At 73.5% G+C, this 55,535-nt stretch carries 58 protein-coding genes and 2 tRNA genes (2 of these 60 only partly in view); 41 read left to right on the top strand and 19 right to left on the bottom strand.

Annotated elements, in window-relative coordinates; genetic code table 11:
• The 6 genes in view from AA0005_RS15030 to AA0005_RS15005 are tightly spaced (at most 31 nt apart) and all read left to right on the top strand, a layout consistent with a single transcriptional unit that may run on beyond the window.
• Positions 1–625, top strand: partial view of an ABC transporter permease gene (locus AA0005_RS15030; protein WP_413450939.1) — the 3' portion only. Its footprint begins 245 nt before the window's first position; 625 of the gene's 870 nt are visible here — the last part of the coding sequence; its start codon lies beyond the left edge, outside the window; its stop codon occupies positions 623–625.
• Positions 622–2,235: a dipeptide ABC transporter ATP-binding protein gene (locus AA0005_RS15025; RefSeq protein WP_413450938.1), complete on the top strand. Its 1,614-nt coding sequence runs from the start codon at positions 622–624 to the stop codon at positions 2,233–2,235. The genes AA0005_RS15030 and AA0005_RS15025 overlap by 4 nt, the downstream gene beginning before the upstream one ends.
• Complete coding sequence (locus AA0005_RS15020) at positions 2,232–2,867, top strand: CMD domain protein (protein WP_413450937.1); 636 nt, start codon at positions 2,232–2,234, stop codon at positions 2,865–2,867. The genes AA0005_RS15025 and AA0005_RS15020 overlap by 4 nt, the downstream gene beginning before the upstream one ends.
• Complete coding sequence (locus AA0005_RS15015; protein ID WP_413450936.1) at positions 2,864–3,463, top strand: alkylhydroperoxidase domain protein; 600 nt, start codon at positions 2,864–2,866, stop codon at positions 3,461–3,463. Before AA0005_RS15020 ends, AA0005_RS15015 begins: the two co-directional genes overlap by 4 nt.
• Entirely contained in the window at positions 3,460–4,503 is a 1,044-nt protein-coding gene (locus tag AA0005_RS15010; protein WP_413450935.1) for a putative FMN-dependent luciferase-like monooxygenase, read from the top strand. The genes AA0005_RS15015 and AA0005_RS15010 overlap by 4 nt, the downstream gene beginning before the upstream one ends.
• A 31-nt stretch (positions 4,504–4,534) precedes the next feature.
• On the top strand, positions 4,535–4,783 hold the full coding sequence (locus AA0005_RS15005; protein ID WP_413450934.1) for an ECF-type sigma factor: 249 nt from the start codon (positions 4,535–4,537) through the stop codon (positions 4,781–4,783).
• A 19-nt stretch (positions 4,784–4,802) separates the two neighbouring features.
• Here AA0005_RS15005 and AA0005_RS15000 read toward each other — a convergent pair whose 3' ends face one another.
• From AA0005_RS15000 to AA0005_RS14990, 3 genes are read right to left on the bottom strand one after another with little or no spacing between them, the layout of a single operon-like run.
• The gene (locus AA0005_RS15000) at positions 4,803–5,882 is read right to left on the bottom strand and encodes a Gfo/Idh/MocA family protein (RefSeq protein WP_413450933.1); all 1,080 of its coding nucleotides are present in this window, start codon (positions 5,880–5,882) and stop codon (positions 4,803–4,805) included.
• Positions 5,882–6,913 carry a Gfo/Idh/MocA family protein gene (locus tag AA0005_RS14995; RefSeq protein WP_413450932.1) on the bottom strand — a complete coding sequence of 344 codons (1,032 nt, stop codon included), beginning with the start codon at positions 6,911–6,913 and terminating at the stop codon, positions 5,882–5,884. The genes AA0005_RS15000 and AA0005_RS14995 overlap by 1 nt, the downstream gene beginning before the upstream one ends.
• Positions 6,910–7,677, bottom strand: a complete 768-nt coding sequence (locus AA0005_RS14990) for a FadR/GntR family transcriptional regulator (RefSeq protein ID WP_413450931.1) — start codon at positions 7,675–7,677, stop codon at positions 6,910–6,912. Before AA0005_RS14990 ends, AA0005_RS14995 begins: the two co-directional genes overlap by 4 nt.
• Before the next feature lie 82 nt (positions 7,678–7,759).
• On the opposite strand from AA0005_RS14990, the gene AA0005_RS14985 reads away from it, so the two are divergent.
• From AA0005_RS14985 to AA0005_RS14950, 8 genes are all read left to right on the top strand, one after another.
• On the top strand, positions 7,760–9,370 hold the full coding sequence (locus AA0005_RS14985) for an ABC transporter substrate-binding protein (protein ID WP_413450930.1): 1,611 nt from the start codon (positions 7,760–7,762) through the stop codon (positions 9,368–9,370).
• A 73-nt stretch (positions 9,371–9,443) separates the two neighbouring features.
• On the top strand, positions 9,444–10,400 hold the full coding sequence (locus AA0005_RS14980) for an ABC transporter permease (RefSeq protein WP_413450929.1): 957 nt from the start codon (positions 9,444–9,446) through the stop codon (positions 10,398–10,400).
• Between the two features lie 2 nt (positions 10,401–10,402).
• A complete protein-coding gene (locus AA0005_RS14975; RefSeq protein WP_413450928.1) occupies positions 10,403–12,376 on the top strand; it encodes a dipeptide/oligopeptide/nickel ABC transporter permease/ATP-binding protein in 1,974 nt (657 codons plus the stop codon).
• Entirely contained in the window at positions 12,373–13,173 is an 801-nt protein-coding gene (locus tag AA0005_RS14970) for an ATP-binding cassette domain-containing protein (protein WP_413450927.1), read from the top strand. The genes AA0005_RS14975 and AA0005_RS14970 overlap by 4 nt, the downstream gene beginning before the upstream one ends.
• Positions 13,174–13,248: 75 nt before the next feature.
• Positions 13,249–14,175, top strand: a complete 927-nt coding sequence (locus AA0005_RS14965) for a dihydrodipicolinate synthase family protein (protein ID WP_413450926.1) — start codon at positions 13,249–13,251, stop codon at positions 14,173–14,175.
• Between the two features lie 105 nt (positions 14,176–14,280).
• On the top strand, positions 14,281–15,255 hold the full coding sequence (locus AA0005_RS14960; RefSeq protein ID WP_413450925.1) for an ROK family protein: 975 nt from the start codon (positions 14,281–14,283) through the stop codon (positions 15,253–15,255).
• 15 nt (positions 15,256–15,270) lie between these two features.
• The gene (locus AA0005_RS14955) at positions 15,271–15,951 is read left to right on the top strand and encodes an N-acetylmannosamine-6-phosphate 2-epimerase (RefSeq protein ID WP_413450924.1); all 681 of its coding nucleotides are present in this window, start codon (positions 15,271–15,273) and stop codon (positions 15,949–15,951) included.
• A gap of 42 nt (positions 15,952–15,993) precedes the next feature.
• Entirely contained in the window at positions 15,994–16,545 is a 552-nt protein-coding gene (locus AA0005_RS14950) for a Uma2 family endonuclease (protein WP_413450923.1), read from the top strand.
• Position 16,546: 1 nt separating this feature from the next.
• Here AA0005_RS14950 and AA0005_RS14945 read toward each other — a convergent pair whose 3' ends face one another.
• Entirely contained in the window at positions 16,547–17,326 is a 780-nt protein-coding gene (locus tag AA0005_RS14945; protein ID WP_413450922.1) for a DUF1206 domain-containing protein, read from the bottom strand.
• A 118-nt stretch (positions 17,327–17,444) separates the two neighbouring features.
• Here AA0005_RS14945 and AA0005_RS14940 point away from each other — a divergent pair, with 118 nt between their 5' ends.
• From AA0005_RS14940 to AA0005_RS14885, 12 genes are all read left to right on the top strand, one after another.
• Positions 17,445–18,149 (top strand): NADPH-dependent FMN reductase, encoded by a 705-nt coding sequence (locus AA0005_RS14940; RefSeq protein ID WP_413450921.1) that lies wholly within the window; start codon positions 17,445–17,447, stop codon positions 18,147–18,149.
• A 168-nt stretch (positions 18,150–18,317) separates the two neighbouring features.
• Complete coding sequence (locus AA0005_RS14935; protein ID WP_139073512.1) at positions 18,318–18,602, top strand: HU family DNA-binding protein; 285 nt, start codon at positions 18,318–18,320, stop codon at positions 18,600–18,602.
• Between the two features lie 168 nt (positions 18,603–18,770).
• A complete protein-coding gene (gene nagB, locus AA0005_RS14930) occupies positions 18,771–19,556 on the top strand; it encodes a glucosamine-6-phosphate deaminase (RefSeq protein ID WP_413450920.1) in 786 nt (261 codons plus the stop codon).
• 73 nt (positions 19,557–19,629) lie between these two features.
• Entirely contained in the window at positions 19,630–19,965 is a 336-nt protein-coding gene (locus tag AA0005_RS14925) for a DUF3039 domain-containing protein (protein WP_413450919.1), read from the top strand.
• Positions 19,962–21,797 carry a DEAD/DEAH box helicase gene (locus AA0005_RS14920; protein ID WP_413450918.1) on the top strand — a complete coding sequence of 612 codons (1,836 nt, stop codon included), beginning with the start codon at positions 19,962–19,964 and terminating at the stop codon, positions 21,795–21,797. The genes AA0005_RS14925 and AA0005_RS14920 overlap by 4 nt, the downstream gene beginning before the upstream one ends.
• A gap of 160 nt (positions 21,798–21,957) precedes the next feature.
• On the top strand, positions 21,958–23,292 hold the full coding sequence (locus tag AA0005_RS14915; RefSeq protein WP_413450917.1) for a nicotinate phosphoribosyltransferase: 1,335 nt from the start codon (positions 21,958–21,960) through the stop codon (positions 23,290–23,292).
• Between the two features lie 96 nt (positions 23,293–23,388).
• The gene (locus AA0005_RS14910; RefSeq protein ID WP_413450916.1) at positions 23,389–23,544 is read left to right on the top strand and encodes a hypothetical protein; all 156 of its coding nucleotides are present in this window, start codon (positions 23,389–23,391) and stop codon (positions 23,542–23,544) included.
• 128 nt (positions 23,545–23,672) lie between these two features.
• The gene (gene clpS / locus AA0005_RS14905) at positions 23,673–23,978 is read left to right on the top strand and encodes an ATP-dependent Clp protease adapter ClpS (protein WP_413450915.1); all 306 of its coding nucleotides are present in this window, start codon (positions 23,673–23,675) and stop codon (positions 23,976–23,978) included.
• Between the two features lies 1 nt (position 23,979).
• Positions 23,980–24,582 carry a DUF2017 domain-containing protein gene (locus AA0005_RS14900; protein WP_413450914.1) on the top strand — a complete coding sequence of 201 codons (603 nt, stop codon included), beginning with the start codon at positions 23,980–23,982 and terminating at the stop codon, positions 24,580–24,582.
• A gap of 17 nt (positions 24,583–24,599) precedes the next feature.
• Positions 24,600–25,424 carry a glutamate racemase gene (gene murI, locus AA0005_RS14895; RefSeq protein WP_413450913.1) on the top strand — a complete coding sequence of 275 codons (825 nt, stop codon included), beginning with the start codon at positions 24,600–24,602 and terminating at the stop codon, positions 25,422–25,424.
• Positions 25,421–26,215 carry an MBL fold metallo-hydrolase gene (locus AA0005_RS14890; RefSeq protein ID WP_413450912.1) on the top strand — a complete coding sequence of 265 codons (795 nt, stop codon included), beginning with the start codon at positions 25,421–25,423 and terminating at the stop codon, positions 26,213–26,215. The genes murI and AA0005_RS14890 overlap by 4 nt, the downstream gene beginning before the upstream one ends.
• Before the next feature lie 515 nt (positions 26,216–26,730).
• Positions 26,731–29,403 (top strand): phosphoenolpyruvate carboxylase, encoded by a 2,673-nt coding sequence (locus AA0005_RS14885; RefSeq protein WP_413450911.1) that lies wholly within the window; start codon positions 26,731–26,733, stop codon positions 29,401–29,403.
• A gap of 77 nt (positions 29,404–29,480) precedes the next feature.
• Here AA0005_RS14885 and AA0005_RS14880 read toward each other — a convergent pair whose 3' ends face one another.
• The 4 genes from AA0005_RS14880 to AA0005_RS14865 are packed head-to-tail and all read right to left on the bottom strand — an operon-like array spanning position 29,481 to position 34,526.
• Complete coding sequence (locus AA0005_RS14880; RefSeq protein WP_413450910.1) at positions 29,481–31,034, bottom strand: ATP-binding cassette domain-containing protein; 1,554 nt, start codon at positions 31,032–31,034, stop codon at positions 29,481–29,483.
• Positions 31,031–31,870, bottom strand: coding sequence for an ABC transporter permease (locus AA0005_RS14875; RefSeq protein ID WP_413450909.1), 840 nt, complete (start codon positions 31,868–31,870; stop codon positions 31,031–31,033). Before AA0005_RS14875 ends, AA0005_RS14880 begins: the two co-directional genes overlap by 4 nt.
• Positions 31,867–32,856 carry an ABC transporter permease gene (locus AA0005_RS14870; RefSeq protein WP_413450908.1) on the bottom strand — a complete coding sequence of 330 codons (990 nt, stop codon included), beginning with the start codon at positions 32,854–32,856 and terminating at the stop codon, positions 31,867–31,869. Before AA0005_RS14870 ends, AA0005_RS14875 begins: the two co-directional genes overlap by 4 nt.
• Positions 32,857–32,867: 11 nt before the next feature.
• A complete protein-coding gene (locus AA0005_RS14865) occupies positions 32,868–34,526 on the bottom strand; it encodes an ABC transporter substrate-binding protein (protein WP_413450907.1) in 1,659 nt (552 codons plus the stop codon).
• An 87-nt stretch (positions 34,527–34,613) separates the two neighbouring features.
• Between AA0005_RS14865 and AA0005_RS14860 the strand changes: the two genes are divergently transcribed.
• Complete coding sequence (locus AA0005_RS14860; RefSeq protein WP_413450906.1) at positions 34,614–35,204, top strand: TetR/AcrR family transcriptional regulator; 591 nt, start codon at positions 34,614–34,616, stop codon at positions 35,202–35,204.
• A 57-nt stretch (positions 35,205–35,261) separates the two neighbouring features.
• Positions 35,262–35,789 (top strand): hypothetical protein, encoded by a 528-nt coding sequence (locus tag AA0005_RS14855; RefSeq protein ID WP_413450905.1) that lies wholly within the window; start codon positions 35,262–35,264, stop codon positions 35,787–35,789.
• On the opposite strand, the gene AA0005_RS14850 is transcribed toward AA0005_RS14855, so the two are convergent.
• Entirely contained in the window at positions 35,786–37,216 is a 1,431-nt protein-coding gene (locus AA0005_RS14850) for a lipase maturation factor family protein (RefSeq protein WP_413450904.1), read from the bottom strand. The two genes, AA0005_RS14855 and AA0005_RS14850, sit on opposite strands and share 4 nt — an antisense overlap.
• Before the next feature lie 129 nt (positions 37,217–37,345).
• Between AA0005_RS14850 and AA0005_RS14845 the strand changes: the two genes are divergently transcribed.
• The 5 genes from AA0005_RS14845 (at position 37,346) to AA0005_RS14825 (ending at position 43,460) form a co-directional block, all read left to right on the top strand.
• Entirely contained in the window at positions 37,346–38,368 is a 1,023-nt protein-coding gene (locus AA0005_RS14845; protein WP_413450903.1) for a LacI family DNA-binding transcriptional regulator, read from the top strand.
• Positions 38,369–38,704: 336 nt separating this feature from the next.
• Positions 38,705–40,006 carry an extracellular solute-binding protein gene (locus AA0005_RS14840; RefSeq protein ID WP_413450902.1) on the top strand — a complete coding sequence of 434 codons (1,302 nt, stop codon included), beginning with the start codon at positions 38,705–38,707 and terminating at the stop codon, positions 40,004–40,006.
• Positions 40,007–40,078: 72 nt separating this feature from the next.
• Positions 40,079–41,086 (top strand): carbohydrate ABC transporter permease, encoded by a 1,008-nt coding sequence (locus tag AA0005_RS14835; protein WP_413450901.1) that lies wholly within the window; start codon positions 40,079–40,081, stop codon positions 41,084–41,086.
• The gene (locus tag AA0005_RS14830) at positions 41,083–41,973 is read left to right on the top strand and encodes a carbohydrate ABC transporter permease (RefSeq protein WP_413450900.1); all 891 of its coding nucleotides are present in this window, start codon (positions 41,083–41,085) and stop codon (positions 41,971–41,973) included. Before AA0005_RS14835 ends, AA0005_RS14830 begins: the two co-directional genes overlap by 4 nt.
• 53 nt (positions 41,974–42,026) lie before the next feature.
• A complete protein-coding gene (locus tag AA0005_RS14825) occupies positions 42,027–43,460 on the top strand; it encodes a GH1 family beta-glucosidase (protein WP_413450899.1) in 1,434 nt (477 codons plus the stop codon).
• Between the two features lie 58 nt (positions 43,461–43,518).
• Here AA0005_RS14825 and AA0005_RS14820 read toward each other — a convergent pair whose 3' ends face one another.
• Positions 43,519–44,160, bottom strand: coding sequence for a response regulator (locus AA0005_RS14820; protein ID WP_413450898.1), 642 nt, complete (start codon positions 44,158–44,160; stop codon positions 43,519–43,521).
• A complete protein-coding gene (locus tag AA0005_RS14815; protein WP_413450897.1) occupies positions 44,157–45,347 on the bottom strand; it encodes a histidine kinase in 1,191 nt (396 codons plus the stop codon). The genes AA0005_RS14820 and AA0005_RS14815 overlap by 4 nt, the downstream gene beginning before the upstream one ends.
• Positions 45,348–45,467: 120 nt before the next feature.
• Between AA0005_RS14815 and AA0005_RS14810 the strand changes: the two genes are divergently transcribed.
• The 3 genes from AA0005_RS14810 (at position 45,468) to rdgB (ending at position 47,666) form a co-directional block, all read left to right on the top strand.
• Complete coding sequence (locus AA0005_RS14810; protein WP_413450896.1) at positions 45,468–46,181, top strand: GAP family protein; 714 nt, start codon at positions 45,468–45,470, stop codon at positions 46,179–46,181.
• A 94-nt stretch (positions 46,182–46,275) separates the two neighbouring features.
• Positions 46,276–47,040 (top strand): ribonuclease PH, encoded by a 765-nt coding sequence (gene rph / locus AA0005_RS14805; protein WP_413450895.1) that lies wholly within the window; start codon positions 46,276–46,278, stop codon positions 47,038–47,040.
• Positions 47,037–47,666, top strand: a complete 630-nt coding sequence (gene rdgB / locus AA0005_RS14800; protein ID WP_413450894.1) for an RdgB/HAM1 family non-canonical purine NTP pyrophosphatase — start codon at positions 47,037–47,039, stop codon at positions 47,664–47,666. The genes rph and rdgB overlap by 4 nt, the downstream gene beginning before the upstream one ends.
• A 98-nt stretch (positions 47,667–47,764) precedes the next feature.
• Here the strand turns inward: rdgB and AA0005_RS14795 are convergent, their stop codons facing one another.
• The 5 genes from AA0005_RS14795 to AA0005_RS14775 all read right to left on the bottom strand — a co-directional run bounded on the left by AA0005_RS14795 (position 47,765) and on the right by AA0005_RS14775 (position 49,517).
• The gene (locus tag AA0005_RS14795) at positions 47,765–48,199 is read right to left on the bottom strand and encodes a DUF3054 domain-containing protein (RefSeq protein WP_413450893.1); all 435 of its coding nucleotides are present in this window, start codon (positions 48,197–48,199) and stop codon (positions 47,765–47,767) included.
• Positions 48,196–48,729, bottom strand: a complete 534-nt coding sequence (locus tag AA0005_RS14790) for an NUDIX hydrolase family protein (protein ID WP_413450892.1) — start codon at positions 48,727–48,729, stop codon at positions 48,196–48,198. Before AA0005_RS14790 ends, AA0005_RS14795 begins: the two co-directional genes overlap by 4 nt.
• A gap of 39 nt (positions 48,730–48,768) precedes the next feature.
• Positions 48,769–48,850: transfer RNA gene (locus AA0005_RS14785), tRNA-Leu, on the bottom strand.
• Positions 48,851–48,871: 21 nt separating this feature from the next.
• Positions 48,872–49,348, bottom strand: a complete 477-nt coding sequence (gene bcp, locus AA0005_RS14780) for a thioredoxin-dependent thiol peroxidase (RefSeq protein ID WP_413450891.1) — start codon at positions 49,346–49,348, stop codon at positions 48,872–48,874.
• A 93-nt stretch (positions 49,349–49,441) separates the two neighbouring features.
• A tRNA-Lys gene (locus tag AA0005_RS14775) sits at positions 49,442–49,517 on the bottom strand.
• 138 nt (positions 49,518–49,655) lie between these two features.
• Between AA0005_RS14775 and AA0005_RS14770 the strand changes: the two genes are divergently transcribed.
• The 4 genes from AA0005_RS14770 (at position 49,656) to AA0005_RS14755 (ending at position 52,903) form a co-directional block, all read left to right on the top strand.
• Positions 49,656–50,570 (top strand): ATP-grasp domain-containing protein, encoded by a 915-nt coding sequence (locus tag AA0005_RS14770; RefSeq protein WP_413450890.1) that lies wholly within the window; start codon positions 49,656–49,658, stop codon positions 50,568–50,570.
• 340 nt (positions 50,571–50,910) lie between these two features.
• Complete coding sequence (locus AA0005_RS14765; protein WP_413450889.1) at positions 50,911–51,966, top strand: YeeE/YedE family protein; 1,056 nt, start codon at positions 50,911–50,913, stop codon at positions 51,964–51,966.
• Between the two features lie 13 nt (positions 51,967–51,979).
• Positions 51,980–52,204 carry a sulfurtransferase TusA family protein gene (locus AA0005_RS14760; protein WP_413450888.1) on the top strand — a complete coding sequence of 75 codons (225 nt, stop codon included), beginning with the start codon at positions 51,980–51,982 and terminating at the stop codon, positions 52,202–52,204.
• A 123-nt stretch (positions 52,205–52,327) separates the two neighbouring features.
• Complete coding sequence (locus AA0005_RS14755) at positions 52,328–52,903, top strand: dihydrofolate reductase family protein (RefSeq protein ID WP_413450887.1); 576 nt, start codon at positions 52,328–52,330, stop codon at positions 52,901–52,903.
• Position 52,904: 1 nt separating this feature from the next.
• On the opposite strand, the gene AA0005_RS14750 is transcribed toward AA0005_RS14755, so the two are convergent.
• Together AA0005_RS14750 and AA0005_RS14745 are read right to left on the bottom strand one after the other, a co-directional pair.
• Positions 52,905–53,447 carry a DUF488 family protein gene (locus tag AA0005_RS14750; RefSeq protein WP_413450886.1) on the bottom strand — a complete coding sequence of 181 codons (543 nt, stop codon included), beginning with the start codon at positions 53,445–53,447 and terminating at the stop codon, positions 52,905–52,907.
• Between the two features lie 36 nt (positions 53,448–53,483).
• Entirely contained in the window at positions 53,484–53,816 is a 333-nt protein-coding gene (locus AA0005_RS14745) for an ArsR/SmtB family transcription factor (RefSeq protein WP_413450885.1), read from the bottom strand.
• 16 nt (positions 53,817–53,832) lie between these two features.
• Between AA0005_RS14745 and AA0005_RS14740 the strand changes: the two genes are divergently transcribed.
• Positions 53,833–54,306 carry an SRPBCC domain-containing protein gene (locus AA0005_RS14740; RefSeq protein WP_413450884.1) on the top strand — a complete coding sequence of 158 codons (474 nt, stop codon included), beginning with the start codon at positions 53,833–53,835 and terminating at the stop codon, positions 54,304–54,306.
• Here the strand turns inward: AA0005_RS14740 and AA0005_RS14735 are convergent.
• A protein-coding gene (locus tag AA0005_RS14735) for an SDR family oxidoreductase (RefSeq protein WP_413450883.1) crosses the window boundary here: on the bottom strand, positions 54,297–55,535 show its 3' portion. Its footprint extends 309 nt past the window's final position; 1,239 of the gene's 1,548 nt are visible here — the last part of the coding sequence; the start codon falls outside the window, past its right edge; it ends in the stop codon at positions 54,297–54,299. The genes AA0005_RS14740 and AA0005_RS14735 overlap by 10 nt on opposite strands.

Here is a 55,535-nt window from a genome sequence, read left to right as displayed (position 1 = left end):
GCGCGACCTCTTCTCCCGCGTCGTCCACGGGGCCCGGGAGTCGCTCGCCGGCGCGCTCGTCGCCGTCACCGTCGGCCTCACCGCCGGCACCGTCCTCGGGGTGGTGGCCGGGACCGTCGGCGGGATCGTCGAGGAGGCCCTCATGCGGGTCGTCGACGTCCTCCTCGCGATCCCCGGCCTGCTGCTCGCCCTCACCGTCGTGGTCCTCCTCGGCCCGGGCACCGTCAACGCGGCGCTCGCCGTCGGCGTGGGCGCGGTGGCGGGCTTCGCCCGGCTCGTGCGGGCCGAGGTGGTCCAGGTGCGCGCCACCGAGTACGTCGAGGCCGCCTACGGCAGCGGCGGACGGGTGCTGTCGGTGCTGTGGCGCCACGTGCTGCGCAACTCGTTGCGGCCGGTCGTCGCGCTCGCGGCCATGCAGCTGGGCGCCGCGATCCTCGCCCTGTCCACCCTCGGCTTCCTCGGCTACGGCGTCACCCCGCCGGACCCGGAGTGGGGGATGATCATCGCGCAGGGCCGCGACCTGCTCGCTGCCGCCTGGTGGGTGACGACGCTGCCAGGCCTGGTGATCGTCGCCGTCGTGCTCTCGGTCAACCGGGTCAGCCGCTTCCTGGGGAGCGAGCGATGAGCCTCCTCGACGTCCGCGACCTCACCGTCACCTACCGCACCCGCCGCGGCGAGCAGCACACCGCCGTCGACGGCGTCAGCCTCACCGTCGCGCCAGGGGAGGTGGTGGCCGTCGTGGGGGAGACCGGCTCAGGCAAGACGACGACGGCGCACGCCGTCCTCGGCCTTCTCCCACCCGCCGCCACGGTCCGCTCCGGGCAGGTCCTCCTGCACGGCACCGACATCCGCGGGTGGTCGGACAAGCGGCTGCAGGAGGTGCGCGGCCGACGCGTCGGCCTGGTGCCGCAGGACCCGGGCAGCTCCCTGGACCCGCTGCGGACCGTGGGCTGGCAGGTCGCCGAGACCCTGCGCGTGCACGGCGAGCGGGACGAGGGCGTGCTGCGCGCACGGGTCACCGAGCTGCTCGAGCGGGTCGGCCTGCCGGGCGCGCGCGTCGCCCGCGCCTACCCCCACGAGCTGTCCGGCGGCATGCGCCAGCGGGTGCTCATCGCCGCGGCGCTCGCCCTGCAGCCCGACCTCCTCATCGCCGACGAGCCGACGAGCGCCCTGGACGTCACCGTCCAGCGGCGCATCCTCGACCTGCTCGACGAGCTGCGCACGCAGGACGGCACCGGGGTCCTCCTCGTCACCCACGACCTCGCCGCGGCCGCCGAGCGCGCCGACCGGGTCGTCGTCATGCAGGGCGGGCGGGTGGTCGACACTGGACCCGCCGGCGAGGTGGTCGGCGCGCCACGCAGCGACTACACGCGGCGCCTCGTGCGTGACGCACCCGCGCTCAACCCGGCCCCGCTGCGCCCGGTCCCGCCGGTGCCCCCGCCCGGTGCGGTCCCGGCCGTCGAGCTGCGCTCGGTCTCCAAGGACTTCACCGGCCGCGGCGGGCAGCACGTGCGCGCCGTCCACGACGTCAGCCTCACCGTGCCGGCCGGGACGACCCACGCCGTCGTCGGGGAGTCCGGTTCGGGCAAGTCGACGACGGCGCGCATCCTCCTCGGGCTGGAGACGGCGACCAGCGGCACCGCGCTCGTCCACGGCACCGACGTCGCCTCGCTGCGCGGCGAGGTGCGCCGCCAGTGGCGCCGGCAGGTCCAGCTCGTCTACCAGAACCCCTTCGGGTCCCTCGACCCCCGGATGACCGTCCTCGACATCGTCACCGAGCCGCTGCGCAACTTCCGCCTCGGCGGCCGGCGGGAGCGGCGGGCGAGGGCGGCGGCGCTCCTCGAGCGCGTGGCCCTCGGCCCCGAGCTGCACGGGCGCCGGCCGCGGGAGCTCAGCGGCGGGCAGCGCCAGCGTGTGGCGATCGCCCGGGCGCTCGTGCTGGACCCGGGCGTCGTCGTCCTCGACGAGCCGGTGTCGGCGCTCGACGTCAGCGTGCAGGCACAGATCCTCGACCTGCTCGCCGAGCTCCAGCGCGAGCGCGGCCTCACCTACCTATTCATCTCCCACGACCTCGGCGTCGTCCGCCAGGTCTCCGACACCGTCACCGTCATGCAGCGCGGCCGGGTCGTGGAGAGCGGCACCACCGCCGATATCTTCCACGCACCTCGGCACGAGTACACCCGCGAGCTGCTCGACGCCGTCCCCGCCGTCCATGCCACCAGGAGAGAGCCATGACCCACGTCCTCGACCACACCCGGGCGCCCGCCGGCACCGCCGACGTCCTGCGCGAGCTCGCCGGGATCCCCGCCGGCGGCGCCGTCGACGCGCTGCGGGACCTGCGGCCCGCCGCACGGGAGAACGCGCAGCTCACCTACCGGCTGCTCTTCGCCCCCGAGGACGACGGCGAGCTGTCGGTCCTCGACCGGCTCGCGGTCGCCGTCTTCGTGGCGGAGCTGCACCGCGACGAGCGGGCGGTCTCCCACTACCGGCGAGCGCTGCTCGCGGCCGGAGGCTCCGACGCGCTTGCGGCGACGCTCGCGGCGGAGGCCGGGACGGCCGCCGTCGACGGCCCGGTGGGGACGTACCGGGAGCCGGGGCTGGCCGAGGAGTCCGTCCCCGTCGAGGGGTACCGGGTCGTCGCCCGGGAGGCGCTGGGGGAGCGGCTGTCCGCCGCCCTCGAGCACACCCGGCTCCTCGTCCTGCACCCCCGCGACGCCCGCCCGGACGTACTCGAGCGACTCCTCGCCGCCGGCTGGACGGTGGACGCGACCGTCACCCTCTCCCAGCTCGTCGCGTTCCTCGCCTACCAGCTGCGCGCCGCCGCCGGCCTGTCCGTCCTCCACGCCACCCCGGGAGCCCCGCGATGACCCACCCCGAGCTCGACCGCCCCGAGGCCTTCACACGCGAGCCGCTGGGCTGGGTGCCCTGGCTTGAGCCGCTCGCCACGGAGGAGCTCACCGAGCGTCACTACGCGGGCCTCGTCGAGCGCGGCCGGGCGGACTTCGCCTACTTCCGGCTGCTCGCCCGCGACCCCGAGCTGCTCGGGGCACGCACCCGCCTGGACAACGACATCTTCTACACCGAGGACGGCGGCCTGCCCCGCGCCGAGCGCGAGCTTGCGGCGGCGGCGGCCTCCCGCGTCAACGGCTGCGTCTTCTGCGCCTCCGTCCACGCGCGGGCCGCGGCCCGGCTCGCCGGACGTCCCGAGGACGTCGACCGTCTCCTCGACGAGGGGACGGGCGCGGCGCTCGGCGAGCGGTGGGAGTCGATCGTCGCCGCCGCCGAGGCACTGACGGCGACGCCGGTGCGCTTCGGTCCCGGCCACGTCGAGCGGCTGCGGGCGGCGGGCTTGGGCGACGACGAGATCCTCGACGTCATCGGCGGGGCCGCCTTCTTCAACTGGGCCAACCGGCTCATGCTCTCCCTCGGCGAGCCCGAGGTCCCCGCGAGGAGGCGCTCGTGACCCGCCCCCAGCTCGGCTTCTTCACGCGGGTCCTCGACGACGCCCCGCCGGCGGAGCGCTACCGGCTGGCCCTCGAGCAGGTGCGCGCCGCGGAGGACGCCGGCCTCGACGCCGTCGCCGTCGCCCAGCACCACTACGACGGCAGCGAGGGCGGCCTGCCCTCGCCCCTCGTCCTGCTCGCCCACGCGGCGGCGGTGACGTCCCGGGTCCGGCTCACCACCGGCGTCATCACCCTCGCGCTCGAGGACCCGGTGCGCGTGGCGGAGGACGCCGCCGTCCTCGACCAGCTGAGCGGGGGACGGGTGGAGCTGGGCCTCGCGTCGGGAGGGTCACCGGACGCCTTCGCCGCCGCCGGCCTCGACTTCGCCGACCGGCACGCCGTGTTCACGGCCAAGCTCGACCGGCTCGAGGCGGCGCTGCGGGGGGAGCCGCTCGCGGGCGGGCGCCCGCTGTACCCGCCGGGCGGGACGCTCGCCGACCGCGTGTGGATCGGGACCTTCTCCGAGCCGTGGGCCGTGGAGGCGGGGCGCCGGGGCTACGGGCTCATGCTCTCGCGCACCCAGCCGCGGCCCGCGGACGAGCCGGACCTCGGCCTCGGGTCCCTCCAGGAGCGGCTCGTGGACGCCTACCTCGAGCACCTGCCCGCCGGGGTGGCGCCGCGGGTCAGCGTGGCCCGCACCGTCGTCGTCACCGACGACGAGCGGCGGGCCGCCGAGCTCGCCGAGTCGGGCCTGCGGCGGGTCGCGCCGCTCGTCGGGCGGATGACGGGACGGTCCGTCGCGGGCCTGTCGACGGCCGAGCTCGTCGCGGCGACCGACTCGCACGTGGGGACGCCGGCAACCGTCACTGCCGGGCTGCTCGCCGACCCGGCCGTCGCGCGGGCGACCCACCTGTCCTTCCAGGTCCACTCCGTCGACCCACCGCACCCCGAGGTGCTCCGCTCGGTCGAGCTCCTCGCGGCGGAGGTGGCCCCGGCGCTGGGCTGGACGGCACATGAGGCGACGAGGGTGCCGGAGGCGGCCGGCGTCAACCTGGGTTGACGAGCCGGTTGCGTCAACGTAGGTTGACGGCATGACCGGTCCCGAGGAGGTCACCATGAGTGCGCTCGCCCTGTCCGCCGACGACGACGGCGACGTCGTCACCGCCCTCCACGCCCTCGCCGAGCTGCGCCGTCAGGCCGACCGGCGCGAGGCCCTGCTCGTGCGGCGGGCCCGTGCGAGCGGGCTCACCTGGGCCGAGATCGCCGTCCTGCTCGGGGTCTCCAAGCAGGCCGTCCACAAGAGATACGGCGGGCCCCGGCGGGAGGCGCGGCGCGACTGAGCGCGCCCCCCGCCGGGCCTCAGCCCGCGAGGTGCGGACCGGCGGTGGGCGCCGGCGGTGCGGCGTGGCTGAGCGCGACGACGTCGCCGCTGCGGGCCGAGCGGTAGGCGGCGTCGATGACGGCGATCGCGTCCCGGGCCTCGTGCACCGTGTAGTCCGGGACCTCGCCGGCGAGCAGCGACTCGACGACGTGGTGGAGGTAGCGCTCGAGGGCCACCTGCCCGGCGTCGGCGACGAGCGCCCCTGCGCCGTCGGGGCCGAAGAGGGCGACGGCCGGCTTGTCGTCGTCGGCGACCGCGTGGCCGTGCGAGCCGAGCAGGCGCAGCGAGCTCGTCGTCGGTGTCGTGCCCGGGGCGAAGGGGACCCGCCCCAGCGTCACCGTGGCGGTGACCCCGCGGTCGAGGAGCAGGCTGACGACGGCGCTGTCCTCGACGTCGTGCTCGGCGTGGAGCTCGGAGAACAGCGCGCCGGTGAAGGCGTGCACCTCGAGCACCGGCAGGCCGGTGAGGTAGCCGATGGCGTCGACGCAGTAGCCGAGGAAGTTGAGGACCTCCCCGCCGCCCGACAGTGCCGGGTCGACGACGAGCTCGGGCCGCTCGACCGAGGTGGCGAAGTGCGCACCCGAGGCGAGGAACTCCATGTCGACGTGCCGCGGCAGGCCGACGTGGCCGGCGTCCACCCAGGCCCGCGTGCGGCGCAGGGCGGGCGCGTGGGTCCGGTTGACGACGGCGCACACGCGCCCGCTCGCCTCCGCGGCCGCGACGAGCGCGTCGGCGTCGTCGAGCGTCGTCGCCACGGGCTTGTCGACGAGGACGTCGACGCCGGCGAGCAGCGCCGCGAGGGCGAGCCGCGCGTGGCGGGTGGGCGCGCCGCAGACGACGACGAGGTCGACCCGCTGCGGGTCGAGGATCTCCTCGACGACCTCGGTGTAGCGCACCCCGGCCCGCTCGGCCGCGGCGCGGGAGTCGCCGCGCACCCAGTCGGGCGCCGAGGGCTCCTCGGCCACGGCGACGAGCTCCACCCGCGGGTGCTGCCCGAGGATGCGGAGGTAGTCCGTGGCGTGGCGCACCGCGGACAGGACACCGACTCGCAGCACCATCACTGGACCTCCTCGACGACGGCGGCGGCCCCCACGACGGGGTCGCCCTCGATCTCGGTGACGTGGACGCGCCGGCCGGTGACGAGCGAGCGCTGGGCGGCGAGCGCGCCCGCGAGGGTGGCCCGCACCTCGTCGGCCCGGACGAGGGGCTCGGCTGCGCCGGTGACGACGTCTGCCCAGTGGGCGAGCTGGTCGCGCAGCGCGCCGTCGAGGGACAGGGGAGCGGGGCGCGCGGCGTCGGACGTGAGGCCCGGCTCGTTCTCCGTCGTGTGGCTCAGCGTGCCCCCGGTCCCGACGAGGACGACGCGGCGGAGCATGTCCCCGCGCTGGCGCAGGGCGTAGCACAGCTCGAGCGTGGCCAGCGAGCCGTCCGCCGTGCGCAGCTGCACCTGGAAGGAGTCGGGGGACTCCATGTCGGGGGAGAAGGTCCGCACCCCGCGGGCGAAGACCTCGGTGGGGGCGGACCCGAGGAGCCAGGTCGCGGCGTCGACGATGTGGGTGCCGTTGTGCACGGGGTGCCCGCCGGAGAGCGTCGGGTCGAGCTGCCAGCTGCGCCACCCGCCGGGCCACGCGTGCCCGGTGTACCAGGTGATGTGGAGGAGCCGGGGGTCCCCGATGCTCCCGCCCCGGGCGGCCGCGGCCAGGCGGCGCACGGCGGGCTGGAAGCGCACCGTCTGCCCCACCATGAGGCTCGTGCCGGCGGTCGCGTCGACCATCGCGTCGAGCTGGGCGAGGGACAGGGCCGCGGGCTTGTCGACGTGGACGTGCTTGCCGGCCCGGCCGGCGGCGATCGTCCACGGCGCGTGCCCGGGCGTGGCGTTGACGACGTCGACGGCGGCGACGTCCGGGTCCGTGACGGCGGCGCGGACGTCGGTCGTGGCGCGCGCGCCGACCAGGCTGGCCAGCTCCTCCGCGCGGGCGAGGTCGCTGCCCGCGACCCACGCGACCCGCAGCCGCGGCACCTGCCGCAGCGCGAGGAGGTGCTCGCGGGCGAAGGCGCCCGTCCCGACGACGGTGACGAGCGCCGTCATGCCTGGTCCTGGCCGGTGGCCGGGGTGCGCGCCGGTCGCACTCCCTCCAGCGTGCGGACGATCGGCTCGTAGTGGCGCCCGACCGAGGCGATGAAGGCCTCGGCGTCGCCCTCCTCGGCGGCGCGGAGCATGTCCCCGTGCGCCATCGCCGTCTGCACCATGTCGGCCGAGGGGCTGACCCCGAGGCTGGGCATGACCGCGGTGTGGACGTCCCAGAAGGCGCCGACGAGCTGGCCGACGAGGACGTTGTCGATCCGGGCGAGGAGGGAGGTGTGGAAGGCGCGGTCCTGGGCGGGGAACATCTCCCCGCGGGAGGCGATCGCGACCATCTCGTCGACGAGGTCGTGCAGGTCCTGGTTGTAGGTGCCGCGCAAGCTCGCCGTCACCTGCTGCGCCATCGCCATGTCCAGCGCCTGGCGCACCTCGACGATGTCCCGCAGCGCGCGCAGGTCGTCGCCCGGGATGAGCACGCCGCGGAAGACGAGGGACTCGACGAGCGCGTCCAGGCTCATGTCACCGACGAAGGTGCCGTGGCCGTGGCGGACGGTGACGATGTTGAGCGTCGTCAGCGTGCGGACCGCCTCGCGGACGTTGGACCGGGACACCCCGAGGAGGTCGCAGAGCTCGGACTCCGTGGGGAGGCTGTCCCCGGGCTTGAGCCCGTTCGCGAGGATGAGGTCCTTGATCTTGTCGGCCGTTGTCGGCCGCCTCCCCGCGGACCCGTGGGCGCTACCGGTCGATCGTGACCGTGCCGTGATCGCCATGCCTTGACCTTTCGCCGTCGCTGAGTCTAGGGTCACCCTACTACGTCAGACATCAGACGTCATCTGTCTCATAGGAGAGCTCATGCGGACACCATCCTTCACCCGCTCGCGCCGGACGGCTGGCATCACCGCCGCCGTCCTCGCCGGCGCCCTCGCCCTCACCGCGTGCGGTGGCGGCGACGCCGACGAGCCGGCGGGTGACGCCTCCGGCTCGCAGGCCCCCGCCGGAGAGATCGACCCCGACGCCATCATCGAGGCGGGCATCTCGTACCCGCTCAGCGGCGGCTTCGACCCGATGACGACCTCCGGCGCCGTCACCGTCGCCGCCAACTGGCACACCCTCGAGGGCCTCACCGAGCTCGACCCGGTGACCCGCGAGGTCTACGCCGCCCTCGGTGCGGACCTGCCCGAGCAGATCGACGACACCACGTGGCAGGTCACCCTCCGCGACGGTGCGGTCTTCCACAACGGCGACCCGGTGACCACCGAGGACGTCGTCTACAGCTTCGAGCGGGTCATGGACCCGGCGAACAACTCCCTCTACGTCAGCTTCATCAACTTCATCGAGTCGGTCGAGGCGGTGGACGAGAGCACCGTCCAGATCAACCTCGCCCACCCCTTCAGCCTCACCCCCGAGCGCCTGTCGGTCGTCAAGATCGTCCCGCAGGCCGTCGTCGAGGCCGACCCGGAGGCCTTCAACGCGCTGCCCACCGGCACCGGTCCGTACGTCATGACCTCCGCCACCCCGGACGACGCGATCACCTTCGAGCGCTTCGACGACTACACCGGCCCGCGCCCGGCCCAGGCCGCCGGCATGAACTGGAACCTCCTCTCCGACGCCGCCGCGCGCGTCACGGCGATGAGCTCGGGCACCGTCCACGCCATCGAGGACGTCCCCTACATCGACCTGCCGTCCCTCGAGGGCCAGGTCGACGTCGAGTCGGTCCAGTCCTTCGGGCTGCTCTTCATGATGTTCAACACCGACCTCGAGCCCTTCGACGACGTCCGCGTGCGCCAGGCCTTCCACTACGCGCTGGACCTCGAGTCGATCATCGAGACCGGCATGCTCGGCAACGCCACCGCCGCGACGAGCTTCCTGCCCGAGGACCACCCGAACTACAACGAGGCCGCGACGGTCTACTCCTACGACCCCGAGAAGGCGCAGGAGCTGCTCGCCGAGGCGGGCGTCGACTCCCTCGACATCACCCTCCTCACGACCGACACCGGCTGGGTGGCCGACGTCGCGCCGCTCATCAAGGAGGACCTCGACGCCGTCGGGATCAACACCACCCTCGACATCGGCCAGTCCGGTGGTCAGTACACCAAGGTGGACAACGGCGAGCTCGAGGTCATGGTCGCCCCCGGTGACCCCTCGGTCTTCGGCAACGACCCCGACCTCCTCATGCGCTGGTGGTTCGGTGACAACGTGTGGCCCACGGACCGCTACCGCTGGGACGACACCCCCGAGTACGCCGAGCTGACCTCGATCCTCGACGAGGCCGTGCGCACCGAGGGTGACGAGCAGCAGGAGCTGTGGAACTCGGCCTTCGACCTCATCGCGGAGCAGGCCGTGCTCTACCCGCTGTTCCACCGTCAGCTGCCCACCGCGTGGAGCAGCGAGGACCTCGTCGGCTTCGCCCCCGTGCCGCTGACCGGGCTGTCCTTCCTCGACGTCGGCGTCGTCGCCGAGTGATCGTCCGGTGCGGCGGCCGGGTCCCCCCGGTCCGGCCGCCGCACCGCCCCCACCTACCTAAGGAGCCCAGAGCGTGACCGCACTGCTGCGCCTGACGGGCCGGCGCCTCCTCCAGCTGCCCGTCATGATCCTGGGCATCACACTGCTCGTCTTCGTCGTGATGTCCTTCTCGCCGGTCGACCCCGCGATCAACGCCCTCGGTGAGGGCGCCTCCGTCGAGGCTCGTGAGGCGTACCGGGAGGCCAACGGCCTCAACGAGCCGCTGTGGACCCGGTACCTGCTCTTCCTGGGTGGGCTCCTCCAGGGCGACTTCGGCACCTACAGCGCGCGGCAGGCGCCCGTCATCGACGAGATCGTCCGCGCCTTCCCGATCACCCTGCAGCTGACCTTCCTCGGCCTGTCGATCGGCATCGTCGCGGCCTTCGTCCTCGGCGTCGTCGCCGCGCTCTACCGCGACCGCTGGCCCGACCAGGCGATCCGCCTCCTGTCGATCGTCTCGCTCGCCACCCCCTCCTTCTGGCTCGCCGTCCTCCTCATCCAGGGCTTCACCCTCGGCCTGGGCTGGCTGCCCGGCTCCGGGCCGCTGCCCGACTTCGGGGACGATCCCGGCGGCTACCTCGCCCGGATGGCGCTGCCGGCCTTCGCCGTCGGCCTCCCGCTGTCCGGCTCCCTCACCCGCGTCGTGCGCACCGCCGTCGTCGAGGAGCTCGACAAGGACTACGTGCGCACCGCGATCGGTGGCGGCGTCAGCCGCCTTGAGGTCGTCGGGCGCAACGTCCTGCGCAACGCCCTCATCACCCCGCTCACGGTGCTCGGCCTGCGCATCGGCTACGCGATGGGCGGCGCCGTCGTCATCGAGGTCATCTTCGCGCTGCCCGGCATGGGCACGCTCATCCTCTCCGGCGTCACGGCCAACGAGCCGAACATCGTCCAGGGCGTGACCCTGACCGTGGCGCTCGCCTTCGTCATCATCAACATCGTGGTCGACCTGCTCTACCTGCTCGTCAACCCGCGGATCAGGACGGTGTGACCGTGCGACGCAAGCTCACCGAACGCCTCTCCCAGCCCGGCCTGCGCCTGGGTGCCCTCCCCACCGGCGCGAAGATCTCCCTCGGCGTCGTCCTCCTCGTCGCCCTCGCGGCGATCCTCGCCCCGATCGTCGCCACCCACGACCCGCTCGCCAGCGGCGCCCCCGTGCAGCCGCCGGGCGGCGAGAACTGGTTCGGCACCGACCGCCAGGGCCGCGACATCTTCTCCCGCGTGATCTACGGCGCCCGCTACTCCCTCGTCATCGGCCTGGGGGCCACGCTCGTGGCGCTCGTCGCCGCGGCGGTCCTCGGCTCCCTGGCCGCGACGACGGGCAAGCGGTTCTCCGAGGTCATCATGCGGGTCATGGACATCGTCATGTCCTTCCCCGGTATCGCCCTCGCCGCCGTCTTCGTCAGCGTCCTCGGCCGCTCGCTGCCGGTGCTCGTCCTGACGATCGCCTTCCTCTACACGCCGCAGCTCACCCGCGTCGTCCGCGCCAACGTGCTCGCGGCCTACGGGGAGGACTACGTCGCCGCGACGAAGGTCATGGGCGCCTCGACGCCGTGGATCGTCGTCAAGCACGTCGCCCGCAACACGATCGCGCCCGTCATGGTCTTCGCGACCGTCCTCGTGGCCGACGCGATCATCTTCGAGGCCTCGCTGTCCTTCATCCAGGCCGGCGTGCCGGACCCGGACCCCTCGTGGGGCAACATCATCGCCGCCGGCCGTGACCTCGTCATGAGCGGCTACTGGTGGGCGACCTTCTTCCCGGGCCTGGCGATCATGATCACGGTGCTCGCCCTCAACATCTTCTCCGAGGGCCTCACCGACGCGATGGTCGCGCCCAAGGCCGCCGGCAAGGGCCTGAGCACCCGCGACGAGGTCGCCGCCCCCGCGCGCGCCGCCGCCGCGACCCACGCCCCGGCCCCCGGCACCTCCCTCGAGGAGCAGATCGCCAAGCTCCGCGAGGTCGAGCTGCTCCGCGACGACCGCCTCGTCTACGACCGCGACGAGCCCCCGCTGCTCGAGGTGCGCAACCTGTGCATCCGCTTCCCCGAGCGCCACGGCGACGTCAACATCGTCGACAACGTCTCCTTCACGGTCCGCCCCGGGGAGACCATGGCGCTGGTCGGCGAGTCCGGCTGCGGCAAGTCGATCACCGGTCTGACGATCATGGGCCTCATCGACCGCGGCGCCGAGGTGAGCGGCGAGATCCTCTACAAGGGCAAGGACCTGCTGACGATGTCGGCCAAGGAGCGCAACGCGCTGCGCGGCCACCACATCGCGATGGTCTACCAGGACGCGCTCAGCTCGCTCAACCCCTCGATGCTCATCCGCACCCAGATGAAGCAGCTGACCAAGCGCGGCGGGACCCGCACGGCGGAGGAGCTCCTCGAGCTCGTCGGCCTCGACCCCGAGCGCACCCTGGGCAGCTACCCGCACGAGCTCTCCGGCGGCCAGCGCCAGCGCGTGCTCATCGCCATGGCGCTCACCCGCGACCCGAGCCTCATCATCGCCGACGAGCCCACGACGGCCCTGGACGTCACCGTCCAGGCGCAGGTCATCGACCTGCTCAACGAGCTGCGCGAGAAGCTCGGCTTCGCGATGGTCTTCATCAGCCACGACCTCGCGCTCGTCGCCGAGCTCGCCCACCGCATCACCGTCATGTACGCCGGCCAGGTGGTCGAGCAGGCCCCCACCCGGGACCTGCTCACCGAGCCCGTCCACGAGTACACCCGCGGCCTCCTCGGGGCGGTGCTGTCCATCGAGTCCGGTGCCGACCGCCTCCACCAGGTGCCCGGCACCGTGCCCTCCCCGCGCGACTTCCCCAAGGGCGACCGCTTCGCGCCGCGCTCCTCGCGGCCCGACGTCGGCCTCGACGAGAAGCCCGTGCTCCGCCGCATCGAGGGCACCGAGCACTACTACGCCGCGCACGTCGACGACGCGCCGGTCCTCACGACGGGAGCCCTGCGATGAGTGACACGACCCCGGTCATCGAGCTGCGCGACGTCCGCGTCGTGTACTCCTCCCGCACCGGCACGCTCTTCAAGCCGGTCAAGGTCAAGGCCGTCGACGGCGTGAGCCTCAGCGTCATGCCCGGCCGCACCCTCGGCATCGTCGGGGAGTCGGGCAGCGGGAAGACGACGACGGCGCGCATCCTCCTCGGCCTCGAGCAGCCGACCTCCGGCGAGGTGTTCTTCAAGGGCCGTCTCACCGGGAAGCGCAACGCGCGCCAGCGCAAGGAGATCGGGCGCGTCGTGTCCGCCGTCTTCCAGGACCCGGCCACCGCGCTCAACCCGCGCATGGTCATCCGCGACGCGCTGCGCGACCCGCTGGACGTCCACGGCATCGGCGGCGCCAAGGAGCGGGTGGAGAGGGTGCGCGAGCTCATCCAGCTCGTCGGCCTGCCGACCTCCGCCCTCGACATGCTGCCCACCCAGCTGTCCGGCGGTCAGCGCCAGCGCGTGGCGATCGCCCGCGCCCTCGTCCTCGACCCGGACGTCATCGTCGCCGACGAGCCGACGTCGGCCCTCGACGTGTCGGTGCGCGCGCAGATCCTCAATCTGCTCGCCGACATCAAGTCCGAGCTCGGGCTGGCGATGGTCTTCATCTCCCACGACATCCAGACCGTGCGGTACGTCTCCGACGACATCGCGGTGATGAACCGCGGCCGGCTCGTCGAGCACGGTCCGGCGGAGGAGGTCTTCAGCAACCCCGAGGACGCGTACACGCGGACCCTGCTGGGCGCCGCACCGTCCCTGCTGGCGGGGTGAGCAGTCCGCCGTACCGCCCCCGCTGACCCCACCGAACCACCCGCGGCCCGCGCCGCACCCGAATGGAGCACTCCCGTGACCACCACCCGCTTCCGCGGCATCATCCCCCCTGTCATCACCCCGCTGACCGCCGACGGCGAGGTCGACACGACGACCCTCACCTCCGTCGTCGAGCACCTCGTCACCGAGGGCGTCGACGGCGTCTTCGCCCTCGGCTCGACCGGTGAGGTCGCCTACCTCGACGACGACCAGCGCGACACCGTCGTGCGCACCGTCGTCGCCGCCGTCGCGGGCCGCGTGCCCGTGCTCGTCGGCGCGATCGACACGACGAGCGGGCGGGTCGCCCACGCCGCCCGCCGGGCCGCCGCGGCCGGCGCCGACGCGATCGTCGCCACCGCCCCGCTCTACGCGATCAACGACATGGCGGAGATCGAGCGCCACTTCCGCGCGGTCGCCGCCGCGACCGAGCTGCCGCTCTTCGCCTACGACATCCCCGTGCGCGTGCGGACCAAGCTCCCCGCCGACCTCCTCGTGCGCCTCGGCAGCGACGGCGTGCTCGCCGGCGTCAAGGACTCCTCGGGCGACGACGTCGGCTTCCGCCGCCTCGTGGCCGCCAACGCCGCCGCCGGCCACCCGCTGGCCGTCCTCACCGGCCACGAGGTCGTCGTCGACGGGATGCTCCTGCTCGGCGCCGACGGCGTGGTCCCGGGCCTCGGCAACGTCGACCCGGGCGGCTACGCCCGCCTCTGGCAGGCCGCGCAGGCCGGGGACTGGACCCGCGCCCGCGAGGAGCAGGACCGGATCGCCGCGCTCTTCGAGATCGTCTTCCAGGCGCAGGGGCGCTCGGGCGACGCCGCGGGCGTGGGTGCCTTCAAGACGGCCATGCACCACCTCGGCCTCATCCCGAGCGCGACGATGGCCTTCCCGGTCGAGCCGCTCGACGAGGCGACCGCCGCCCGCATCGCGGCCATCGTGGACGCGACCATGCCCGCCCGCGTCTGAGGACTACGCTGCTGCGCCGACGGCCGGAGAGTCCAGCTGTCGGCGCACAGGGGAGTGGATCCGCGCCGAGAGCTGGACGTCCGGGACATGGAGAGAGGACCACACGTGAGTGACATCGTTGTCGGGGTCGACCTTGGGGGCACGAAGACCGCCGCCGCCATGGTGAGCGCGGACGGGGCGCTCGGACCGGTCCGCTCGGTGCCGACCCCCGCGAAGCTCGGTCCGGACGCGGTGCTCGACGCCGTCGCCGGCCTGGTCCGCGAGGTCGTCGCCCACGGCGGCCCCCTCACCGCACCCGACGGCACGGAGCTGGGCGGCCCCGTGACCGTGCGTGGGGTCGGGGTCGGGTCCGCCGGCGTCGTCGACACGACGACGGGCACGATCCTCTCGGCGACGGACTCTTTCCTCGGCTGGCCGGGCACCGACGTACGCGGCGGCCTGCGCGCGCGCCTGGCCGACGTGCTCGGCGCCGGGCCGGTCACCGTGGAGAACGACGTCGACGCGCACGCCGGGGGAGAGGTGTGGCTCGGTGCCGCGGCCGGGGCGGACAGCGCCCTCATGGTCGCGGTCGGCACCGGAGTGGGCGCGAGCGTCGTCCTCGGTGGGCGGCCGCTGCGCGGGGCGCACCACGTGGCGGGGGAGATGGGCCACCAGCCCAGCCCCGACGCTGCCGGCCTGCCCTGCGGCTGCGGGCGCCCCGGCCACCTCGAGGCCCTCGGCTCCGGACCGGCGCTCCACCGCCACTACCTGCGCCTGGGCGGGGACGCCGCCGTTGCGGACACCCGCGAAGTCTGTGCCCGAGCCGCCGCCGGCGACGAGCTCGCCGCCCGGGCCGTGCGCGAGTCCGCCCGCGCCGTGGGCCGGTCGGTCGCCGGCGTCGTCACCGTGCTCGACCCGGCCGTCGTCGTCCTCGGGGGCGGCATGAGCCAGGCGGGGCCGCTGTGGTGGGAGCCCATGGAGGCCGCCCTGCGCGAGGAGCTCATCGAGCCGCTCGCCGACATCCCCGTCCGCCCCTCCGCGCTGGGACCGGTCGCCGCCGTCCTCGGCGCGGCCCGCACCGCGATCGACGTGCGCGCCTGACCGAAGGAACCCCACATGTCACCGATCCTCGAGCGGCTGCGCGGCCGCCTCATCGTCTCCTGCCAGGCCTACCCCGGTGAGCCGCTGCGCGTGCCGGAGATCATGGAGCGCATGGCCCAGGCCGTCGTCGCCGGGGGAGCGGCCGGCCTGCGGGCGCAGGGGCTGGAGGACATCCGCCTCATCGCCGCGTCCACCGACGTCCCCCTCACCGGGCTGTGGAAGGACGGCGAGGACCCCGTCTTCATCACTCCCACCCTCGAGCACGCGCTCGCGGTGGCCGAGGCGGGCGCGGACATCGTCGCCCTCGACGGCACCCGCCGTCCCCGCCCGGACGGGCGCACCCTCGCCGAGACGATCACCGGGCTGCGCGAGCAGCACCCCGAGGTCCTCGTCATGGCCGACTGCGGCAGCCTCGACGACGCCCTCGCCGCGGAGGACGCCGGAGCGGACGTCGTCGGCACCACGCTCGCGGGCTACTCCGGTGAGCGCGAGAAGACCAAGGGCCCCGACGTCGAGCTCATCGACCAGATGGTCGCCCGCTGCCGACGGCCCGTCGTCGTCGAGGGACGCGTGCACACCCCCGCCCAGGCGCGGGACGCGATCGACCGCGGGGCCTTCGCCGTCGTCGTCGGCACGGCGATCACGCACCCGACGACGATCACCAGCTGGTTCCACGAGGCGGTCACGGCGGGGTAGCAGGTACTGACAACGGGGCGGTCGGGGAGCACCATGGGCACCATGACGGTCATGCCGCGCACGGGCGAGGAGTGGACGGTCGATGACCTCGACCGGATCCCCGAGGACGGCCTGCAGTACGAGCTGCTCGACGGGCTCCTCCTCGTGACGCCGGCTCCGGTGCGCGTGCACCAGCGTGCGATCGGCAACCTGCACCTCCTGCTCCGGGCGGCCTGCCCGCCCGGATTCGAGGTGCTGCTCGCGCCCTTCGACTGGCGGCCGGACCGCCGGACGTCGCTCCAGCCGGACCTCCTCGTCGTCCGCGACGACGACCCCGGCACCAAGAACGTCACGAAGCCGCTCGCGCTCGCCGTCGAGGTCCTCTCGCCGTCGACGCGCCGCAAGGACCACGTCCTCAAGCGCTCGAAGTACGAGGAGGCCGGCGTCGAGTCGTACTGGCTCGTCGACCCGCAGGAGCCGGGCATCCTCGCGCTCGACCTCGTGGACGGCCGGTACGTCACGGCCGCCGAGGTGGTCGGCACGGACACGGCCCACCTGCGCCTGCCCTTCGCCGTTGACGTCGTGCCGAGCGCGCTCGTCGCGCCGCCGGGGTAGCTCAGACCCGGGCGTGCTTCGCGCGCCCGAAGGAGTAGACGCCGTAGGCCGCGATACCGAGCCCGACGGCGCTGAGCAGCCCCGTGCCCAGCGGCAGCTCGAGCAGCGTGCGCAGCGCGCCGTCCAGGCCCTGCGCCTCCTCGGGGTCGTTCTGCACGGCGGCGACGACGAAGAGCACCCCGACGATGCCGAGGGCCACGCCCTTGGCGACGTAGCCGACCCTGCCCGCGACCGTGACGGCCCGGCCCGGGTTCTCCCGCAGGTCCTCGAGGAACCTCTCCCGCCACCCCTTGACCACGTGGTAGCCGCCGACGACGACGACGCCCACCCCGACGAGCCCGACGGCCACCTGCCCGAGCGGATGCTCCATGATCCGCGCGGTGAGGCTGGTCGTCTGCTCGTCGCCACCGCCAGAGCTCTGCCCCGTGGCCGTCTGTGCCGCCAGCCCGGTGAGGACGAGGTAAGTGACGGCCTTGCCGACCGACTTGAGCCTGTCCGTGGTCTCGGGCGTGGTCACCGCTGTGGCCACCTGCCACAGGGTGAGGAGGGCGAAGCCCACGACGATCACCCACAGGAGGACCCCGCCCACGGGCGTCTCGGCGAGCTGCTGCAGGGCGCCGGACTGGTCGGCCGACCCGGAGCCGCTGCCCCACGCGAGGGTCACCGCGGTCCACCCGAGCACGAGGTGGAGGACCCCGCTGGCCGCGTACCCGAGCCGCGCGCCGGTCGTGAGGACGGGACTGTCGTCGAGCTGGTCCGCGGTGCGGCGCACGGTGTTCATGCGCCACACCCTGCAGGAACGTGCCCCGCCGTGCGACCGCTGGGACAGTGCCGGAGGTCCCGGCCGGGCACGTGCCGGACCGGATACCGTGGCCGCTGTCCCAGGTCTAGGAGCACTGATGATCCGACTCGCCGTCCTCAACGCCGCGACGAGCCCGAACCGGCTCGGCAACCACATCACCGACTGGGTCATCGACCGGCTCGGCACCAACCGTGCCTTCGTCATCGACCGCATCGACCTGCGCGACGTCGGGCTGCCGCTCTTCGACGAGCCGGACCTGCCCCGCTACGGCCACCACCGCCACGAGCACACCCGGCGCTGGGCGCGCCGCATCGACGCCGCCGACGCCTTCGTCGTCGTCAGTCCCGAGTACAACCGCGGCTACTCCGCGCTGCTGAAGAACGCGCTGGACTACCTCGTCCAGGAGTGGGCCTTCAAGCCGGTCGGCATCGTCAGCTACGGCTCGGGCATGTCCGGCGGGCTGCGCGGGGCGGAGGCGCTGCGCACCGTGCTCAGCGCCCTGCAGATGTACCCGGTGCGCGAGATGGTCGTCGTCCCCTTCGTCACCGAGGCCGCCGTACGGGAGGGCACCCTCGAGGCCTCCACGGGGATGGTCGAGGGGATGGAGCTCATGATGGACGCCCTCGTGCGGATGGACGCCGCCATGCACCTGCTCCGCGCGCCGGACGAGGAGCTGGGCGACCAGCAGGGCGAGCAGGCGGGGCGCGACGGCGGGGAGACCCGCTGGCAGCCGCGTGATTCCGGGACGGAGGCCGGGTGGAGCGCCACGGCCGCGCTCGAGCGGCCGCCGGGCTTCGTCTGAGGGGCGCCGCAGGCCGTCACACCCACCCCATCCGCCCCACGGGGAGGCGAAATCCGCGGGGACACGCCGAAAATACGGCGCGTGAAGGCGACAACGGCCGCCCCGACGCCGTAATGTCTGCCCCGTCGCACCCACAAGGGTGTGCACGCCGACTGAGAGAGGGATTTCATGTCCGTCAACCGCACCGAGCTCGTCGCCGCCGTGGCCGAGCGCTCCTCGCTCACCAAGTCCCAGGCCGACGCCGCTCTGTCGGCGCTGCAGGACGTGCTCGTCGAGTCCGTCAGCAAGGGCGAGGCCGTCAAGATCACGGGCCTGCTGTCCGTCGAGCGTGTCGAGCGCGCCGCGCGCACCGGCCGCAACCCGCAGACCGGCGCCGAGATCCAGATCCCCGCCGGTTACGGCGTCAAGATCTCCGCCGGTAGCGCCCTCAAGAAGGCCGTCTCCAACAAGTGACGTCCTAGCGACATCACCGCAAGGCGGGCAGGACGGGCAACCGTCCTGCCCGCCTTGCTGTCTGCCTGCTGTCCACGGGCCGGGGGTCCCGGCCGGGGCGTCCCGGGTCGCCTAGGCTTGACCCCGGTGCGCCCCGCACCACGCAGCGCCAACAGGAAGAGGTGTCCGGTGGAGGTCGTCATCAGGTCGAGCGCCGAGGAGATCGGTGCTCTTGTCGCGGACGCCGTCGAGCAGCTGCTCACGGCCAAGCCCGACGCCGTCCTCGGCCTCGCCACCGGCTCCAGCCCGCTCGCCGTCTACGACGAGCTCGTCCGCCGCCACGAGGCCGGCCGCGTCTCCTTCGCCCGCGCCCGCGGCTTCATGCTCGACGAGTACGTCGGCCTGCCCGCCGACCACCCCGAGCGCTACCGCACCGTCATCGAGCGCGAGATCGCCGGGCGCGTGGACTTCGCCCCCGACGCCGTCCAGGGGCCCGACGGTCTCGCGGAGGACCCGCAGGCCGCCGCGGCCGCCTACGACCGCGCGATCGCCGAGGCCGGCGGCGTGGACCTGCAGATCCTCGGCATCGGCACCAACGGGCACATCGCCTTCAACGAGCCCGGCTCCTCCTTCGCCTCCCGCACCCGCGTGGTCCCGCTGACCGCGCAGACCCGCCAGGACAACGCCCGCTTCTTCGACGGCGACGTCGACGCCGTCCCGCGCCTGTGCCTGACCCAGGGCCTGGGCACCGTCATGGACGCCCGCCACCTCGTCCTCGTCGCCCTGGGCGAGGGCAAGGCCCCGGCCGTCCAGCAGCTCGTCGAGGGCCCGGTCAGCGCCTCCTGGCCCGCCACGATCATGCAGCACCACCCGCACGCCACCGTCCTCCTCGACGAGGGCGCCGCGAGCCGGCTGGAGCGCGCGGACTACTACCGCGAGGCCTTCGCCGCCAAGCCCGGGTGGCAGGGGATCTGAGCCGGCGGGTGTGACGACCACGGCACTGCGGACCACCGGGACCTCGGCCGGAGGACGACCTAGACTGGTCGCCATGAGTTCCACCGAGCCTCCCAGCAGCCCGAGCGAGCCGTCGACGTCGTCGGGAACGAGCGTCCTCGAGCGCGAGGAGCTGCGCGAGCACGAGGCCGGTGACAACGACCGCTACGCCCACTACGTCAAGAAGGACAAGATCATGTCCTCGGCGCTGTCGGGCCAGCCGGTCGTCGCGCTGTGCGGCAAGGTCTGGACCCCGGGCCGCGACCCCAAGAAGTACCCGGTGTGCCCCACGTGCAAGGAGATCTACGAGGGCCTCCAGGGTGGCGGTGACTCCGGGCGCGGACGCTTCGGCGGCTTCGGCCGGGGCGGCCGCGGCGGAAGCGGAGAGTGAGCGCCGCTCCACAGCGCAGGCCGGCCACGACGACGCAGGGCACCCCTGCGGCCGTCTCGACCGCTGCCGCCGAGCACCTGCCCCCCGCCTATCCGGCGCGGGCGGCCTGGGGCACGGCGTCGCGGCTGCGCGCCTGGCAGGCCGAGGCGCTGGAGAAGTACCTCGCCGACGACCCGCGTGACTTCCTCGCCGTCGCCACGCCCGGCGCCGGCAAGACGACCTTCGCGCTGCGGATCGCCACCGAGCTCCTCGCCCGCGGGGAGGTCACGGCGGTCACCGTCGTCGCGCCCACCGAGCACCTCAAGGGCCAGTGGGCCGAGGCCGCCGCGCGCGTGGGCATCCAGCTCGACCCTGCCTTCCGCAACGCCCAGGAGCGGCACGGGGCGAGCTTCGACGGCGTCGCGCTCACCTACGCGCAGGTCGCGGCGAACCCCGACCTCCACCGCCGTCGCACGACGGCGGAGCGCACCCTCGTCATCCTCGACGAGGTGCACCACGGCGGGGACGCGCTGAGCTGGGGCGACGGCATCCGCCTCGCCTTCGAGCCGGCCCGCCGCCGCCTCGCGCTGACCGGGACGCCCTTCCGCTCCGACACCGCCGCGATCCCGTTCGTCACCTACGAGCGGGACGCCGACGGCGTGCGCCGCTCCCGCGCGGACTACTCCTACGGCTACGCCGACGCCCTGCGCGACGGCGTCGTGCGGCCGGTCATCTTCCTGTCCTACTCGGGCCAGATGCGCTGGCGAACGCGCGCCGGGGACGAGGTGAGCGCCTCTCTCGGCGAACCGCTGACCAAGGACCTCGTGGCGCAGGCCTGGCGCACCGCCCTGGACCCCACCGGCGACTGGATCCCCGCCGTGCTCGCGGCCGCCGACCGCCGCCTCACCGAGGTGCGTCGCGGCGTGCCCGACGCCGGCGGCCTCGTCATCGCGACCGACCAGACCAAGGCGCGGGCCTACGCGCGGGTGCTCACCGAGATCACCGGGGAGAAGCCCACCGTCGTCCTGTCCGACGACGACGGCGCCTCCGCCCGCATCGACGAGTTCTCCGCCGGAGAGCAGCGGTGGATGATCGCCGTTCGCATGGTGTCCGAGGGCGTGGACGTGCCCCGCCTCGCCGTCGGCGTCTATGCGACGTCCGCGGCGACCCCGCTCTTCTTCGCCCAGGCCATCGGCCGCTTCGTCCGCGCCCGCCGGCGTGGGGAGACGGCCTCGGTGTTCCTGCCCAGCGTGCCGATCCTCCTCGAGCTGGCCGCCCAGCTGGAGGTCGAGCGCGACCACGCCCTGGACCGGGTCCTCACCTCCGAGGAGAAGGGCGACTTCTTCACCCCGGAGGACGCCCTCGTCGCCGCCGCGAACCGGGAGGAGAAGGCGAGCGACGAGCTCATGCTCCCCGGCTTCGAGGCTCTCGACGCGCAGGCGTCCTTCGACCGGGTGCTCTTCGACGGCGGCGAGTTCGGTGCCGGCGCGGAGGTCGGCTCGATCGAGGAGGAGGAGTACCTCGGGCTGCCCGGCCTGCTGGAGCCGGAGCAGGTGCACTCGCTGCTGCGCCAGCGGCAGGCCGAGCAGGTCAAGCAGCAGAAGCGGCAGGCCGCCGCCCGCGCCCAGCGCGACGAGAACTCCGGGCTCTCGGACCACAAGCGGCGCGCGGCCCTGCGCAAGGAGCTCTCCAGCCTCGTGTCCGCCTGGTCACGGCGCAGCAACATGACCCACGCCGTCGTCCACACCGAGCTGCGCAAGGCCTGCGGCGGCCCCGAGGTGCCCCTGGCGAGCATCGAGGAGCTGGAGGCCCGCATCGCCCTGCTGCGCAACTGGTTCGTCGGCCGCAAGTAGCGCCTCAGCCCAGGTCGCACAGCAGAAGCCAGTCAAGGCTACGGAGGATCCGGCTGTCGGCGTGGGGTGGGGCGCGGCACGCGCCGCGGGCGGTCCTGCCTGGCGCCGGCTCGTGGAAGGGTGCCTGCACCCGCGGGCCGACCTCGCTAGGTTGGACGCCATGTCACGCGCGACGACCGCCCTCCTCACCGACCGCTACGAGCTGACGATGCTGGAGGCGTCCCTCCAGTCCGGCGCCGCCCACCGCGCCAGCGTCTTCGAGGTCTTCTCCCGCCGCCTGTCCGGCGGGCGGCGCTACGGCGTCGTCGCCGGCACCGGTCGGGTCCTCGACGCGATCGCCGACTTCACCTTCTCCGGCGCCGAGATCGACTGGCTGCGCGAGGAGGGTGTCGTCAGCGGCGAGACGCTGGACTACCTCGCCGACTACCGCTTCAGCGGCGACGTCCTCGGCTACGGCGAGGGGGAGTGCTTCTTCCCCGGGTCCCCGATCCTCACCGTCCGTGGCACCTTCGCCGAGGGCCTCCTCCTCGAGACCGTCGTCCTGTCCGTCCTCAACCACGACTCCGCTGTCGCCGCGGCCGCCTCCCGCATGACGACGGCGGCCCATGGCCGCCCCTGCCTCGAGATGGGGGCCCGCCGCACCCACGAGGAGGCGGCGGTGTCGGCCGCCCGGGCCGCCGTCGTCGGCGGATTCGCTGCCACGAGCGTGCTGGAGGCCGGCCGGTCCTACGGGATCCCCACGATGGGGACGGCCGCCCACTCCTTCACCCTCGTCCACGACGACGAGGAGGCCGCCTTCGACGCGCAGGTGCGGGCGATGGGCCCGGGCACCACGCTGCTCGTCGACACCTACGACGTCGAGCGCGGGGTCGAGCGGGCGGTGGCCGCCGCCCGCCGCCACGGCGGTGAGCTGGGCGCGGTGCGCCTCGACTCCGGTGACCTCGTCGCCCAGGCCTTCACGGTTCGCCGCCAGCTCGACGAGCTCGGCGCGACCTCCACCCGCATCACCGTGACCTCCGACCTCGACGAGTACGCCATCGCCGCCCTGGGTGCCGCACCCGTCGACTCCTACGGCGTGGGCACCAAGCTCGTCACCGGCTCGGGCCTGCCGACGGCGGAGCTCGTCTACAAGCTCGTCGAGCGCGAGGGGTCCGACGGGAAGATGGTCGACGTCGCCAAGGCGTCGGCGGCCAAGGCGACCGTCGGTGGCTTCAAGGTGGCCGGCCGCGTCTTCGAGGACGGGGTGGCCCAGGAGGAGCTCGTCGTCGGCTGCGACGACGAGGCGTCCGGTGCGCGGATCCTCGAGGAGCACGGCGCTCGCCCGCTCCAGCTGCCGCTCGTGCGCCAGGGCGTCATCGCCGACGAGCACCGCGGCCCCGAGGCCCTGCGGGCGGCCGCCGAGCGGCACGTCGCCTCGCGCGCCGCGCTGCCCTACGAGGGCTGGCGGCTGAGCGAGGGGGAGCCCGCGATCCCCACCCGCCACGTCGTCGGCTGAGCGAGACTTTCCGGTTCAAGATGCCGGGGTGAACAAGATCCGCAACGATTGGTGCCACTGCGGTACCGGACAGGTGCCGGAACGAAGGGAGCTCGTATGTCCTTGTGGCTGATCCTCATCATCCTCGGCGTGATCATGCTCATCATCGGCGTGGCCGTGGAGGCCGCGCAGATCCTCATCTGGATCGGTGTGGCGATCCTCGTGATCTCGCTCATCCTCTCGCTGGTGGGACGCGGCAAGAACAAGGTGTAGTGCCGCGGCGGGGCTCCTCCACGCGTGCGCCGCACGTGCACCGAGGCCCGGCAGGAACGCTCCTGCCGGGCCTCGTCGCGTCCTCGGTCATGGGGGCGGCCGGTCGCGCGCATGCCTAGGCTGGGGGCATGACGGTCACGACGCCCCGCCCGGTCACCGTGCCGGAGGAGACGCAGCAGGAGGAGCGCGAGCCCGCGCGGCCCTGGCGCACCATCGTGTGGAACGACCCCGTCAACCTCATGAGCTACGTGACCTACGTCTTCCGCACGTACTTCGGGTACTCCGAGGGGCGCGCCCGCGAGCTCATGCTCCAGGTCCACCACGACGGCCACGCCGTCGTCGCCGAGGGAGGTCGCGAGACGATGGAGGTCCACGTGACGGCCCTGCACTCCTACGGGCTGTGGGCCACGCTCGCGCCCGAGGGGGAGGGCTGAGGTGCGCGCCTTCACCGCCGTCCCCGGTGGCTGGGCCTGCGAGCTCGACGACGCCGAGCGGCGCATCATCGCCCGGGTCGCCGCGGACGCGTGCGAGCTCCTCGGCCTGCCCCTCGGGGACGACGACGCCGCCACGGCCGCGCCGTCGAGCGAGGACGAGATCCTCGCCGCCCTCGACTGGGACCCCGCGGCCGGGCAGACCCCGCGCGACCCCGCCCTCGCCCGTCTCCTGCCCCCGACGAGCACCGACGACGACGAGCTCGCAGCCGAGATGCGCCGCCTGACGGAGAGCACGCTGCGCGAGGCCAAGGCCGGCCACCTGCGGGTGGTGCACGACGCGCTCGAGGCGAGCACCGGCGTCGTCATAGTCCGCGCGGGGGAGGAGCGGGCGTGGCTGTCCGGGCTCACCGACCTGCGCCTCGTCCTCGCGGCGCGGTTGGGCATCGACACCGAGGAGGACGCCGAGCGCGTCTACGAGCGGGCCGGCACGGGCACGCCGCAGACTGCCGCCGACGAGCTCGACGCCGCCCTCACCAGCCTCTACGCCGCCCTCACCTGGTGGCAGGAGTCACTGCTCGTGGCCATGTCGGGCGGGGCGTCGTGACACTACGCTCGGGCAGCGTGAACGACGCGCCGATCGGTGTCTTCGACTCAGGTGTCGGAGGCCTCACGGTCGCGCGCGCCATCCTCGACCAGCTCCCGCACGAGTCGATGCTCTACATCGGGGACACTGCGCACACGCCCTACGGCCCGAAGCCGATCGCCCAGGTCCGGGCGCTGGCCATCGACGTCATGGACCGGCTCGTCGCCTCCGGGGTCAAGGCCCTCGTCATCGCGTGCAACTCCGCCTCCTCCGCGGTCCTGCGCGACGCCCGGGAGCGCTACACGGTGAGCGCCGGGGTGCCGGTCGTCGAGGTCATCCAGCCGGCGGTGCGGCGCGCCGTCGCCGCCACCCGCAGCGGGAAGGTCGGGGTCATCGGCACCCGCGCGACCATCGAGTCCGGTGCCTACCGCGACGCCTTCGCCGCCGCCCCGCACCTCGAGCTCACGATGAACGCCGCCCCGCGCTTCGTCGAGTTCGTCGAGCGGGGCGTCACCTCCGGGCCGGAGGTCCTCGCGGCCGCCCGGGAGTACCTCGAGCCGGTGCGGGCCGCGGGCGTGGACACCCTCGTCCTGGGCTGCACCCACTACCCGCTGCTCACCGGCGTCATCTCCTACGTCATGGGCGAGGAGGTCACGCTCGTCTCGAGCGCCGAGGAGACGGCCAAGGACACCTACCGGACGCTCGTCGCGCACGACCTCGAGCGCGACCCCCTCGCGCCGCCGCCCGAGCACCGCTTCGTCGCCACCGGCGACGGCGCGAGCTTCTCCCGGCTGGCCCGCCGGTTCCTCGGGCCGGAGGTCGACCGCGTCGACAGCGACGCCGAGCTGGAGGTCACCGCATGAGGCTGACGGTCGTGGGCTGCTCCGGGTCGATGTCCGGCCCCGACTCCGCCTCCTCCTGCTACCTCGTCCAGGCCGAGGGCCCCGACGGCGAGGGCGGAAGCCGCACCTGGAGCATCGTCCTCGACCTCGGGTCGGGCGCCTTCGGCGCGCTGCTGCGCCACCTCGACCCGGCCCGGCTCGACGCCGTCGTCCTCAGCCACCTGCACGCCGACCACGTCGTCGACATGACGGGCCTGGAGGTCTACCGGCGATACCACCCCGCCGGCGCCCTCGGCCCCGTGCGTGTGCTCGGCCCGGCCGGCACCCCGGAGCGGATCGCGGCGCTGACGATGGAGGAGGACCTCAGCGCCCTGGACGCCTCCTTCACCTTCGAGGCGCACACCCCCGGCCAGGCAGTCACCGTCGGGCCGCTGCGGATCGAGTCCGTCGCCGTCGAGCACCCGGTGCCGGCCTTCGGGCTGCGGGTCACCGGGCCGTCCGAGGACGGTGAGCGGGAGGTCGTGCTCGCGTACTCCGGGGACAGCGACGCCTGCGAGGGCCTCGTCGAGGCGGCCCGGGACGTCGACCTGTTCCTCTGCGAGGCAGCGTTCCAGGAGGGGCGCGACGAGGTCCGCGGCATCCACCTCACCGGCCGCCGTGCGGGTGAGGCCGCGACCCGCGCCGCCGTCCGGCAGCTCGTCCTCACCCACCTGCCGCCGTGGACCGACGCCGAGGTCGTCCGCGCCGAGGCCGCCGAGGCCTACGCCGGCCCCATCGAGCTCGCCAGCCCCGGCGCCGTCTGGAAGCTCTAGCCGCACCCCCGCCCTCTCCCACCGACAGCACACTTACCGCCGAGAGCTCACTTACCGCCGACAGCTGAGTTGTCGCCGACAGCGCACTTACCGCCGACAGCTGAGTTGTCGCCGACAGCTGAGTTGTCGCCGACAGTGCACTTACCGCCGCACCGTCGGACGCTCTGACCTCCCCGGTTCTCCCCGTCTGCGATCGCGCGGTCGAGGGGCTGCGGCGTACCTCGCCGCCGGTGGCACGGTCCGGCCGCTCCCCGAGACTGTCGGCCGGGTGCTTGGCGACGAGGTGGCGCGGGGAGTGGGCAGGGAGCGGCGCTCGGGACTGACCGCCGACGAGGAGAACGTGCTGCTGCGCGAGATGGCCGGTCGGTAAGTGTGCTCTCGGCGATAAGTGTGCTGTCGGCGACAACTGTGCTCTCGGCGGAAGCGGGGACGAGTAGCACGGGACAGGGGATCTCGCCCGTGCACCTGGTGGACGCCTGGGACGAGGAATGGTCAAGGGTCGTTAACCTGAGCCCATGATGCAGACCTCCTCACCGGACGAAGCACGGAGCAACGCCCGTCTCGACATGCCCGACGCCCTGCGCGCCGACGTCCGCACCCTCGGTGCGCTCCTGGGACGGGTACTGCGGGAGGACGGCGGGGAGGAGCTCTTCGCCGACGTCGAACGGCTCCGTGAGCTGGCCATCGGCGCCGTCGAGGACACCGACGGCGACGGGCGGCTGGCCGAGGCGCAGGCGCTCATCGACTCCTTCAGCGTCGAGCGCGCCGACCAGGTCGCCCGCGCCTTCACCTGCTACTTCCACCTCGTCAACCTCGCCGAGGAGTACCACCGGGTCCGCGCGCTGCGCGCCCGCGAGGACGCCACCCCGCGCTCCGACGCCCTGGCAGGCGCCTACGAGCAGCTCGCCGCGGAGACCTCCGAGGAGGAGGCCGCCCGCCGGCTCCGTGAGATCGAGTTCCACCCGGTCCTCACCGCTCACCCGACCGAGGCCCGCCGCCGCGCCGTCTCCGGCTCGATCCGGCGGATCTCCGAGCTCGTCGCCGAGGCCGACGACCCCCGCCTGGGCGCCAACGGGCGGCTGCGCATCGAGCGCCGCCTCCTCGCCGAGATCGACACGATGTGGCGCACCGCCCACCTGCGCGAGAGCAAGCCCTCGCCGGTGGACGAGGTGTTCACCGCGATGTCCGTCTTCGAGTCGACCCTCTTCGAGGTGCTGCCCCAGGTCTACCGGCAGACCGACGACTGGCTGCTCGGCGACGAGCGCGGCCTGGCCGCACCGCGCGCCACGCCCTTCGTGCGGCTCGGCAGCTGGATCGGCGCCGACCGCGATGGCAACCCGAACGTCACCGCCAAGGTGACCCGCCAGGCGGCCGCCATCGCCGCTGAGCACGTCCTCACGGCCCTCGAGCGGGAGACCACCCGCGTGGGCCTGGCCATGACGCTGGACGAGAAGTCCACCCCGCCGTCGCCGGAGCTGCTCGCCCTGTGGGAGTCGCAGCGCCAGCTGTCGGAGGAGGTCACCGCCCAGGTGGCCGCCCGCTCCCCGCGCGAGCCGCACCGCCGGGTCATGCTCGTCGCCGCCGCCCGCCTGGCCGCCACGCGCGAGCGCGACGCGGACCTCGCCTACGCCGGCGCGGAGGACCTCCTCGCGGACCTGCGCACCGTGCAGGACTCCCTGCGCCAGGCCGGCGCGCTGCGCAAGGCCCACGGGGACCTGCAGAACCTCATCTGGCAAGTCGAGTCCTTCGGCTTCCACCTCACCGAGCTCGAGGTGCGCCAGCACTCCAAGGTGCACGCCCAGACCCTGGCCTGGATCGAGGACCCGGACTCGATGCCCGACCCGAGCGTCGACCCCGAGGAGGTCCTCGAGACCTTCCGCGCGATCGCCGCGATCCAGCGCCGCCACGGCGTGGACGCCTGCCGCCGCTACACGGTCTCCTTCACCCGCAGCAGCGAGGACCTCATCGCCGTCTACCGCCTCGCCGAGCACGCGCTCGGCTCGGCCGACGCGGCGCCGGTGCTCGACGTCGTCCCGCTGTTCGAGACCTTCGACGACCTCCAGAACGCCCCGCGCATCCTCGAGGAGATGCTCGAGGTCCCGCAGGTGCAGGCCCGTCTCGAGGCCACCGGCCGCCGCCTGGAGGTCATGCTCGGCTACTCCGACTCCGCCAAGGACGTCGGCCCCGTCTCCGCGACCCTGGCGATCTACACCGCGCAGGAGGAGATCGCGGCCTGGGCCCAGCGCCACGACATCCGCCTCACCCTCTTCCACGGCAAGGGCGGTGCCCTGGGCCGCGGCGGTGGCCCGGCGAACCGCGCGATCCTCGCCCAGCCGCCGCACTCGGTGGACGGGCGCTTCAAGCTGACCGAGCAGGGCGAGGTCATCACCGCCCGCTACGGCGACCGCGCGATCGCGGCCCGGCACATCGACCAGGTCGCCGCGGCCACGCTGCTGGCCTCCGCGCCGTCCACCGAGAAGCGCAACGCCGAGGCCGCCGAGCGCTTCGCCGACCTCGCCCGCACCCTCGACGAGACCTCGCGCGAGCGCTTCTTCGGCCTCATCCACGCCGAGGGCTTCGCCCCGTGGTTCGCGCAGGTCACCCCGCAGGAGGAGGTCGGCCTGCTGCCGCTCGGCTCGCGCCCGGCGCGTCGCGGCCTGTCCGTGGAGTCCCTCGAGGACCTGCGGGCCATCCCGTGGGTCTTCGCCTGGACCCAGGCCCGCATCAACCTCACCGGCTGGTACGGACTGGGCACGGCGCTCGCGGCCGTCGGCGACCTCGAGCAGCTGCGCACGGCCTACCGTGAGTGGCCGCTGTTCAACACGCTCATCGACAACGTCGAGATGTCGCTGGCCAAGACCGACCGCCGCATCGCCCGCCAGTACCTCGAGCTCGGTGACCGCGACGACCTCGCCCAGCTCGTGCTCGAGGAGCTCGACCTCACGACCGAGTGGGTCCTGCGCATCACCGGCCACGAGTACCCGCTCGAGGGCCGCCGGGTGCTGGGCCGTGCCGTCCAGCTGCGCAACCCCTACGTCGACGCGCTGTCCCTCATCCAGCTGCGGGCGCTGCGCGCACTGCGCACCGAGAACGGCGACGCGCGCACCGAGGAGGAGGTCGCCGAGATCAAGCGGCTGCTCCTCCTGTCGGTCAACGGCATCGCGGCTGGCCTGCAGAACACCGGCTGACCCCACCCGTCGCCGAGAGCGGAGTTGTTCCCAGGAACAACTCCGCTCTCGGCGTTTGGAGGGAGGTGAAAGGGGCGTCAGGAGACGGGGGCGGCAGCGCTGAGGAGGGCCCTTGTCAGCTCGGCCTGCGGGTGCTGCCACACCCGCTCGACGGGACCCTCCTCCACGACGCGTCCGTCCTGCATGACGACGACGGCGTGGCACACCTCCCGCACGACGGCGAGGTCGTGGGAGATGAGGACGAGCGCGGTCCCGGTGCGCTCCTGGAGGTCGACGAGCAGCTCGAGGATCGCGGCCTGGACGGTGACGTCGAGCGCGGAGACAGGCTCGTCGAGGACGAGCACGGCGGGGTCCGCCGCCAGGGCCCGCGCGATCGCCAGCCGCTGGCGCTGCCCGCCGGACAGGGAGCGCGGCCGGCGCCCGAGCGTCTCCGCCGGCAGCCGCACCAGCTCGAGCAGCTCCGCCGGTGTGCGTGTGCCCCCGGACGCCCGGACTGCCGCCCGCAGCACCCGGCCCGCGCTCCAACGCGGGTCGAAGGAACCCAGCGGGTCCTGCGGGACGAGCCGCACGAGGTGGCGGCGCGGCCGCCGCCGCCGCTCGGGCAGCCCGCTCCACGGCTCCCCGGCCAGCTCCACCGTGCCGGCGTCGGGCTGCTCGGCGGCGACGAGCATCCGCGCGAGCGTCGACTTCCCGCTGCCCGACTCTCCGACCACGCCGACAGCCTCGCCGCGCCGCACGACGAGGGAGACGTCGTCGAGCGCGTCGACGGCGCCCCCGCCCGGGAGCCGGTAGCGGCGGTGCAGCCCGGTGGTCCGCAGCACCTCGGGGCCGGGGTCCGCGAGCGGTCCACGTGAGCCGCGCGGGACAGCGGCGAGCAGCGCCTGGGTGACGTGGTGAGCGGGGCGGGTGAGGACGGCGTCGGCCGGCCCGTGCTCGACGACGCGGCCGCCGTCGAGCACGAGGATGTCGTCGGCCAGCCGCGCGACGGCACCGAGGTCGTGGCTGACGAGGACGATCGCGGTGCCCTCGTCGCGCAGCCGGCCGAGCATGTCGAGGACGCCCTGGGCGACGGTCGCGTCCAGCGCGGTGGTCGGCTCGTCCGCGACGAGGAGCGCGGGACCGGAGACGATGGCCGAGGCGATGAGGGCGCGCTGGCGCATGCCGCCGGAGAGCTCGCCCGAGCGCTGCGCCGCGCGGACCGCCGGCTCGTCCAGCCCGGCGGCGGCCAGCGCGGCGAGCACCCGCTCGTGGCGCTCGGCCCGGCCCATGCCGCGCACGGCGAGCGACTCACCGACCTCCGCGCCCACGGTGCGCAGCGGGTCGAGGGACTGGAGCGCGTCCTGGAGCACGAGGCCCACGTGCTCCCCGCGCAGGGCCCGCCACCGGCGCTCGTCGGCGCCCAGCACGTCCTGCCCGGCCACGACGAGCCGCTCGGCACTCACCCGCGCCGGCGCCCCGCCCTCCCCGGCCAGGCCGACGAGGCTGCGGGCGAGCACGGACTTGCCCGCGCCGGACTCGCCCACGACGGCGAGGCAGCGCCCGGCCTCCAGGCGCAGGTCGACGCCGCGCAGCACCTCGCCCACCCCGGGGAAGGCGACGGTGAGCCCGGCGACGTCGAGGACCGCGCTCATGCCGGCGCCACCGCGCTCAGGCGCCGCCCGAGCATCGTCAGGGCCGCGGCGGTCACCGTGATCGCCAGTCCGGGCGCGACGGTGAGCCACCACGAGCTCGTGATGTGCAGGCGTCCGGCGTTGAGCATCGCGCCCCACTCGGGGGAGGGCGGCAGTGCCCCGAGGCCGAGGTAGCTCAGCGCGGACACCCACACGATCGCCTGCCCGATGCCGAGCGTCGCGACCGCGACGAGCGGCCACACCGTGTTGGGCAGCACGTGGCGCACGAAGGCGGCCGGGGCCGAGACCCCCTCGAGCCGCGCCGCCGCGACGTAGGGGCTCTGGGCCACCGCCTGCGCCCGGGCCCGCAGGATGCGGGCGTAGCCCGGCGCCGTCGCCAGGCCGACCGAGATGACCGAGGGCCCCACGCCCGCGCCGAGCACCGCCACGAGCAGCAGCGCGAGGACGAGGCTGGGCAGCGAGAAGAGGACCTCGATGACCCGGCTGAGCAGGCCGTCGAGCCACCGCGGCCCGAGCGCCGCCCCGAAGCCGAGCACGACCCCCAGTCCCAGCCCGATCGCCGTCGCCAGGGCACCCACGCCCAGGGACTGCCCGGCACCGTGGACCACGCGCGTGTACACGTCCCGCCCCGAGGCGTCCGTCCCGAGGGGCGCGTCCGCACCCGGCGGCTGGTAGGCCTCGGCCGGCGCGACGGCGGTCGGGTCGCCCGGTGCGAGCAGCTGCGGCCACAGGGCGGCGAGCAGCACGAGGACGACGACGGCGGCACTCACCACCCCGCCCGGGCCCAGCACCCGCCACGCTCGCGTGGTCCGCGCGCGCTCCAGCACGGTCGTCACGAGACCACCTGCCCCTGCGGGGCGCTGCGCACGGCCTCGAGGCGGCCGCGCAGGCGCGGGTCGACGACGCGCTCGAGGACGTCGGCCACGGACATGACGAGGACGTAGCCGAGCGCGATGACGAGGACGACGCCGATGACGACGGGCACGTCGCGCGCGTGGGTCGCGTCGATGAGGAGCCGGCCGAGCCCGGGCCGGCCGAAGAGCGTCTCGACGACGACGGCGCCGGAGAGCAGGTTGCCGAAGGCCCACCCGGACAGCGCGATCGCCGGCAGGGCGGCGTGCCGCAGCGAGTGGCGCCACAGCACCCGGCCCTCGGAGGCGCCCCGGGCGCGGGACGTCGTCGCGAAGGGGGCGGCGTGGGCCTCCTCGAGGCCGTCGCGCATCACCTGGCCGAGGAAGCCGGCGACCGGCACGGCGAGGGTGACGGCGGGCAGGAGGAGGGAGCGCAGGGAGCTGTCGCTGCTGGTGGCGGGCAGCCAGCCGAGGCCGCCGGCGAAGACGGCGATGAGCACGGCGCCGAGCCAGAAGTGCGGCATGACCGAGGCGACGACCTCCGCCCCGCGCAGCAGGCCCACGGCCCGGCGGGCGAGCCGCCCGCGGGCCAGGACGGCCGCCGTCGCCACCGCGAGGGCGAGGACCCAGGCGAGGAGCAGACCGAGGGCCGCGAGGACGAGCGTGCCGGTGAGCTGGTCGCCGATGAGCTCGGCGACCGGCCGCCGTCGGGCGTAGGAGTCGCCGAGCTGGAAGGTGACCGTGCGGCCGAGCTGGAGGAGGTACTGGACGAGGAGCGGCTCGTCCAGCGAGTACTCCTCCCGGACGCGGGCCACCGCCTCCGGGCTGGCCTGGGAGCCGGGCCCGCCGAGGATCGCCTCGGAGGGGTCGCCGCCCGCCGAGCGCAGCGCGAAGAAGACGACGGTCGCGACCACCCAGGCCACGAGCGCCGCGGCGGCCAGGCGCCCGAGGAGCCAGCGCAGCAGGGTCATCGGCGCGGGCCTCAGGAGGTGAGCCGGGCGTTGACGAAGGTCGGGGTGGACACGGTGCCCAGCGTCGTCACGCCGCTCACCCCGCGGGTGAGGAAGTGGTTCTGCTGGTCGTACAGCGGCAGGATGTAGTAGCCCTCGAGCACGCGGCGCTGGGCCTCCTCGTAGAGCTCGGCGCGCTGCTCCGGGTCGGTGATCCGGGCGGCCTCGTCGAGGAGGGCGTCGACCTCGGGGTCGGTGACCTGGGAGAGGTTGGCGAAGTAGCCGCTGGGCGCCGGGACGGTGCCGTCGGAGTGGTAGAGGGTGCGGAGCACGTCCGGCCCGACCTTCGTGTACGGGGCGCTGACGGCCTCGTAGGTGAACTCCCCGCCGTCCTCGGGGGCGGCGAGCGCGCCGTACCAGGCGGACAGGTCGAGCGGGGTGAGCACGACCTCGAAGCCCACCCGCCGGGTGTTGGCCTGGACCTGCTCGAAGAGCGCCTGCTCGGCGGCGACGGACTGGTTGGTGCTCACCGGGAAGCGGACGGTGAGGCGCTCGCCGTCGCGCACCCGGTAGCCCTCGTCGTCGACCTCGCTCCACCCGGCCTCGTCGAGCAGCCGCGCGGCCTCCTCGAGGTCGGTGACGAAGAGCGAGGGGTCGCTGTAGCCCATGGGCTCCACGCTGGACAGCGGGGAGTGGGAGCGGGTCGCGACGCCCTGGTAGAGCGCCTCGATGCCGGGGTCGACGTCGGCGGACCAGACGAAGGCCTGCCGCACGCGCTCGTCGTCGAAGGGGGCCTGCGCCGAGTTGAGCTCGATGCGGTTGACCGAGCCGGGCCGCGGCGCGTCGATGTGGGTGATCTCCTCGCCGGCCTCCGCGGAGACGATCGCCTCCGGCTCGGGGTTGTCGATGACGTGGACCTCCCCGGACTGGAGGGCCGCCCAGCGGGTGGCGGGGTCGGGGATGAAGCGCCACTCGATGCGCTCGAGGTGCGCGGCGCCGTCGTGGTCCGCCTCCGGGCCGTGGCTGGCGTAGTCCTCGTTGCGCTCGAGGACGACGTGCTGCTGGGGCACCCACTCGGTGACGACGAAGGGGCCGGTGCCGATGGGCGCCGCGCAGTTCTCGTCCTGGCCGCGCTCGATGCCGGCCGGGGACTGCATGGCCGTCCACTGCATCGACAGGGACTCGAGGAGCGCGGAGTCCGGCTCGGAGAGGTGGAAGCGCACGTGGGTGTCGTCGACCGGCTCGACCTCGGCGATCTTCTGCACCCCGAGGTAGCCGGTGGACGAGGCGGTCTCCGGGTCCTGGAGGTGCTCGATGTTGGCCTTGACGGCCTCGGCGTCCATCGGGGTGCCGTCGGTGAAGGTGATGCCCTCGGCGAGCGTGAGGTCCCAGGTCAGCCCGTCCTCGCTGACCTCCCAGTCGGTGGCGAGCCACGGCTGGATCTCGCCGGAGGCGTCGCGGCCGACGAGCGGCTCGAGGTACTGGGTGCTGATGAGCGCCTGGGGGTAGTTGCCGCCCACGTGCGGGTCGAGGCAGGTGGGCTCGGCGTCACCGGTGGCGTAGACGAGGGTGCCGCCCTCGACCGGGTCGCCGGTGGCCGCGCCGCCGTCGTCGTCGCTGCCGCCGCTGCACGCGGCGAGGAGGAGGGTCGCCGCGAGGGCTGCGGCGGTGAGGCGGGAGGCCTGGGCCATGGGGACGCACCGTTCCACTGGAGGAGGTTCTTGGTCTGCGTCCAACAATATCGCCGCGGCGGGAGGGCTGGGTCGTAGGATCGGGGCGTGAGCGAAGGGCGCCGGGTGGGCCGGCCGCGGTCGGCGAGCCGCGAGATGCTGGAGGAAGCGGCCTGTGAGCTCTTCCTCGAGCAGGGCTACGCCGCGACCTCCGTGGCGGACATCACCCGCCGGGCGGGCGTGAGTCGCGCCACGTTCTTCAACTACATCCCGGCGAAGAGCGACCTCCTGTGGGCCTCGGTCGACGACGCGCTCGAGGTGCTCGCCGCCCGGCTCGCGGACGACGACGGCGCCGCGTCCGACCCCGTCACCGAGACTCGCGCCGCGCTGCTCCGGGTCGCTGCCGCGCTCGAGCCGGGGACCGTCGTCCTCGCCTTCGCGAACGCCGAGCCGATGGGCGTGGCCGAGGAGCTCGAGGAGTCGGCGGCGCGGCGCCAGGTCCGCGCGGGGCGAGTCCTCGCCGCCCACCTCCGGCGCCGTGGGGTGGAGGAGCTCGCGGCCGAGGTCCTCGGCACCGCCCAGGCCGGTGCGCTGCTCGCGGCCCTGCGGGCGTGGTCCCGGGCACCGGTGCCCCGCGCGCCCTTCGAGGACGTCCTCGCCCGGGCGCTCGACGTCCTCGGGCCGGCCACGTCCGCCTGAACCCCGTCCTCCTCCCGGGCACGGGTGAGAGGCTGGGGCCCACGACCGACGAGGGAGGTGAGCGCGATCTCCGAGCAGGCCGAGGGTGACGGGCTCGCCGCTGGTGAGCGCGAGCGGCTGGTCGCCGCGCTCGAGTCGCGCTTCGCCCCGCACCTCGAGGCCGCCGCGGCAGCGGTGCGGGAGGCCGAGCGGCGGCTGACCGAGGCCCAGGAGCGGCTCGCGCACGCGGCGGCGGCGGCCGCGCAGCCCTACCGCTCCGACCCGCGCGTCTTCATGCGCGAGACGGTGAGCGAGGACGTCGAGGCGATCGAGCGCAAGACGACCGGCAAGAAGGTCCGCGCCGCCTACCGCTTCCTCCTCGACCGCGCGGTCGAGCTGGCTGCCGGGGAGGTGCAGGGCCTGCACGACGACCTGGCCGCGGCCGAGCACGAGCGCGAGCACGGCGTCGACGCCTGCCGCGCGGCCGTGGACCGCGCCGTCGCGGCACTGGAGGAGGCGCGCGCCACCGAGGAGCGGGTGCGCTCCGCTGAGCAGGCGGCCCGCCAGGGCCTGGCGGTGCTGGTGGACAAGCTGACGGCTCCCTAGTTCCGCCCGAGCCGCCGCGGTGCCGTCAGCGCCCCGATCTCCCGGCGCACCCACCACACCCGCTCGCGGCGCAGCTCGTCCCACGTCGAGTAGCGGTAGCGGAAGACGCGCGCCCGCACCCACACCGGCCGCTCGCCGTCGAAGGGGTCGTGGGCGAGCAGCCGCAGGGTGGGCCGGTCCGCCGCGAGGAGCCGGTCGAGGAAGGGCAGGAACCACGACAGCTGCGCCGAGGATCCCAGCCCGAGGAACCACATGCCCCAGTCCAGGCGCAGGTGGTAGGGCGCGAACTGCCGCGGCAGCCGGCCCACCGGCCCCGGCTTCCCGCGGAAGACGTACTCCTCCCAGTCGTCCTCTCCCGGGTCCTCCACGCGCGTGCCCTCGACGACGATCTCGTCGCGCCGTCGCGTGATCGACCCGAAGGCCCCGTAGGCGCCCACGAGGTGGAAGACGTTGAAGGAGGCGTTCATCCGCTGCCGCCGCGACACGAGGTTGCGGGCCGGCCACCAGCTGAGGACGAGGAGCACCGCCCCCACCCCGATGACGACGACGGCGAACCACAGCGGCGTCGGGCCGTACGCCCGGTCCGGGGCGAGGGAGGGGACCAGGCCGCGCACGACGTCGTCGTCCACGGCGGAGAAGGCGAGGACGATGGTGAGCCAGTTGAGCCAGGCGAAGTTCCCCGACGCGACCAGCCACAGCTGCGTGACGACGACGACGGCGGCCGCCCACGTCGCGACCGGTTGCGGCGCGAAGAGGAGCACGGGCACGACGAGCTGGGTGACGTGGTTGGCGGCCACCTCGACCTTGTGCAGCGGGCCGGGCAGGTGGTGGAAGAACCAGCTGAGCGGGCCGGGCATCGGCTGGGTCTCGTGGTGGTAGTGCAGGGCGGTCAGGTCGCGCCACGCCGGGTCGCCGCGCAGCTTGATGAGGCCCGCGCCGAACTCCACCCGGAAGAGCAGCCAGCGGAAGGCGAGGAGCGTGATCCACGGGGTGCCGACGTCGTCGGAGCCGAGGAACGCGGCGAGGAAGCCGGCCTCGAGGAGCAGCGACTCCCACCCGAACCCGTAGAAGACCTGCCCGACGTTGACGACCGACAGGTACAGCCCGTAGAGGGCGAGGAAGACGAGCATCGGCACCCACGGCGGCCCCTGCTGCGGCAGGCCGACGACGACCGCGAGGGCCAGCAGCAGGCCGGTCCAGGCGACGACGCGGAGCAGGCGGTCGGAGTAGCGCCAGTGGAACAGGCTCGGGGTGCGGCGTGCCGGGACGCGGGCGGTGAAGCGAGGGACGGGCAGCAGTCCGCGCTCGCCGAGCAGCGCGGGGAACTGACGGAGGACCGCGACGAAGGCGACGACGTACAGGAGCGCGGTGCCGCGCTGCAGCACGAGGCGCGCGAGTCCGTAGTCCTCTGCGACGAACCAGTCCACTGCCTGTCCTCCCGCGCCCATCGAACACCGGACGCCGCGCAGGTGCACTCCTGGGCGGTGCTTACCCTCCGTGGAAGCGGTGTGCATACTGTCCACCACGAGACCACCTGCCGGAGGGAGGGAGCCCCCATGGTGACGCCGCTGAGAGACTCGGCCCCGACCCTCGACACGGTCGCCGAGCGCGCCGGGGTCTCCCGTGCGACCGCCAGCCGGGTGCTGAGCGGCGACCCGCGGGTGAGCGACCGGGCGCGCGAGTCCGTTCGCGCCGCGGCCGCCGAGCTCTCCTACGTGCCGCGCCAGGCCGCCCGCTCGCTCGCGACGAGCCGGAGTGACGCCCTCGCCTTCGTCGTCGCCGAGTCCGGCGAGAAGTTCTTCGCCGACCCCTTCTTCGCCGGGGTGCTGCGCGGCGCGCAGGTCGCGGCGGCCGAGCGACGGCGCCAGCTGCTGTTCGTCGTCGTGAGCAACGACGACGACCGCGCCCGCCTCGAGGAGTACGCCGCCGGCGGCCACGTCGACGGCGCGATGTTCCTCTCCGTCCACGGCGACGACCCGCTGCCCGGGCGCGTCCACCGGCTCGGCGTGCCGGTCGTGCTCGCGGGCCGCCCGCCGAGCCGCCGCGCCTCCTTCCCCTACGTCAGCCCGGACAACTTCTCCGGGGGGCGGCTCGCCGGACAGGCGCTGCTCGCCCGCGGCTGCCGCCGGCTCGCGACGATCACCGGCCCCCGCGACATGACCGCCACGAGCGACCGGCTCGGTGGCTTCCGGGCCGAGCTCGACGACCAGGGCGTCGAGCTGCCGGACTCGCGGGTGGTCGAGGGCGACTTCACGATCGGCGGCGGCTACCGGGTGATGCGGGACCTGCTCGCCACGGGGGAGGAGATCGACGGCCTCTTCGCTGCCAACGACCTCACCGCCGTCGGCGCCCTGCGCGCGCTGCGCGAGCAGGGGCTGCGGGTGCCCGACGACGTCGCTGTCGTCGGCTTCGACGACGTGCCGATCGCCGTGGACGCCGACCCGCCGCTCACCACCGTCCGCCAGCCGCTCGAGGCGATGGGGCGGCAGATGGCGCGCATGCTCATCGACCTCGCCGACGGCGACCAGGCGACCTCGATGACCCTCGAGGTCGCCCTCGTCCCCCGCGACTCCGCCTGACCCAGCCCCGGCCTGCCACCCCGTCGACAGCCGGATTCTCCGCGCCCTTCGAGACGGGTGCGCTCACGGTGCTCCTGCGTCAGGACGCCCGGAGAATCCGGCTGCCGGCGGTCATGACCTCGACCCGGGTGGGTCTGTCGTGACCGTGTTGTGACATGGCGTGCTTGACATCACCTGCATCGCCCCGGCACAGTGTGTGGAACGCTTTGGAACCGCTTCCATAGCGCCCATCCGTTCCCGAGTACCCAGGAAGAGCTGGGTGCAAGGACGGGGCGATCAGGAAGGCCTGATCCGCCCGCCGACACCAGCCGGCCGCTTCGGCCGGGAGGAGGAACAATGCACACCAGGAAGTCTGTGGCCGTCATCGCGGCCATGACGGCGGGCGCACTGACGCTGTCCGCCTGCGGGGACGGCGACGCCGCCGACACGGCAGCCGCCGACGACAGCGGCAAGACGACGATCACCGTCTCCCTGTTCGGCACCTTCGGTTTCGAGGAGTCGGGCCTCTTCGAGCAGTACATGGAGGAGAACCCCGACATCGTCATCGAGTACGACTCCACGCAGGGCGAGGACAAGTACTGGCCGGCGCTGCAGACCAAGCTCAACTCCGGCAGCGGCACCGCCGACATCCAGGGCATCGAGGTCGCGCGCATCTCCGAGGTCACCGCCAACCAGGCCGACCTGTGGACCGACCTGCGCGACACCCCCGCCGCGGACCGCATCGGTGACTACGTCCAGTGGAAGGCCGACGCCGCCACCACCGAGGACGGCCGCGTCCTCGGCCTGGGCACCGACATCGGCCCGATGGCCCTGTGCTATCGCACCGACCTCTTCGAGGAGGCCGGCCTGCCGAGCGACCCGGACGAGCTGGCCGCGCGCCTCGGCTCGTGGGAGGACTTCCTCGCCCTCGGCGAGGAGTTCCAGGCCGGTGCCCCCGACGGCACCGCCTTCCACGACTCGGCCGGTGGCCTGTACAACGCGATCATCTCCACCGAGGAGGAGATCTACCACGACGAGAGCGGCGAGCTCATCGTCGACAGCAACGAGGCCGTGCGCGCGGCCTTCGACCTGGCGGCCCAGGCCGGCCAGGACGGGCTGACCGCCAAGCTCGAGCAGTTCGTCGACCCGAGCTGGGACGCCGGCTTCGGCAGCGGCACCTTCGCCTCCATCGCCTGCCCCTCGTGGATGATCGGCTACATCAAGGGCAAGGCCGGCGACGCCGGCAGCGGCCAGTGGAACATCACGACGCTGCCCGGTGGCCAGGGTGGCAACTGGGGCGGCGCCTACCTCGGCATCCCCGAGGCGAGCGAGAACAAGGAGGAGGCCGCCGAGCTCCTCGCGTGGCTGACCGACGCGGAGCAGCAGGCCGCCGTCTTCGAGAACGTCGGCAACTTCCCCTCCAACACCGGCGCCATCGAGCTGGTCGGTGACACGACCGACGAGTACTTCAACGGCGCCGCCACCGGTGAGGTCTTCACGACCTCCGCCGAGAACGCGCCCACGCAGATCCTCGGCCCGCACGACGGCGTGGCCAAGAACGCTCTCGTCCAGGCACTGCTGTCCATCGAGGTCAACGGTGTCGACCCGGACGAGGCCTGGGAGAACGGCGTCTCCCAGATCCTCAACCAGGTCGGCTGACGCACACCGGTGGGGCGGGCACCACGCCCGCCCCACCGGTCCGTCCCGTTCCCGTCCCGACGAGAGGCCACCATGACTTCCACCGTCCCCGTGCGGCCGGCAACCGGCGCACCGGACCCCGAGCCCCCGGCGCGTCCCGCGCCCGAGCCGCCCCGCCGCTCCCTGCGGTCCCGGATCTTCCGGTGGGAGGCGGTCACGGCGCCGTACGTTTACGTCGCGCCGTTCTTCATCCTCTTCGCGGCCTTCGGGCTGTTCCCGCTGATCTACACGGTGTGGGTCAGCCTCTACGACTTCCGCCTCAACTCGGAGATGACCTGGGTGGGGCTGGACAACTTCGTCTGGCTGTTCAGCAACGAGAAGTTCTACAACGCGCTGCTCAAGACCTTCACCATCGGGGTCCTCTCGACGGTGCCGCAGCTCATCCTCGCGATCGGCCTCGCGCACCTGCTCAACTACAAGATGCGCGCCCGGAACTTCTTCCGGATCTCGATGATCATGCCCTACGCCACCTCCGTGGCGGCCTCGACGCTGGTCTTCGCACAGATCTTCGGCCGTGACGGCGGCTTTGCGAACTGGATGCTGTCCCTCATCGGCATGGACGCCATCGACTGGCGCAACGGCAACCTCACCGCGCAGATCGCCATCTCGATCATCGTCACCTGGCGGTGGACCGGCTACAACGCCCTCATCTACCTCGCCGGCATGCAGTCGATCCCCTTCGACCTGTACGAGGCGGCCTCGCTCGACGGCGCGAGCCGGTGGCAGCAGTTCCGCCACGTCACCCTGCCGGGCCTGCGCCCCACGATCGTCTTCACCGTCGTCGTCTCGACGATCGGCGCCACCCAGCTCTTCGGTGAACCACTGCTCTTCGGCGGCGGCACACCCAACGGCGGCGCGGTCAACCAGTACCAGACGCTCGGCCTGTTCATGTACCAGCAGGGCTGGCAGTTCGGCAGCCTCGGGCGGGCGGCGGCCGTCGCGTGGGTGACCTTCCTGCTCATCGTCGTCCTCGTGCTGCTCAACTCGGCGCTCGTGCGCCTGCGCACCCGCCAGCGCCTCACGGACGGAGACGACCGATGACGACGATCACCCGCCCGCCGGCCATCCCCGGCACGCCGCTCGCCGCCCCGGCCCGTCGCCGCAAGCGGGGCAGCCACTCCGCCGGCTGGCTCACCTACGCCGTCCTCGGCGTCACGGCCTTCCTGTTCGTCGCGCCCTTCTACTACATGATCGTCGCGGCGAGCCGGCCGATGTCGGAGATGGTCCAGTCCCCGCCGCCGCTCACCCCCGGGCCCAACCTGTGGAGCAACATCCAGACGGCGCTGGACCAGCAGAACATCGGCCTGGCGATCACCAACTCGGTCATCGTCTCCGGCACGGTCACCGTCGCCACCCTGCTCTTCTGCACCCTCGCCGGCTTCGCCTTCGCCAAGCTGCGCTTCAAGGGCAAGAAGCTGCTCTTCAGCATGACGCTGGGGACGATGATGATCCCGCCGACCCTCGGCGTCGTGCCCCTCTACATGGTGATGTCCGAGCTGGACCTCGCCGGGCGGCTGTCCTCGGTCATCCTGCCGACCCTCGTCTCGGCCTTCGGCGTCTTCTTCATGCGCCAGTACCTCATGCAGTCCCTGCCGGACGAGCTCATCGAGGCCGCCCGCGTGGACGGCGCGACGTCGCTGCGCACCTTCTGGAGCATCGTCCTGCCCATCGCCCGCCCGGGCATGGCGGTCCTCGGGATGCTCACGTTCATGACGGCCTGGAACGACTTCTTCTGGCCGGTCATCACGCTCAACTCGTCCAACCCGACCGTCCAGGTCGCGCTCAACAACCTCGGCAGCGGGTACGTCCCGGACACGGCGATCATCATGGCCGGCACGCTCATCGGCACCCTGCCCGTCGTCGTCGTCTTCATCCTGCTCGGGCGCCAGATCGTCAGCGGCATCATGGCCGGCGCCGTCAAGGGCTGACGCCACCTCACCCACGAAGAAGGGAGCAGGGCGTCAGCGCCCTGATTCACACCATGACCATCGAGACCACCACCGCGGCCGTGCCGCACCTGGACCTGCCCGCGACCTTCGTGTGGGGCGCGGCGACCGCGGCCTACCAGATCGAGGGTGCCGCGACCGCCGACGGCCGCACCCCCTCGATCTGGGACACCTACAGCCACACCCCCGGCAAGGTGCTGAACGGGGACACCGGCGACGTCGCTGACGACCACTACAACCGCTTCCGCGAGGACGTCGCGACGATGAAGGAGCTCGGTCTGCAGACCTACCGCTTCTCCATCTCCTGGCCCCGCATCACCCCGCAGGTCACCGCCGACAGCCTCGGCCCGGTCAACGAGGCCGGCATCGACTTCTACTCCCGCCTCATCGACGAGCTCCTCGCCGCCGGCATCATCCCGGCCGCGACGCTCTACCACTGGGACCTGCCCCAGGCGCTCGAGGACGCCGGCGGCTGGCCGGCCCGGGCGACGGCGGAGCGCTTCGCCGAGTACGCGGGCCTCATCGCGGGCCGCCTCGGCGACCGGCTGCACACCTTCATCACCCTCAACGAGCCGTGGTGCTCGGCCTACCTCGGCTACGGCTCCGGCGTCCACGCACCGGGCCGCACCAACCCCGCCGACGTCCTCGCGTCGGTGCACCACCTCAACCTCGCCCACGGCCTGGCGACGACGGCGATCCGCGCCGAGCGTCCGGACGCGACGGTCGGGCTCACGCTCAACCTCGCCTGGGTGAACCCGGCGACCGACGCGCCGGCCGACGTCGCCGCCGCGCAGCGCATCGACGGCCTGCAGAACCGCGTCTTCCTCGACCCGGTGCTCCGCGGCTCCTACCCGCAGGACATCATCGAGGCGACGTCGTCGGTCACCGACTGGTCCTTCGTCAAGGACGGCGACCTCGAGCTCATCAAGCAGCCCCTCGACGTCCTCGGGGTCAACTACTACAGCCCCACCGTCGTGCGCGCCTACGACGGCGTGGGTGAGCGCGAGGAGGCCGACGGCCACGGGGCGAGCACGGTCAGCCCCTGGCCCGCCTGCTCGGACATCGAGTTCCCGCAGCAGCCCGGCCCGTACACGGAGATGGGCTGGTCCATCGACGCCCGTGGCCTCACCGAGCTCCTCGTGCGCATGCACCGCGAGCACCCGGGCCTGCCGCTCATGGTGACGGAGAACGGGGCGGCCTTCCCCGACGCCGTCCAGCCCGACGGCAGCATCCAGGACGAGGATCGCATCGACTACCTGCGGGACCACGTCCAGGCCGTGAGCGACGCCGTCGCCGCGGGTGCCCCGGTCCGCGGGTACTACGTGTGGTCGCTGCTCGACAACTTCGAGTGGGGCTACGGCTACTCCAAGCGCTTCGGCATCGTCCACGTGAACTACGAGACGCAGGAGCGCACGAAGAAGGCCAGTGCCCACTGGTACGCCGAGCTCATCAGGACCCAGCAGGCCTGAGCCCACCGCCCGTCCCCGCACGTCGCACCACCTGCCCGGTGCGGCGTGCGGGGCCGTCTCATGCCAGGCCCGCCTCGCGGGCGCGGATGGCGGCCTGCACCCGAGAGGTGCAGCCGAGCTTGGCGAGCACGCGCGAGACGTGGGTCTTGGCGGTCGCCTCGCTGATGTGGAGCGCCTGCGCCAGGCCCGCGTTGGACAGCCCCCGCCCGAGACCGGCCAGCACCTCGTGCTCCCGGTCGGTGAGGGCGGCGACGTCGGCGGGGACCTCCGGGCGCTCGGGTGCCTGCGCGAAGGCGGCGAGCAGCCGGCGGGTCACCTCGGGCGCGACGACGCCCTCCCCGGCCGCGACCCGACGGACGGCGTCGAGGAGCGTGGCGGCGTCGGCGGTCTTGAGCAGGAAGCCCGCCGCCCCCGCACGCAGCGCCCCGAAGACGTACTCGTCGAGGTCGAAGGTCGTGAGGACGAGGACGTCGGCCAGCCCGTCGGCGACGATCTGGCGGGTCGCGGTGATCCCGTCGGTGCCGGGCATGCGGATGTCCATGAGGACGACGTCGGGGCGCAGGGCCCGCGCGTTCGTCACCGCTGCCGCGCCGTCGGCCGCCTCCGCGACGACCGTGACGTCGTCGGCGCCCTCGAGGATGAGGCGCAGTCCGGAGCGGATGGCGGCATGGTCGTCGGCGACAATCACTCGGACGGTCACGGTTCCTCCACGGGGATGGTGGCGCGTACCCGCCAGCGGTCGCCGTCGCGGCCGGCGGCGAAGGACCCGCCCAGCGCCTCCGACCGCTCGCGCATGGTGAGCAGCCCGACGCCGGCACGCGCGGCGCCTGGTGTGGTCGTCGTCGCGTTGGCGACCTCGACCCGCAGGGCACCGTCGTCGAGGGCGACGACGACGTCGACCGGGCCGCCGTCGCCGTGCTTGAGCGCGTTGGTGAGGGCTTCCTGGACGATGCGGTACCCGGCCTGGTCGACGGCGGCCGGCAGGGGAGGGAGGTCGTCGGGGCAGGTGGTCCTCAGCTCCATGCCGTCCCCACGGAATCCGGCGACGAGCGTGTCGAGCTCCGCCAGGCGCGCCGGGCTCGTGCGGGGCTCGTCCCCGGTCCGCAGCAGGTCGATCATCGACCGCATCTCCCGCAGTGCGGCCACGCTCGAGTCGCGGATGGCGGCCAGCGCCTGACGGTCCCGTGCGGCGCCGTCCTCCGGCGGGCGGGGGGCGGACAGGGCGGCCTCGGAGTGGATGGCGATGGCGGACAGGTGGCTGGCCAGGGCGTCGTGGAGGTCGCCGGCCATGCGGGTGCGCTCGGCGTGGAGGACCTCGTGCTCGCGCAGCTCACCGATCCGCGCGAGGTCGCGGGCCCGGGCGGAGGCCAGCTCGGCGAGCTCGGTCTGCTGGCGCACGGAACGTCCCCACCACAGCGGGGTGCCGAGGACCGCGAAGACGAGCATCGCCGCGTAGACGGCGGTCTGCAGGTCGCCCGTGGCGATGATCGCCACGGCGGCCGTTCCGGCGATGCTCACGGTCGCGGCCATGACCATGCGCCGGACCGCCGTGGCGCTCGCGCGCAGCGCCGCGGAGTAGATGAGGTCGAGGAGCGCGACGAGCACACCGGTGCTGCCGCCCAGGGCGGCGTCGACGACGAAGACGCCGAGCCCCGCCGCCAGGGCGAGGAGCGGGCGGCGGCCCTTGCCGAGCATCACCAGGCACGCCGCGGTCAGGGTGAGGAGGTACCACCAGCGGTCGGTGGGGGCGTCGTTCTGCCACATGTCGACGAGGCCGGCCGCCAGCAGCACGAGCCCCAGCGCGAAGGTGGCGCCGGCGTCGCTGACGATCCGCGCACGCTCGGTGCCGCGCACCCGCGCCCGCCACGTCGCCACCCACTGTTGCACGGGCCCATCCCAGCACAGCCGCGCCGCCGCCACGGTCCGTCGAAAGATGTACGTGACGGTGCGCCGTCGTCGGTCCGACGGCCGACGACGGCGGGTGCCGGCTCCCGGCACCGTGCTGCCATGACACTTGCGACCGCCGGCACCCTCGCCGTCCTCGCCCTCGTCGACTCGACGAGCTTCGGCACCCTGCTCATCCCGATCTGGTTCCTCCTCACCCCGGGCCGGGTGCGGGTGGGACGGATGCTCGTGTTCCTCGGGACCGTCGCCGGCTTCTATCTACTCGTGGGCCTGGCGCTGGTGGCCGGCGCCGGCGTCCTGCTGGAGAACCTCGACGGGGCGCTGGACAACCCGCTCGTCGTGAGTGTGCAGCTCGTGCTCGGTGTGGGGCTGTTCGCGGCCAGCTACCTCATCGGTCGCAAGCGCCCCGGGGAGGAGAACCGCCCGGGGCGGCTGCTGCGCTGGCGGGAGCGGGCGGTGGGCGCGGAGACGCAGGCGGGCGTCGGGGGCCTGGTGACGCTGGCGCTCACGGCGGCCGTGCTCGAGGTCGCCACGATGCTGCCGTACCTCGCCGCCACGGGGATCATCGGCTCGGCCGGACTGCCGCTGCCCGCCCGCGTGGGAGTGCTGGCGGCGTACTGCCTGGTCATGGTGCTGCCGGCGCTCGTCCTGCTCGTCGGCCGGCTGGCCGCGCGCCGGGCCGTCGAACCGCTGCTCACCCGCATCGCTGGGTGGATGGAGCGCAGCGGCGCCGAGACGACGTCGTGGATCGTCGCGATCGTCGGCGTGGTCATCGCGCTCGACGCGCTCGACCGGATGCAGCACCTCGGCGGCTGACGTCCCGGCCGCGCCGCGGGTGCGTGGGGCGAGGAAGGTCACCTCAGCTGGACGCGCCTCGCCCCGATGGCGGGGGAGTCGTTAGCCTGGCCCGATGACCAACGCGAGCACCATCGTTCCGCGCGCCGACGGCCGCGCCCCCGACGAGCTCCGTGAGGTCCGGTTCACCCGTGGCTGGCTCGACAACGCCGAGGGCAGCGTCCTGGTCGAGTTCGGTGCGACCCGGGTGCTGTGCGCCGCATCCTTCACCGAGGGCGTGCCGCGCTGGCGCAAGGGCTCGGGCCAGGGGTGGGTCACGGCCGAGTACGCGATGCTGCCCCGCTCGACGAACACCCGCAGCGACCGCGAGTCCGTCAAGGGGCGCGTCGGGGGCCGCACCCACGAGATCTCCCGCCTCATCGGCCGCTCGCTGCGCGCGATCATCGACGTGAGCGCGCTGGGCGAGAACACGATCGTCCTCGACTGCGACGTCCTCCAGGCCGACGGCGGCACCCGCACGGCCGCCATCACCGGCGCCTACGTCGCGCTCGCCGACGCCGTCGCCTGGGGCATCGCCCAGGGTGCCATCAAGAAGCGCGCGACGCCGGTGCTCACCGACTCGGTCGCCGCAGTCTCCGTGGGGATCGTCGACGGGCAGCCCGTCCTCGACCTGCCCTACGTCGAGGACGTCGCCGCGGAGACCGACATGAACGTCGTCGTCACCGGCTCCGGTGGCTTCGTCGAGGTGCAGGGTACCGCCGAGCGCAAGCCCTTCGAGCGCCACGAGCTCGACGAGCTGCTCGACCTCGCGGTCACCGGCACCGCCAAGCTCACCGAGCTGCAGCGCACGGCCCTCGCCGCGCCGCTCCCCGGCCGGTGAGCACCACCGCCGCGGGCCCGCGGCTCGTCCTCGCGACGCACAACGCCCACAAGATCGGTGAGCTGCGGGCGATCCTCGCCCCGCTGCTGCCGGACCTCGACCCCGCGTCCGTCGTCGGGGCCGCCGACGTCGGTGCTCCGGAGCCCGTGGAGGACGGCGTCACCTTCGCGGAGAACGCGCTCATCAAGGCGCGGGCGCTGGCCGCCGCCACGGGGCTGCCCGCCGTCGCGGACGACTCGGGCCTCGCCGTCGACGTCCTCGGCGGTGCGCCCGGGATATTCTCCGCCCGCTGGTCCGGCCGGCACGGCGACGACCGCGCCAACCTCGAGCTCCTCCTCGCCCAGCTCTCCGACGTCCCCACCGCGCACCGCGGCGCGCGCTTCGTCTGCGCCGCCGCGCTCGTCACGCCGGGTGGGGAGGAGGTCGTCGAAACGGGGGAGATGCCCGGACGCCTGCTTACCGCACCGCGCGGCAGCGGCGGCTTCGGCTACGACCCGATCCTCCAGCCCGACGGCGAGGAGCGTTCCGCGGCCGAGCTGAGCGCCGAGGAGAAGAACGCGATCTCCCACCGCGGAAAGGCCTTCCGGGCCCTCGCCCCGCACGTCGTCCGCGTCCTCGCCGGCTGACCCCAGACTCCGCGAGTACGCACCTACGGTCACCCGGCGGGCGCCAGAGCGGCGTCCAGATGACCGTAGGTGCGTACTCGGCGAGAAGGGGGCGTGGGTCAGCCGCGGCGACGAATGCGCGTCACCAGCAGCCAGACGGCGCGCCAGCCGAGGAGCAGGGCTCCCAGCACGCCCAACGCCACGAGAACGAAGGGCAGCGCGGTCCCGCCACCCAGCGCGGCACGCAGGCCCATGCCGCCGGCCCAGGTGACGAGCCAGACGACGACGCCGCCGGGCCACAGCCGCAGCGAGCCGTGCTGGACGAGCACGGTGACGAGCAGCCGGGCGACGAGGAAGGGCAGGGCCACCTCGAGGACGTCGGTGACCGAGCGGCCGCCCTCGTGCGCCCCGCGGCCCAGGTAGGCGAAGAGGACGACGCCCGCCATGTCGAGGAGCATCGCCACCCCGCGCTGGCCCCACTGACCCGTGCCGGCGGCGCGGGAGGTGCGGCCGACGTCCAGGCCCTGCGGGCCGGTCCCGGGCTGGATGCTCACGGCAGGCGGCCGACGTGCGCCAGCGCCTGCCGCAGGAGCGTGCTGTGCCCGTCGACGAGCTCGGCCTGCACCTCGGGAAGCAGCGCCTCGCGCGGGGTGAACCAGCCGACCTCGAGGGTGTCCTGCTGTGGCTGGCAGTCGCCGTCGACGGGGACGACGTAGGCAAGCGACACCGCGTGCTGGCGAGGGTCGTGGAAGCCCTGTCCCGGCGTCGGGAAGTACTCACCGACCGTGAAGGGCTGCGGGGAGAGCGGCACGCGCGGCAGGCACAGCGAGCCGAGGTCCTTCTCCAGGTGACGGGTCAGCGCCTCGCGCAGCGTCTCGTGGAAGAGCACCCGGCCCGAGACGAGCGCGCGCTGGAGGCGGCCGTCGGTGGCCCGGAGGAGGAGACCCACCTGCTGCACCTGGCCGGTGGCGTCCACGCGCACGGGCAGCACGTCGACGTAGAGCATCGGGACCTGGCGGCGGACCTTGTCCAGGTCCTCCGGCGGCAGCCAGGGGGTGATGTCGTCCGAGGCCAGTCCGCTCATGGTGCTTCTCTCTCGTGTCGTGCGTCGGTGCCTGCGTCGTGCGCGAGGCGGGACTCGAACCCGCACGTCCGAGGACACCAGGACCTAAACCTGGCGCGGCTGCCAGTTACGCCACTCGCGCGCGGGACCAGCCTACGGGGTCTCAGTCGACGCCCAGGTCCTTGCGCAGTCGGGCGACGTGGCCGGTGGCCTTGACGTTGTACTTGGCCAGCGTGACCGCACCCTCGGTGTCGACGACGACGGTCGAGCGGATGAGACCGGTGTAGGTGCGCCCGTAGTTCTTCTTCTCGCCCCACGCGCCCCACGCCTCGATGACCTCGTGCTCGGGGTCGGACGCCAGCGGGAAGGTGAGCGACTCGGCCTCGGCGAAACGCGCCAGCTTCTCCGGCCCGTCGGGCGAGACGCCGACGACGGCGTAGCCCTTGCCCTGGAGGGCGGCGAGGCTGTCGCGGAAGTCGCAGGCCTCAGTGGTGCACCCGGGCGTGGAGGCGGCCGGGTAGAAGTAGACGACGACGCCCTTGTCGGCCGAGGCGCGCAGCTCGGCGAGGCTCACCGTGGAGCCGTCCGCGGTGGGCAGGGTGAAGTCGGGGGCGGTGTCGCCGGGGGAGAGCTGGGGCACGGAGTCCTCCGTCGTCGTCGTGGGCGGTCCCTCCCAGCATCGCACGGCCCCAGCAACGCGAAAGGCCGCCTCCCGGGGGAGACGGCCTTCGGCTGGTGCGCCATCTAGGACTCGAACCTAGAACCCACTGATTAAGAGTCAGTTGCTCTGCCAATTGAGCTAATGGCGCTTGCGGTTGCACTTGCGGCAGTCCCAAACGTTACCACCGCCGTCGGGCCGAAAGCACACCAGAGGGCCAGTCGTGACGAGTGTCACCGACCGTCGTGTGTGAGCCGCGCCATTCCGCGGTTTCGGATAGGTTGAGCGCGTGTCGAAGCCTCGTGTCACTCTCGCGACCTGCCTGGACCACCCCGAGCTGGACTCGGGTGAGGAGGGGCTGCCCGACGCGCTCGCGGAGCGGGGCATCGATCCGCACGTCGCCGCCTGGGACGACGAGTCGGTCGACTGGTCGCAGGCCGGGATCGTCGTGCTGCGCGCGGTCCACAACTACGCGCAGCGGCGCCATGACTTCCTCGCGTGGACGCGGGGCATCCGCAAGCTCCTCAACAGTGCGGACACGGTCGAGTGGAACACCGACAAGCACTACCTCCAGGAGCTGGGCCGGCGCGGCATGCCGACGATCGACACCGTGTGGCTCGAGCCGGAGAAGGACCTGTCCAAGCACCAGGTGCACACCCGCTTCCCCTCGCTGGGCGACTTCGTCGTCAAGCCGGCCATCTCCTCCGGCTCCCGCGACACCGGCCGGTACACCGCCCGCGACGCGATGTCGCGCATGGACGCCATCCAGCACGCCTACGGCCTGCTCCAGGAGGGCCGTGCGGTCATGGTCCAGCGCTACGTCCAGTCGGTCGACGAGCGTGGCGAGACCGCGCTGATCTACCTCAACGGCGTGCTGTCGCACACCGTGGAGAAGGAGCCGATGCTTCTCGGGCCGCTCGCCTCGGCCGAGGAGGTCGCCGAGGAGGTCGCCACCGCGCGCGAGGCCACCGAGGCCGAGCTGCGGGTGGGGGAGCAGGCGCGCGCCGCGATCCACGGCTACATCAAGTCCCGGATGGGCCGCGACGCGCAGCTGCTGTTCAGCCGTATCGACATGGTCGAGGGCGACAACGGCGAGCCCTGCATCATGGAGGTCTCGCTCGTGGACGCCTCCCTCTACCTCGGTGCCGCCGACGGCGCCCTGGACGGCTTCGCGGACGCCATCGCCTCCCGCGCCTTCTGGTGACCGGCGGTCGCCGACCCCAGGCGCCCGTCTCACCTGCCGGACGCGGTTCGACCCGCCGGCACACACGCTCCTAGCGTCGCCGCCAGGTCGCAGGACCTGACAAGGGGGAACCACCATGCTCAGCCAGACGTACCAGCCGCCGCGCACCGCTGCCCGCCGCCTGTGTACCGGCGAGTGTCGGTGATCCCGCTCGCCTGACCGGCTCGAGCCCCGACCCCGGCGGTGCGCCGGCCCGTCCGCACCTTCGCCACCCCTCGGCGCGCCCTCTTCGGCGCGCCCTGCCCGCGCGCGCCGCCGCGCCGGGCCCGTGCCACCCCATACCCAGAAGGACAACCCACCCATGGTCCTCACCGGACTTGTCGTCGGCGGAGCCCTCGGCTTCGCCATGCAGCGGGGACGCTTCTGCGTCACCGGCGCCTTCCGCGACGTGTGGATCGGGCGCAACACGCGCTGGATCACCGCGTTCCTCATCGTCATCGCCGTCCAGAGCGTCGGCGTCTTCGCCCTCGACGCCCTCGGCGTCATCCAGCTCAGCTCCGGCGAGCTCGCCCCCGTCGCGACCATCGTCGGCGCCTTCATCTTCGGCTTCGCCATCGTCCTCGCCGGCGGCTGCGCCACCGGCACCTTCTACCGCTCCGGCGAGGGACTCATCGGCTCCTGGTTCGCGCTCATCTTCTACGCCGGGTCCGCCGCGGCGATGAAGTACGGCGTCTTCGCCGACCTCACCACCGCCGCCCGCGCCCGGACGGTGGGCCTCACCTCGATCCACGAGACGCTCGGGATCTCCCCGTGGTGGCTCGTCGGCGGCCTCGTCCTCGCCGTCGGCTACGCGGCCACCCGCCACCTCGCCGCCGAGCCCAAGCTCGCCGCCCTGCCGGCCCGCCGCACCGGCCTGGCCCACCTCCTGCTCGAGAAGCCGTGGCACGCCTTCGCCACCGCCGTCGTCATCGGGGTCATCGCGATCGTCGCGTGGCCGCTGAGCACCGCCGCGGGCCGCCCCGCCGGCCTCGGCATCACGACGCCGTCGGCCAACACAGTGGCCTTCCTCGTCACCGGCGACGTCGAGCTCGTCGACTGGGGCGTCTTCCTCGTCCTCGGCATCCTCGTCGGCGCCTTCATCGCCGCCAAGGCCTCCGGGGAGTTCCGCCTGCGCGTCCCCGACGCCACGACGATGGTCCGCTCCATCACCGGCGGCACCCTCATGGGCGTCGGCGCCGCGCTCGCGGGCGGCTGCACCATCGGCAACGCCATGGTCAACACCGCCCAGTTCTCCTACCAGGGCTGGCTGTCCTTCGCGTTCATGGTGCTCGGCACCGGCGCCGCCACCCACGTCTTCATCCTGCGCCACCGCCCGACGGCGCAGCGCACCCCCGCCCCGTCCCTCGTGGACGCCTGAGAAAGGAACCACCGTGCCCCTCACGCTCCAGACTTCCGGACAGGTCTGCCCCTTCCCGCTCGTCGAGGCCAAGGACGCCATCGCGTCCCTGCCCGACGGCGACTACCTCACCATCAACTTCGACTGCACCCAGGCCACCGACGCCATCCCGCGCTGGGCCGCCTCAGAGGGCTACCCGGTGACCGACTACCGCCGCATCGGTGACGCGGAGTGGTCGATCACCGTCCAGAAGAAGTAGCCGCGGAGCGAGGACGACGACGGCGGGTGCGTCCCGCCGTCGTCGTCCTCGCGTATTCCGTGGCCGGCGCGGGCCGCGGCAGGGAAGGATGGCGCGCGGACCGCACCCGACGAAGGAGACCCCGTGCGCCGACTGACCTACTACATCGCCGCCTCGCTCGACGGCCGGATCGCCGGCCCGGAGGACGAGGTCGACTTCTACCCGCAGCCCCAGGAGTACTCCGCATGGATGCTGGAGGAGTACCCCGACACGATCCCGAGCCACGGCCGCGCGTACCTTGGCATCGCCGACCGCCCGAACAAGCACTTCGACACCGTCGTCATGGGCAGGCGCACCTACGAGCCGGGTCTGCGCGAGGGCGTCACCAGCCCGTACGCGCACCTGCGCCAGTACGTCGTCTCGACGACGCAGGAGGAGCTGGACCCGGACGTCACCATCGTGCGGGACGACCCCGTCGCCCTCGTGCGCCGGCTCAAGGCCGAGGACTCCCCGCTCGACATCTACCTCGCGGGCGGGGCGCGGCTGGCCGGGGCGCTGCTCGCGGAGATCGACCGCTTCATCGTCAAGCTCTACCCCGTCGTCGCCGGCTCGGGGCGCCCGATGCTCGAGGGCGCCGGCTTCGCGCCCGGCGAGCTCGACCTGACGGACGTGCGGACCTTCGACGGCGGGAACGTCGTCCTCACCTACGACCGGCGGTAGCTCACCCGGCCGGCTCCCCGTCCCAGACGACGACGCCGTCGCCCACCCGGGCGCCGGCCGAGGGCTCGTGGATCCGCACCTCGCCGTCGTGCATGAGGTGGTGGACGGGCAGGTCGTGGAGGAGCGTGGCGACGTCGGCGACGAGCCGGCGGTGGCAGCGCCACCACACCGCCTCGGAGCACATGACCGCGACCCGTGCGTCGCCGCGGGCCTCCTCAACGACCTCGGCGAGCGCGGCCGTGAACTCCTCGGTGCGGGTATAGCCCGCGTAGGCGCGGAAGGCGTCGACCTGCCACCACGTGTCCGGTGAGGCGGCGTCCTCGGCCTTGCGCAGGTGGCGCCGCCCGCCCAGGCGCTGCTCCCAGCGGTAGGCGACGCCGGCCTCGGGCAGCCACTGTGCGAGGGCGTCGCTGGCGACGTCGGGGTTGCGCCTGCTGCCGGGGAAGCGGCGGATGTCGACGACGAGCGCCACCCGGCGGCCGGTGAGGAGGGCGGCGAGCCCCGCGCGGTCGAGCGCGCCGTGACCGACGGTGAGCAGAGGCATCGAGCCATTGTCGGCCGCGGGCGCGGGGCTCGCAGGTCAGCCGCGGTCGAGGTCCTCGAGCAGTGCGACGGCGGCGCGCGCGTACGCCCCGATCCACCGGTCGTGGATGCGCTTGATGGGGAGCGGGGCGAGGGACAGGTGGCGCTCGCGGCCGACCTTGCGCCCGGTGACGAGCTCGGCGCGCTCGAGCACGCGCAGGTGTTGGAGGACCGTCGTGCGGTCCAGCTCGGGGAACTGCGCGGCAACGTCGCCCGTCGTGCGGGGCCGCTCCTTGAGCAGGTCGAGGATGCGCCGCCGGGTGGGGGAGGCGAGCGCCTTGAAGACGCGGTCGTCGTCCTCGTCGGACCCGTTGACCTCAGCACCAGACACGTTGTAAAAATATCACATGAACGCCACCGAGCTGACAGAGCTGTCCTTCACCGTGTCGGGCCGCGTCTCGCGGCCGGTCGCCGAGGTCTACGAGGCCATCGCCGACCCAGCCCAGCTGTCGAGGTACTTCACCACCGGAGGCGCCCGCGGCCGCCTCACCGCCGGCGCCGAGGTGATCTGGGAGTTCGCCGACTTCCCCGGCCCCTTCCCCGTCCGCGTCCTCGAGGCAGACCCACCCGGCCGCATCGTCATCGAGTGGGACGGGGAGGCGACGACGAGCGAGCGCGGCGTCACCCGCACGACCTTCGAGCTCGAACCGGTCGACGACGGCGCCCGCACCCTCGTCACCATCACCGAGTCCTCGTGGCGGGCGACCCCGGACGGCGCCCGCAGCGCCTTCGGCAACTGCGAGGGGTGGACGAGCATGCTGGGCGCGCTCAAGGCGTGGGTCGAGCACGGCATCAACCTGCGCGAGGGCTTCTACCGCTGAGGTGACGCGCCGCTCACCGGGTGCCGTTCCGCCTCGTGGAGGATGTTGCGGGCCATCGTGGGGAAGATCAGGGCGTGGAAGGGCAGCACCGCCAGCCAGTACAGCCGCCCGATGATGCCGCGGGGGAAGAAGATGGCGCGCTGGCGGTAGCGGGAGCCGCCGCCGGGCAGTGCGTCGACGGACAGCTCGAGCCAGGCGCGCCCCGAGGAGCGCATCTCGGCGCGCAGCGTGAGCCGCTCTCCGGGCTCCACCGACTCCACCCGCCAGAAGTCGACGTGGTCCCCGACCTGCAGCCGGTGCGGGTGGCGCCGTCCCCGCGCCATGCCCGGACCGCCGACGAGCTTGTCGAGGAACCCGCGCAGCCGCCACAGGACGGCGGGGGAGTACCAGCCGTTCTCCCCGCCGATGCCCTGGACCACCCGCCACACCGAGTCCGGGGCGGCCCGGCCCTCGCGCTCGCGGACGTCGGTGTACACGGTGTGCCCGGCCCACTCCGGGTCCGAGGGCAGCGGGTCGGCGGGGCCGGCGGAGGCGGTGACGTCGTCGTCCCAGCTGGCCGTCACCCGCCCGGAGACCTGCCGCTCGATCGCCAGCCGGCACGCGTCGGGGTACTGCGTGAGCCCACCGGGAGGGTCGGGGATGACGGTGGCGATCTCGTGGTCCGCGGCGACGGCGTCCTCGGCCATGGACGCGGCCAGCGGCATCGCCAGCCCGCGCGGGATCGGCGTCGTCATCCCGATCCAGAAGCCGGACAGCCGCGGCGCGGGGATGGGCAGTGCCCAGATCCGGCGCGGGCGCAGCCCCGCCACCCGTGCGTAGCCGGAGAGCAGGTCCTTGAAGGGCTGCGGCCGTCCGGAGCCGACGTCGTAGGTGCCGTTGACGGGGTCGGTGAGCGCGCTCGCGTGGGCGAGGTAGTACAGGACGTCGCGGATCGCGATCGGCTCGACGAGGTTGTCGAGCCAGCGCGGCCCGGGCATGACGGGCAGCCGCTCGGTGAGGTGGCGGATCATCTCGAAGGACGCCGAGCCGGAGCCGATGACGATGCCGGCCCGCAGCACGAGCGTGGGGACGGCGGACTCGAGGAGGATGCGGCCCACCTGCTCCCGGGAGCGCATGTGGTCCGACAGCTCCTCGAGCGGCTTGTCGGGGTGCAGTCCGCCGAGGTAGACGATCTGCTCCACGCCCTGCGCCTCCGCCGCCTCCGCCACCGTGCGGGCGATCTGCGCCTC

Source organism: Georgenia phoenicis, assembly GCF_047302425.1.
In the GTDB taxonomy this organism is placed as follows: Bacteria; Actinomycetota; Actinomycetes; order Actinomycetales; family Actinomycetaceae; genus Oceanitalea.
Note: the sequence above shows the minus strand (reverse complement) of the source record. Positions and strands in the feature narration are given on the sequence as shown.

Coding starts and splice junctions, on each gene's coding strand:
- AA0005_RS15025 (WP_413450938.1), top strand. CDS start 622: ATGAGCCTCCTCGACGTCCGCGACCTCACCGTCACCTACCGCACCCGC.
- AA0005_RS15020 (WP_413450937.1), top strand. CDS start 2,232: ATGACCCACGTCCTCGACCACACCCGGGCGCCCGCCGGCACCGCCGAC.
- AA0005_RS15015 (WP_413450936.1), top strand. CDS start 2,864: ATGACCCACCCCGAGCTCGACCGCCCCGAGGCCTTCACACGCGAGCCG.
- AA0005_RS15005 (WP_413450934.1), top strand. CDS start 4,535: ATGACCGGTCCCGAGGAGGTCACCATGAGTGCGCTCGCCCTGTCCGCC.
- AA0005_RS15000 (WP_413450933.1), bottom strand. CDS start 5,882: ATGGTGCTGCGAGTCGGTGTCCTGTCCGCGGTGCGCCACGCCACGGAC.
- AA0005_RS14995 (WP_413450932.1), bottom strand. CDS start 6,913: ATGACGGCGCTCGTCACCGTCGTCGGGACGGGCGCCTTCGCCCGCGAG.
- AA0005_RS14990 (WP_413450931.1), bottom strand. CDS start 7,677: ATGGCGATCACGGCACGGTCACGATCGACCGGTAGCGCCCACGGGTCC.
- AA0005_RS14985 (WP_413450930.1), top strand. CDS start 7,760: ATGCGGACACCATCCTTCACCCGCTCGCGCCGGACGGCTGGCATCACC.
- AA0005_RS14970 (WP_413450927.1), top strand. CDS start 12,373: ATGAGTGACACGACCCCGGTCATCGAGCTGCGCGACGTCCGCGTCGTG.
- AA0005_RS14955 (WP_413450924.1), top strand. CDS start 15,271: ATGTCACCGATCCTCGAGCGGCTGCGCGGCCGCCTCATCGTCTCCTGC.
- AA0005_RS14950 (WP_413450923.1), top strand. CDS start 15,994: ATGACGGTCATGCCGCGCACGGGCGAGGAGTGGACGGTCGATGACCTC.
- AA0005_RS14945 (WP_413450922.1), bottom strand. CDS start 17,326: ATGAACACCGTGCGCCGCACCGCGGACCAGCTCGACGACAGTCCCGTC.
- AA0005_RS14940 (WP_413450921.1), top strand. CDS start 17,445: ATGATCCGACTCGCCGTCCTCAACGCCGCGACGAGCCCGAACCGGCTC.
- AA0005_RS14935 (WP_139073512.1), top strand. CDS start 18,318: ATGTCCGTCAACCGCACCGAGCTCGTCGCCGCCGTGGCCGAGCGCTCC.
- AA0005_RS14925 (WP_413450919.1), top strand. CDS start 19,630: ATGAGTTCCACCGAGCCTCCCAGCAGCCCGAGCGAGCCGTCGACGTCG.
- AA0005_RS14915 (WP_413450917.1), top strand. CDS start 21,958: ATGTCACGCGCGACGACCGCCCTCCTCACCGACCGCTACGAGCTGACG.
- AA0005_RS14910 (WP_413450916.1), top strand. CDS start 23,389: ATGTCCTTGTGGCTGATCCTCATCATCCTCGGCGTGATCATGCTCATC.
- clpS (WP_413450915.1), top strand. CDS start 23,673: ATGACGGTCACGACGCCCCGCCCGGTCACCGTGCCGGAGGAGACGCAG.
- AA0005_RS14890 (WP_413450912.1), top strand. CDS start 25,421: ATGAGGCTGACGGTCGTGGGCTGCTCCGGGTCGATGTCCGGCCCCGAC.
- AA0005_RS14885 (WP_413450911.1), top strand. CDS start 26,731: ATGATGCAGACCTCCTCACCGGACGAAGCACGGAGCAACGCCCGTCTC.
- AA0005_RS14880 (WP_413450910.1), bottom strand. CDS start 31,034: ATGAGCGCGGTCCTCGACGTCGCCGGGCTCACCGTCGCCTTCCCCGGG.
- AA0005_RS14870 (WP_413450908.1), bottom strand. CDS start 32,856: ATGACCCTGCTGCGCTGGCTCCTCGGGCGCCTGGCCGCCGCGGCGCTC.
- AA0005_RS14865 (WP_413450907.1), bottom strand. CDS start 34,526: ATGGCCCAGGCCTCCCGCCTCACCGCCGCAGCCCTCGCGGCGACCCTC.
- AA0005_RS14845 (WP_413450903.1), top strand. CDS start 37,346: ATGGTGACGCCGCTGAGAGACTCGGCCCCGACCCTCGACACGGTCGCC.
- AA0005_RS14840 (WP_413450902.1), top strand. CDS start 38,705: ATGCACACCAGGAAGTCTGTGGCCGTCATCGCGGCCATGACGGCGGGC.
- AA0005_RS14835 (WP_413450901.1), top strand. CDS start 40,079: ATGACTTCCACCGTCCCCGTGCGGCCGGCAACCGGCGCACCGGACCCC.
- AA0005_RS14830 (WP_413450900.1), top strand. CDS start 41,083: ATGACGACGATCACCCGCCCGCCGGCCATCCCCGGCACGCCGCTCGCC.
- AA0005_RS14825 (WP_413450899.1), top strand. CDS start 42,027: ATGACCATCGAGACCACCACCGCGGCCGTGCCGCACCTGGACCTGCCC.
- AA0005_RS14810 (WP_413450896.1), top strand. CDS start 45,468: ATGACACTTGCGACCGCCGGCACCCTCGCCGTCCTCGCCCTCGTCGAC.
- rph (WP_413450895.1), top strand. CDS start 46,276: ATGACCAACGCGAGCACCATCGTTCCGCGCGCCGACGGCCGCGCCCCC.
- AA0005_RS14790 (WP_413450892.1), bottom strand. CDS start 48,729: ATGAGCGGACTGGCCTCGGACGACATCACCCCCTGGCTGCCGCCGGAG.
- AA0005_RS14765 (WP_413450889.1), top strand. CDS start 50,911: ATGGTCCTCACCGGACTTGTCGTCGGCGGAGCCCTCGGCTTCGCCATG.
- AA0005_RS14750 (WP_413450886.1), bottom strand. CDS start 53,447: ATGCCTCTGCTCACCGTCGGTCACGGCGCGCTCGACCGCGCGGGGCTC.
- AA0005_RS14740 (WP_413450884.1), top strand. CDS start 53,833: ATGAACGCCACCGAGCTGACAGAGCTGTCCTTCACCGTGTCGGGCCGC.